Source organism: Pseudoalteromonas denitrificans DSM 6059, from assembly GCF_900112265.1.
GTDB lineage: Bacteria > Pseudomonadota > Gammaproteobacteria > Enterobacterales > Alteromonadaceae > Pseudoalteromonas > Pseudoalteromonas denitrificans.
In genome coordinates this window covers 83,963-141,633 of the sequence record NZ_FOLO01000001.1, presented here as the reverse complement: position 1 = coordinate 141,633, position 57,671 = coordinate 83,963, and the positions used below count along the sequence as shown (strand labels likewise).

The 57,671-nt window shown below is 35.4% G+C and carries 41 protein-coding genes and 2 pseudogenes (1 of these 43 cut by a window edge); 8 read left to right on the top strand and 35 right to left on the bottom strand.

Going from position 1 to position 57,671, the window contains the following annotated elements; translation table 11 throughout:
* The 4 genes from BM088_RS00555 to BM088_RS00540 all read right to left on the bottom strand — a co-directional run.
* Positions 1–838: the 5' portion of a prohibitin family protein gene (locus tag BM088_RS00555; protein ID WP_091978776.1), read on the bottom strand. 332 nt of this gene lie to the left of the window's left edge; only the first 838 of its 1,170 coding nucleotides appear in the window; its start codon is at positions 836–838; the stop codon falls past the left edge of the window.
* Entirely contained in the window at positions 828–2,486 is a 1,659-nt protein-coding gene (locus BM088_RS00550; RefSeq protein WP_091978774.1) for a cyclic peptide export ABC transporter, read from the bottom strand. Before BM088_RS00550 ends, BM088_RS00555 begins: the two co-directional genes overlap by 11 nt.
* A 324-nt stretch (positions 2,487–2,810) precedes the next feature.
* Positions 2,811–3,449 carry a YcjF family protein gene (locus tag BM088_RS00545; protein WP_091978772.1) on the bottom strand — a complete coding sequence of 213 codons (639 nt, stop codon included), beginning with the start codon at positions 3,447–3,449 and terminating at the stop codon, positions 2,811–2,813.
* A 233-nt stretch (positions 3,450–3,682) separates the two neighbouring features.
* Positions 3,683–7,702: a non-ribosomal peptide synthetase gene (locus tag BM088_RS00540; protein WP_143085019.1), complete on the bottom strand. Its 4,020-nt coding sequence runs from the start codon at positions 7,700–7,702 to the stop codon at positions 3,683–3,685.
* Between the two features lie 251 nt (positions 7,703–7,953).
* Between BM088_RS00540 and BM088_RS00535 the strand changes: the two genes are divergently transcribed.
* Positions 7,954–10,137 (top strand): serine hydrolase domain-containing protein, encoded by a 2,184-nt coding sequence (locus BM088_RS00535; protein WP_091978768.1) that lies wholly within the window; start codon positions 7,954–7,956, stop codon positions 10,135–10,137.
* 696 nt (positions 10,138–10,833) lie between these two features.
* Here the strand turns inward: BM088_RS00535 and BM088_RS00530 are convergent.
* From BM088_RS00530 to trmJ, 10 genes are all read right to left on the bottom strand, one after another.
* A complete protein-coding gene (locus BM088_RS00530; protein WP_091978766.1) occupies positions 10,834–15,873 on the bottom strand; it encodes a CHASE3 domain-containing protein in 5,040 nt (1,679 codons plus the stop codon).
* 337 nt (positions 15,874–16,210) lie between these two features.
* Positions 16,211–16,549, bottom strand: a complete 339-nt coding sequence (gene fdx, locus BM088_RS00525) for an ISC system 2Fe-2S type ferredoxin (protein WP_091978764.1) — start codon at positions 16,547–16,549, stop codon at positions 16,211–16,213.
* A 42-nt stretch (positions 16,550–16,591) separates the two neighbouring features.
* Positions 16,592–18,454: a Fe-S protein assembly chaperone HscA gene (gene hscA, locus BM088_RS00520; protein ID WP_091978762.1), complete on the bottom strand. Its 1,863-nt coding sequence runs from the start codon at positions 18,452–18,454 to the stop codon at positions 16,592–16,594.
* Positions 18,455–18,488: 34 nt separating this feature from the next.
* The gene (gene hscB, locus BM088_RS00515) at positions 18,489–19,016 is read right to left on the bottom strand and encodes a co-chaperone HscB (RefSeq protein WP_091978760.1); all 528 of its coding nucleotides are present in this window, start codon (positions 19,014–19,016) and stop codon (positions 18,489–18,491) included.
* A 171-nt stretch (positions 19,017–19,187) separates the two neighbouring features.
* Positions 19,188–19,511, bottom strand: a complete 324-nt coding sequence (gene iscA / locus BM088_RS00510; protein ID WP_091978758.1) for an iron-sulfur cluster assembly protein IscA — start codon at positions 19,509–19,511, stop codon at positions 19,188–19,190.
* 42 nt (positions 19,512–19,553) lie between these two features.
* Entirely contained in the window at positions 19,554–19,931 is a 378-nt protein-coding gene (gene iscU, locus BM088_RS00505; RefSeq protein ID WP_091978756.1) for a Fe-S cluster assembly scaffold IscU, read from the bottom strand.
* Between the two features lie 103 nt (positions 19,932–20,034).
* Positions 20,035–21,255, bottom strand: a complete 1,221-nt coding sequence (locus tag BM088_RS00500) for an IscS subfamily cysteine desulfurase (protein WP_091978754.1) — start codon at positions 21,253–21,255, stop codon at positions 20,035–20,037.
* Positions 21,256–21,277: 22 nt separating this feature from the next.
* Positions 21,278–21,766, bottom strand: a complete 489-nt coding sequence (iscR, locus tag BM088_RS00495) for a Fe-S cluster assembly transcriptional regulator IscR (RefSeq protein ID WP_091978752.1) — start codon at positions 21,764–21,766, stop codon at positions 21,278–21,280.
* Positions 21,767–21,935: 169 nt separating this feature from the next.
* Positions 21,936–22,766, bottom strand: coding sequence for a serine O-acetyltransferase (gene cysE / locus BM088_RS00490; protein ID WP_177207916.1), 831 nt, complete (start codon positions 22,764–22,766; stop codon positions 21,936–21,938).
* Positions 22,767–22,810: 44 nt separating this feature from the next.
* On the bottom strand, positions 22,811–23,563 hold the full coding sequence (gene trmJ / locus BM088_RS00485; RefSeq protein ID WP_091978748.1) for a tRNA (cytosine(32)/uridine(32)-2'-O)-methyltransferase TrmJ: 753 nt from the start codon (positions 23,561–23,563) through the stop codon (positions 22,811–22,813).
* A gap of 231 nt (positions 23,564–23,794) precedes the next feature.
* Here trmJ and suhB point away from each other — a divergent pair, with 231 nt between their 5' ends.
* Positions 23,795–24,598 (top strand): inositol-1-monophosphatase, encoded by an 804-nt coding sequence (suhB, locus tag BM088_RS00480; protein WP_091978746.1) that lies wholly within the window; start codon positions 23,795–23,797, stop codon positions 24,596–24,598.
* Between the two features lie 53 nt (positions 24,599–24,651).
* Here the strand turns inward: suhB and BM088_RS00475 are convergent, their stop codons facing one another.
* Together BM088_RS00475 and BM088_RS00470 are read right to left on the bottom strand one after the other, a co-directional pair.
* Positions 24,652–30,687 carry a tandem-95 repeat protein gene (locus BM088_RS00475; protein ID WP_091978744.1) on the bottom strand — a complete coding sequence of 2,012 codons (6,036 nt, stop codon included), beginning with the start codon at positions 30,685–30,687 and terminating at the stop codon, positions 24,652–24,654.
* Positions 30,688–30,969: 282 nt separating this feature from the next.
* Positions 30,970–31,695, bottom strand: a pseudogene (locus BM088_RS00470) (EAL domain-containing protein); the annotation flags it as partial.
* A 249-nt stretch (positions 31,696–31,944) separates the two neighbouring features.
* On the opposite strand from BM088_RS00470, the gene BM088_RS00465 reads away from it, so the two are divergent.
* On the top strand, positions 31,945–33,231 hold the full coding sequence (locus tag BM088_RS00465) for a PPC domain-containing protein (RefSeq protein WP_091978740.1): 1,287 nt from the start codon (positions 31,945–31,947) through the stop codon (positions 33,229–33,231).
* A gap of 115 nt (positions 33,232–33,346) precedes the next feature.
* On the opposite strand, the pseudogene BM088_RS00460 reads toward BM088_RS00465, so the two are convergent.
* The 6 genes and pseudogenes from BM088_RS00460 to queA all read right to left on the bottom strand — a co-directional run bounded on the left by BM088_RS00460 (position 33,347) and on the right by queA (position 40,890).
* Positions 33,347–34,868, bottom strand: a pseudogene (locus tag BM088_RS00460) (ISNCY family transposase).
* 328 nt (positions 34,869–35,196) lie between these two features.
* The gene (gene secF, locus BM088_RS00455) at positions 35,197–36,141 is read right to left on the bottom strand and encodes a protein translocase subunit SecF (RefSeq protein ID WP_091978739.1); all 945 of its coding nucleotides are present in this window, start codon (positions 36,139–36,141) and stop codon (positions 35,197–35,199) included.
* Between the two features lie 12 nt (positions 36,142–36,153).
* A complete protein-coding gene (gene secD / locus BM088_RS00450) occupies positions 36,154–38,013 on the bottom strand; it encodes a protein translocase subunit SecD (RefSeq protein ID WP_091978737.1) in 1,860 nt (619 codons plus the stop codon).
* A gap of 102 nt (positions 38,014–38,115) precedes the next feature.
* Positions 38,116–38,454, bottom strand: a complete 339-nt coding sequence (yajC, locus tag BM088_RS00445) for a preprotein translocase subunit YajC (protein ID WP_091978735.1) — start codon at positions 38,452–38,454, stop codon at positions 38,116–38,118.
* Positions 38,455–38,550: 96 nt separating this feature from the next.
* A complete protein-coding gene (gene tgt / locus BM088_RS00440; protein ID WP_091978733.1) occupies positions 38,551–39,690 on the bottom strand; it encodes a tRNA guanosine(34) transglycosylase Tgt in 1,140 nt (379 codons plus the stop codon).
* Positions 39,691–39,852: 162 nt separating this feature from the next.
* A complete protein-coding gene (queA, locus tag BM088_RS00435; RefSeq protein ID WP_091978731.1) occupies positions 39,853–40,890 on the bottom strand; it encodes a tRNA preQ1(34) S-adenosylmethionine ribosyltransferase-isomerase QueA in 1,038 nt (345 codons plus the stop codon).
* A 215-nt stretch (positions 40,891–41,105) separates the two neighbouring features.
* Between queA and BM088_RS00430 the strand changes: the two genes are divergently transcribed.
* On the top strand, positions 41,106–43,610 hold the full coding sequence (locus tag BM088_RS00430) for an EAL domain-containing protein (RefSeq protein WP_091978729.1): 2,505 nt from the start codon (positions 41,106–41,108) through the stop codon (positions 43,608–43,610).
* 105 nt (positions 43,611–43,715) lie between these two features.
* The gene (locus BM088_RS00425; protein WP_091978727.1) at positions 43,716–43,925 is read left to right on the top strand and encodes a hypothetical protein; all 210 of its coding nucleotides are present in this window, start codon (positions 43,716–43,718) and stop codon (positions 43,923–43,925) included.
* Between the two features lie 91 nt (positions 43,926–44,016).
* On the opposite strand, the gene BM088_RS00420 is transcribed toward BM088_RS00425, so the two are convergent.
* From BM088_RS00420 to BM088_RS00410, 3 genes are read right to left on the bottom strand one after another with little or no spacing between them, the layout of a single operon-like run.
* The gene (locus BM088_RS00420) at positions 44,017–44,916 is read right to left on the bottom strand and encodes a hypothetical protein (RefSeq protein ID WP_091978725.1); all 900 of its coding nucleotides are present in this window, start codon (positions 44,914–44,916) and stop codon (positions 44,017–44,019) included.
* A gap of 1 nt (position 44,917) precedes the next feature.
* Positions 44,918–45,526: a hypothetical protein gene (locus BM088_RS00415; protein WP_091978723.1), complete on the bottom strand. Its 609-nt coding sequence runs from the start codon at positions 45,524–45,526 to the stop codon at positions 44,918–44,920.
* Positions 45,526–46,068, bottom strand: coding sequence for an RNA polymerase sigma factor (locus BM088_RS00410; RefSeq protein ID WP_091978721.1), 543 nt, complete (start codon positions 46,066–46,068; stop codon positions 45,526–45,528). Before BM088_RS00410 ends, BM088_RS00415 begins: the two co-directional genes overlap by 1 nt.
* 131 nt (positions 46,069–46,199) lie before the next feature.
* Here BM088_RS00410 and BM088_RS00405 point away from each other — a divergent pair, with 131 nt between their 5' ends.
* Positions 46,200–47,072, top strand: a complete 873-nt coding sequence (locus BM088_RS00405; protein WP_091978719.1) for an HDOD domain-containing protein — start codon at positions 46,200–46,202, stop codon at positions 47,070–47,072.
* A gap of 55 nt (positions 47,073–47,127) precedes the next feature.
* On the opposite strand, the gene BM088_RS00400 is transcribed toward BM088_RS00405, so the two are convergent.
* From BM088_RS00400 to BM088_RS00390, 3 genes are read right to left on the bottom strand one after another with little or no spacing between them, the layout of a single operon-like run.
* Entirely contained in the window at positions 47,128–48,033 is a 906-nt protein-coding gene (locus BM088_RS00400; protein WP_091978717.1) for a hydrogen peroxide-inducible genes activator, read from the bottom strand.
* A gap of 12 nt (positions 48,034–48,045) precedes the next feature.
* The gene (gene ubiA / locus BM088_RS00395) at positions 48,046–48,912 is read right to left on the bottom strand and encodes a 4-hydroxybenzoate octaprenyltransferase (RefSeq protein WP_091978715.1); all 867 of its coding nucleotides are present in this window, start codon (positions 48,910–48,912) and stop codon (positions 48,046–48,048) included.
* A gap of 13 nt (positions 48,913–48,925) precedes the next feature.
* A complete protein-coding gene (locus BM088_RS00390) occupies positions 48,926–49,495 on the bottom strand; it encodes a chorismate--pyruvate lyase family protein (protein ID WP_177207902.1) in 570 nt (189 codons plus the stop codon).
* A 174-nt stretch (positions 49,496–49,669) separates the two neighbouring features.
* Here BM088_RS00390 and BM088_RS00385 point away from each other — a divergent pair, with 174 nt between their 5' ends.
* Positions 49,670–50,065 carry a flagellar basal body-associated protein FliL gene (locus BM088_RS00385; RefSeq protein ID WP_091978711.1) on the top strand — a complete coding sequence of 132 codons (396 nt, stop codon included), beginning with the start codon at positions 49,670–49,672 and terminating at the stop codon, positions 50,063–50,065.
* Positions 50,066–50,133: 68 nt separating this feature from the next.
* Here BM088_RS00385 and glpG read toward each other — a convergent pair whose 3' ends face one another.
* The 6 genes from glpG to BM088_RS00355 form a co-directional block, all read right to left on the bottom strand.
* Positions 50,134–50,946 carry a rhomboid family intramembrane serine protease GlpG gene (gene glpG, locus BM088_RS00380; protein ID WP_091978709.1) on the bottom strand — a complete coding sequence of 271 codons (813 nt, stop codon included), beginning with the start codon at positions 50,944–50,946 and terminating at the stop codon, positions 50,134–50,136.
* Positions 50,947–50,972: 26 nt separating this feature from the next.
* Positions 50,973–51,293 (bottom strand): thiosulfate sulfurtransferase GlpE, encoded by a 321-nt coding sequence (gene glpE, locus BM088_RS00375; RefSeq protein WP_091978707.1) that lies wholly within the window; start codon positions 51,291–51,293, stop codon positions 50,973–50,975.
* A gap of 100 nt (positions 51,294–51,393) precedes the next feature.
* Positions 51,394–52,419, bottom strand: coding sequence for an L-threonine 3-dehydrogenase (gene tdh / locus BM088_RS00370; RefSeq protein WP_091978705.1), 1,026 nt, complete (start codon positions 52,417–52,419; stop codon positions 51,394–51,396).
* Complete coding sequence (locus BM088_RS00365; RefSeq protein WP_091978703.1) at positions 52,419–53,618, bottom strand: glycine C-acetyltransferase; 1,200 nt, start codon at positions 53,616–53,618, stop codon at positions 52,419–52,421. Before BM088_RS00365 ends, tdh begins: the two co-directional genes overlap by 1 nt.
* 157 nt (positions 53,619–53,775) lie before the next feature.
* Positions 53,776–54,309, bottom strand: coding sequence for a D-glycero-beta-D-manno-heptose 1,7-bisphosphate 7-phosphatase (gene gmhB / locus BM088_RS00360; RefSeq protein ID WP_091978701.1), 534 nt, complete (start codon positions 54,307–54,309; stop codon positions 53,776–53,778).
* On the bottom strand, positions 54,309–55,382 hold the full coding sequence (locus tag BM088_RS00355) for a glycosyltransferase family 9 protein (protein WP_091978699.1): 1,074 nt from the start codon (positions 55,380–55,382) through the stop codon (positions 54,309–54,311). The genes gmhB and BM088_RS00355 overlap by 1 nt, the downstream gene beginning before the upstream one ends.
* Before the next feature lie 137 nt (positions 55,383–55,519).
* Here BM088_RS00355 and BM088_RS00350 point away from each other — a divergent pair, with 137 nt between their 5' ends.
* On the top strand, positions 55,520–56,242 hold the full coding sequence (locus BM088_RS00350) for a 3-deoxy-D-manno-octulosonic acid kinase (protein ID WP_091978696.1): 723 nt from the start codon (positions 55,520–55,522) through the stop codon (positions 56,240–56,242).
* 26 nt (positions 56,243–56,268) lie between these two features.
* Here BM088_RS00350 and hldE read toward each other — a convergent pair whose 3' ends face one another.
* A complete protein-coding gene (hldE, locus tag BM088_RS00345) occupies positions 56,269–57,669 on the bottom strand; it encodes a bifunctional D-glycero-beta-D-manno-heptose-7-phosphate kinase/D-glycero-beta-D-manno-heptose 1-phosphate adenylyltransferase HldE (RefSeq protein WP_245763719.1) in 1,401 nt (466 codons plus the stop codon).
* Positions 57,670–57,671: the final 2 nt, after the last annotated feature.

The window sequence follows — 57,671 nt, the reverse complement described above, 5'->3', positions numbered from 1 at the left end:
CGATCCCCCTAGCTTCTTCAAGTTTACGATCGGCTTCTTTAGTCGCTATCTCTATTCGAGTTTCATATTCATCTCTGAGATACGTTTTTTCTATTTTTCTGACGATTGCTTCATGGATCCCTTCAGGTAGCACTATCTCTCGAATCAAAAATTCTTGCAGCTCAATATAATCAGAGGATTTACAATTAACATCGACATTTTTGTTCTTATTCATACATGTTGACTGACCGGATAAACCTACATCTCCTTGGAGGGATTTTGATATTTTATTTTGCACATCTAGGCGTTGTGTTGCATACACTTCCTCAGCAGTATGTTTGGCTATTTCTATACGTGCCCGAGAGCCAATTTCAGGTAATAGCAAACGATTAACATAATCTTCACCCACATTGACATGTAAATGCGATAAGGTACTTTCCTTTACGCGATAACGGATAACTGTATTGATCCGTATCGATAACCCATTTTTCGTAGCCGCTTCAAATTCATGTTCCAACACCTTATATTGCGTGGAATAGATATATACTCTGTCCCAAGGCATGACCAGTAAAGTCCCTTCATCAAGATGAACATTCATCAAGGTACCGCCTTGAAACCTAGCCCAAATCACAGCTGAATGACCATATGGTACGGGAATAAAAATCACAGGAATTAACACTAATCCAAGTAAGATAAAACACAAAGTACTCAATAAAAGTTGCGCTTTATTTCTATGTAAAAAACGCGTTATGGCATAACGCTCAGGATAACGTCGTACCCAGTAATAAATTAAACTGATGATAAGACCCAAAATTAAAACAATTAAGGGCACAAGCCCTGGCATAAGATTAACCTGCATGAGTAATTACCTCCTTACTGATACCGTTTGAAGGTAATAACATGCCATCTACCATTTTCATATGTGTATCAGCAAGATGAAAGTATTTATCATCATGAGTAATAGCGATTATAGTTTGGCCTCGCGCTTTCAATCTGGGTAAAATTTCGGTATAAAACTTGTCTCTAAAACCAGGGTCTTGATCCGCAGCCCACTCATCAAAAATACAAATAGGCCTACTTTCTAATGCTGTAGCCAATAAAGCCAATCGCTTACGTTGTCCAGTCGAAAGCCTTGTCGTACTAAAACCTTGATTTTTAATGCTCACTTTATGCGACATTTCCAAGTAATTCAGCCAAGAATTTGCTTCTTCAAAATCAACTTCTCCCATACCATAAAAATGCTGAAACAAATGAAAGTCAGAAAAGACCGCAGAAAACAAATTACGGTAACTTTCCAGGTTATTATTATTTACTGGCCTGCGGTCAACATTAATTGTGCCGCCATCAGCAGGATATAAACCTGTTAATAATCGGATAAAACTTGTTTTTCCGCTCCCATTTCCACCAGTAATAAAAATTGTTTGCCCTTTCTTAATAGTAAAATCAATTGGACCTACAGCAAATGATTTATCACCTCCATTACCGTTGTCGGCATGGGTGAAATGCAATTTGCTTAAAGTAATTGTCGCAAAATTTTGCGGCAGTTGATCTGCCGCTTCTTCTTGGTGGCATGGAATATTAGACTTAAGCTTTTCCTCCAATTCAATCACATTACGAATAGCTGCATTTGCATTAGCAAATATCGGAATCCCACTGACAATATTTGAAATAGGACCAATTAAAAATAGCGAGGTAGTAGTCACTTTCATAACAACATCAGGATAAACAGAGGATAAAATAGGAACAAAGAAAACCATAGATCCCGTCAATACAAAAAATGTTGATTGTGACATTACAAAGTCACTTGAATAAATGCTTTGCGTTTTTATTTTAGTTTCAGCAACTTCATCTGATAGTTTAAATATTTGTTTCTCAAGATCATCGGCTCTTTTACTACTTAGCTTCACTTCTTTGAAGCCATCGAGTAAATCTGACAAACGCGTAACCAACTGGTTTTCTTTATCAAAAGATTTTTTAAGGTAGCCCCTCACTTCACGAGAGCGTAATAAATGCAAACCAGCCCCAATGGAAACAAAAAAGATTGTGAGAATAAATGCAGCCAAAGATAGCCAAGCAATATAAATCATGGTAAAGAATATCAGAACACTGGCCTGGCCAACAATCACAAATAAAGTAGATGCCTGTGACATAGTCTGTAATTCTTTGCTGATAATAGTATAGATTTCTTCTTTACCTATTTTTTCTATTGTACTGAGCTCACTTCGCCTAATATCTTCAACCAATTTTAATCGTAAATTGTTGATAGCTTGTTCAACATGGGCCGTTGCAGCAAACATGAGCTGCTTTTGTGCAACCACATAAATAGCCACTATGACTACAAAAATAGCCAGATAATATAAAGTGTCTTCTTTATCAGAGACATGTTGAGCAGAAGTATTAATAACAGCTAATACGGCGGCATTAGCTAAGCCGGAAATACAAGCAAGCGTAAAGAATTTCTTCTTATCGATTCTCAATTCCCGGTTTACAAGTTCAAAAACATTCATGTACGGGGTAACTCAATAAATAGTAGTTTAATTGTCAATGGTACGATTGTTCTGCTCTAAGTTACGGCTGCAATTTTTAGTTGATCCTATTTGGCAAATAACTAAAAAAATTAGCACCAAAACAGGACTCAGTAAAAAAGCTAAAAGAAAATATCCTATAGGCCCTATAGTGCTATTTCTCCCAGCGAAACCTGCATAAAAACATAGCGCGATATAGAAAAAAACAATTATTATCGTCATCAAAAGTTCCTGTTAATTAAATAACAATGAAAACCGGCAGAAATTAAAAGTACTACCGGTTTAAGTTAATACCTAAACAGGATATTAAGCGTCTTCAGTAGCCGCTTTTTCTTCTTCCGTTACTTCATTTTTAGCTTCTTCAACTAGTTTTTTATTCTTATTTTTATACTTTTTAATGTTTTCTTTAACGCTTTCTTTCATATCTGAGAGGTTGATATCAAGTAAGGTTCCGCCGCTTTCAAAGTGATTAATGAAAGTCGCACCTATGGCATAAGTTGCAGCAGCTGATATTAAAGGCATAGTTGCCATACCAACGACAGAGCCAAATATTGGAATCGCCTTAAGTGTTGAGCTGATCCCGCCAGTTGTTAATGTTTGAGGTATGGCACCCCCTAGTAACGCTGTTACAACCGACTTAACACGGTTTTCACTAAATGATTCACCGTAAGCTTCTGCTATTTCAGCAACCATCTTTAATTGAATAGCTGTAAGTGCAACCAAATCAATTGCTGGCACAGGGATAAGACCCGCTCCGAATGACCATTTGCTATACTTTTCAATAATTGCCTGAGGAATGGCCTTATCTATCGCAATCGGGGTTTGCGCTTCAGTTTGTGTCTCATTAACTGGTTCTGCGGTCTTTTTAGCAGCCTCTTTTTTTGTGGGTGCTTTTTTTTGTGTTTCTTTTTTTGTAGCTTCGCTATCTGTTGTTACTTTAGTCATGATCGGTTCCTTTTAATTTCATCAAAATGAGCGTAATTCCAAATTAATAAAGTTATTTCCACTAAGGGAGACATAAATCAACTTGGCCTATCATCCAAATCATATAAAGAGCGCAATTAAGTTCATCTCGAGATAACTTGGGTAATAACAATAAATTTATAAAGAACAGCGAAACTACCTGATTACAGTAAAACAGTTTGCTGACGATTTTTTATTACAGCTTTCTTATTTTTTCATGAAAGCACCTCCAAACTTGCTTCCTCTAAAAAGTCTTTTAATGTATCTCTTAAATTTTCCAATAAAATCTCGATGTTAGGTGGCTGAAAAATACTAAAATGATCACCAGGCGTTTTCAAAACTAAGATTTTTTGAGACGTTTTATTAGCAAAATCAATCATGCTTGCAGACGCTAGGTTTGCATTAGCTTCAATGCAAACCAAAGGAGAGTTGATCAATTTCAAATCTTGTTCGTGAGTATTTAAATAACGCAACATACGCTGCTGATTATTAACAGCACCCTGTGTAATTTTATCAAACTGCGCTTCACTACAACTCTCTTCCAAAATACCAATTACGCCTCGCCAATAACTGTTTTCTTTAAGGGCTGTAAGTGAGTACTGAGTCACATCTTGATTTTGACTCAAGCTGGCGTCAATCAAAACCATAGGTAATTTAATGCCTTTTGTTTCTAATCTTTTGCCAACTTCCAAAGCTAATATTCCACCAAAAGAATAGGCCATAATCAGTGCATTACTTTGTTGTTTTATGCCTTGATAATGTTCGCTAATTTGCTCGGCAGCTATATCGGCTAGCGTCTCAAGTGACAGCGCGTTTGAATCTTCAGACATAAAACCACCACATTGAAAACCATATGCATTGAGTGGTAAGTTTAACGCCATAAAAAGTTCTTTATAAATTGTTGGTGTACCGATTGCTGGTGGCAAACAATAAACGACTTGCTGTGCTTTTTTGTGCCTGATATCTAGAGGTAATAAAACATGTTGCTGATTATCGGCACTCATATCATACCGTTTCTGATTAATAAGTTTGGCCAACTTGCTTATTGTAGGGTTATTAAAAATACTCTGAATGGGTAACTCAATCGACAATTGCTTTCGCATTTCACCAAGGCATAGAATGGCTTTAATTGAATGACCTCCAAGCGCAAAAAAATCGTCATTAATGCTAATATGATCACGAAATAAAATTTTCTGCCATATTTTAAGCAATACAAATTCTGTATGATTAATCGGTTTATTCGCTGAATTATCGACTGAAGATTGGAAGCTATGCTGCCAGAATTCGGTAAGTTTTTTCTGATCTAATTTACCATTAGCTGTAATAGGAAAGCGCGATACCATGATATGTTCAGACGGTAACATATATGAAGGTAATTGATTGCTCAGCCAGTCCCTTAAAGATTCTAATGTGATTGTGTAGCTTGCTTCTGGGATTAAAAGAGCAATAATTTTGCTCAGATTATCTTTGTCTTTAAAATGTGTTACCAAAGCATCTTTAATTTGATCATGTTCAATCAAAATTCGTTGAATTGATTTTAAATCAACTCTATAACCGTCAATTTTACAACTTTGTTCCTCTCTGCCAGAAAAAACCAATAACCCCTTATGATCTCTATATGCCCTATCACCACTTTTATAAAGTTTTTTATTATCTATTTCAAAGCAAGTTACCAGTCGACCTGAATTGTTTTTTTTATCTAGATACGAGTTGATTAACTGCTCTCCACCCAGATATAAATCACCTTCAACATATGCAGGCAATAGTGCCATATCAGAACCACAGACATAATTTTGCACATTAAAAGCAGGTTCACCTATCACTTGCTGTTGCCTAATAAAGTCAGTGTCAGTCAAAAAATGTGCACTACAACCTATGGTATTTTCACTTGGACCATAATGATTATAAATATTCAACAAAGGTTGATATCGATGTAAAGCTTCAAGGTCAGCATAGTCAAGCTCTTCACCACCTAAGATCAAACTTTTCAGTTTACTATTGTTAAATAATTGCTGAGCCCCCACTGTTTTTATCAACATATGTAAGTATGAAGGTGTTATTTTTATGAAGCTAATAGGATTTTTTACTAAATAATGATTCAGCCAATTAGGATCTCTACGTTGCTGTTCATTAGCAATATGTAAAGTACCGCCCCATATTAAGCTACCAAACAGAGCTGTATAGCCAAGATCAAAGCAAAATGATGTGAGCAAAATACTGCTATCAGCGGCATCTAATGAAAACTTATCTTGACTCCACAAAATATAATTAAGCAAAGCTTTTTGTTTTACTGGTACCCCTTTAGGTTCACCAGTAGAGCCTGAGGTAAAAATAATATATGCGTCTGAGTCTATTTGAGCTTTATTAACAAAAGTGTCAGAGTTAGGCTCTTTTAAAGATTGCAATTCATTCATATCAATATAAATTGCTCTGCAACCATCATGATTAAATAACACATGATCTACGCTTGTTTTTTCACTGATATTACTTATCACTAATTTTGCTTTTGCAGCTGTTAAAATAGCCTGAGTACGTTTTATAGGATTACTTGGATCAAGGGGAATATAAGCGATGCCTAACCTTAAACAGGCAAACATGGCAATTACCATTTGTGCTGATGCATACCCTAATAGAGCAACGGGACCATCATAACCAGAGCTTACAATTGATTGCGCAAGTCTATTTGAAGCATTATCCAATTGCTCATGGGTTAAGCTAAAGTGTGTATCAACCAAGGCCTGTTGATGCTTAATCTTGTTAATATTCTTCTGATACAACTCAATCACATTATTACTATTTACTATTTTTTTAGCCCCTTGCGAATGCTGTTTTATTATGTATTGTTGTCTGTCGTTTAATAATGGAATGTTATTGACTGCACATTCAGGTTGAGTTACCAGACATTCAGCTAACTGGATAAAACTTTGTGCAATCGACTCAATATTTTCAGCTTCAACATAGTGAGCTTTATATTTAAATGCAATTTCAAGTTCATCTTTAGCAGGAAATACCGACAAATGAAAATGATAAGACGTTGGCATAAAAGCCGTCATTTGATCTGCGTATAAATCTTTAGAGAGCACTTCCCTACCCTCAGAATCTTGGTCAATGGCAGGGTAGTTTTCAAATGCAATGTAATGATCAAATAATGACTTAGAGGTAGAGCATTGCTCTTTAATATCACTAAGTCCAGTAGTGCCATGTTCTATATAACCTAAAAAATCGTCTTGAGTTTGTTTGGCTATTTGATAAAAGTTAGACGTCTGATTAAATTTAATTCGACATGGAATCGTATTTATACACAAGCCTATAAGGTTATCAAATTGACCACGCGCCATAGGTCTCGTTGACTGAACACTACCAAAAACAACATCGTTACAGTCATTAACTTTACCAAGATAAATTCCCCAAATAGCATGAATAAGCGTACTTAATGTTGCACCTGTTTTCTGACCTAAAGCTTGCATTTTTTGATAGGTTTTACCTTGAACTCGCGCAGTAACAATACTATACCCCGGTTGTTCATCTTTGTTCTGATTGACAGCTTGTTGAAAAATGGCTAAGGGTGGCGAAGTTACATCATAGAAACCTTTAAGTTGCTGATGCCAGAATCCTAAATGTAAATCTTGGCGTCGGATCCATTCAACATAGTCACTATAAGCGGGTGCAGGAGAAAGATGCGTTTGTGTATTTTTTAGATTATGTTCATAAAAAGAAAATAGCTCTTGCTGCAAAGGGGTAATACACCAACCATCAAGTACGATGTGGTGAAAGGACCATAATACCCAATGTTCTTTTGGACTTATTTTAACTAGAGTCAGACGTAACAATAATTCGTTTTCAATATCAAACCCTAAGGCACGATCTTGTTTAATATTTATATGTAATTGTTCTTGTTGTTGAATATTATTTAAAGCACTTAAATCGATATAATGGAGAGTAAAATTTCGTTTGCGTAAGACTATTTGCATAGGCTCTGCTGCTTTATCATGTTTATACACAGTTCGAAGCGCTGCATGCCTATTTATTAACTGTTGCCAGCTCAATTCAAAAGCAATTTTATTCAGTGGTCCGCTGATCCTAAAGCTTAATTGCTGGTTATAAGACTTGCCACTTTTACCTTGTTCTCGTTCAACTAAATCATGGTACAACATGCCCGTTTGTAGTGACGTTAACGGCAATATATTTTCAATATTTTTTTTATGAAGTTCAGAGCTGATTTGCTGATTTGTCACCACAATTTACTTCCATGTATTTATTATTGTTGATGAAATATAACACAGTTCATAAGCATGTCATTAAATAATTTAATATATTTTTACCTTTTTTAGGTATCTCATAAATCTTTGATTTTATACTTGAATATTGAAAAATATGGTCTACGATTAGGAAAATCAACCTTTAACATTAGATTTTAGGTACAAATATATCGCTGTTTATTTAATCTGTTTTAGCTATTTAAAAAACCGCCAATTAAGGACTAATAATGCGACAAAAAAAAAGTAAATCTATACTAAAAAAATCTATTTCTACATTAAGCTGGTTAGCTTTTTCATCCACGGTTTTTGCATCTGGACAACCTGATATTTCAGTGATCAGTCAAGTGAGCTTAGAGGTAGAACAAGATGCCTCAACCATACCTGCAGTTGCAGCTGCCGTTGTAACAAACAGCGAAATACTTTGGCAAGGTGTTGCCAACTGTGACCCACTTTTTAATACATCAGGAATGACATGTCCAACTTCAACTATGTTGGTAAATGATCAAGTTAGGATCGGCAGTGAAACCAAAACATTCACTGGTACGGTTATTTTACAAATGGTGCAAGAAGGCAAAATAAGCCTCAATGATACCTTAGAATTTTGGTTACCAGATTTTGGCGTTCCCAATGCCAACCAAGTTACCATTAAACATTTATTACAAATGACCAGTGGTATTCCTGATTACCTCGTTGCTCCCGCACTTGATGGTGTCGCTGATCGTACAGTATTAGATCAGTGGGCAATAGAACATGGGCTTACATCTGCAACTGCAAAACAATTAATAGCTCAAACCAATAACATGGACAGAACCAGTGGCATGAGTTACTCCAATAGTAATTTTGTATTATTAGGTGAAATCGCACGTAAAATATCTTGTATGGATCAACCTGAGTGCACACTGACCATTGGCGAAGTCATTACATCTCGCATCATGATGACAATGGGACTAAATGACACTATATTTCCGACAAATACAGAGTTTAATCGACCATTCGCTGATGGATATGTGACCGTTGTCGATGGCGGACCAATTACAGGCTCATCTTCTCTAACACCCAGCATTAATAATACCTATGAAACTTATTTCACTCATGTTAGCCCTGACGTGCCTAATTCTGCCGGCGCTATTATCTCAAATATACCAGATCAAATTCAATGGATCCGACAACTTGCAAGTAATAAAAATGGCCTATTAACACCTGAAATACAAGCGCAACGATTACATGATACTGTGCCAGGTTCTGTTGGTGGCTTGCCCGCTAATTATGGTTTGGCTATTTATGACTTTGAGTCTGCATTAAATGGCTCTGTTATGGTGGGGCATTCGGGTTCCATTTTTGGGTATACGAGCTCTATATTTCACAGTCCTTTACTTGATGTTTATTATGTTATTGATGTCACTCAAACTCCGGTTATAAATGATGAAAGCGCCGTAAACTACCTTTGGAATTTAGATCGACAAATCTCTTTAGCCTTTTTTGCCGATGGTACTTGTTCCGATGATGTTGATGCGAGTGGGTTACAATGTACAGGTGCAAATGTAAGAACAACATCGCTCAATATATCTATGCCAAATTTTGCAATAACACCATCAGGTAAAACAACAGGAGGATATGACTTTAATCAATGTACCACCAATGCCATGGGTGCCCAAACTTGTACCCCTGTCACTCATAATGTGCCTTCACTGGCCTCTTATGGTCATGATCTTTCAAGCATCATTTTAGATACTGTCAATTTCACCCTTGAAACTGATGCTTTATTAGAAATGCATGGGCGAGATAGTACCGCTATTCTTATTGATTCCGCCTCTACTTTATTAATTAACGGGACTATTCTAACTGAAGGTAATGGCAGCACTGCAATAAAAGGCTCCGAAGGAGACGATACAATTACGATTTCTTCAAGTGCCAAAATTAATGGGCCCATTGATTTAGCTGGTGGTAATAATACAATAATATTTGAACTAGGCGCTAAAATTACTGGAAAACTATATGCTAATAGCCAAGATACAATAACTTTATTTCATAATGAAAATGCTTTAACGATTAAAATTTTAGATACTGATGGAGATGGTAAAACTGATATGCAAGTGACTGATGCACAAGGCATCGCTACAACTTATCAAAGTTCAGGTGAAACTGAATTTAGTCAGGATGGAGTAGTGCTTATTTCAGCATCAAGTTTAATTATTCCTGCAGATGTCAATGCCGATAACATCGTAGATTTTATTGCCTATTTAGACAATGAAACCCAAATGATGGCTTTACTCACTACACATACAGCATCACCAGGCCCAACACCTGTACCAGTTATTCCCGTTAAAAAGAACGCAAGTGGTAGTTTGAATATATTTTGGTTAATCGGCTTACTATTTATCGCTAGAACAAGACGATTAATCAAATCTTGAAAACTAAACTTATTAATGGGTTTTACAAAGGATAGCTTGCTAACCGTAAGATATCCTTTTTATAAAAGTAAAATACATAAACTTATAAAAAGTAAATAATTCCGTAAAAAAGTCGTGTATCAGCTTTCAAGACAATTTATTTATACTGAAAAAGCCTATCAACATATTACCTTGAGTTAATTTCACACCGAACATCTTGATCTTCTCTGACTTAACGAAATTAATAATAAATCTCACTTGATTTAGCGTAACTTTTTAGCTTTAAGGTGAACTGGTTTTATAACTTTATATTTATACCTGAGCGACTTAAAGATACAGTTAGATTTAATAACGATTTAGGCAAGACATTGATAGCCGATAATAGTTACTCCCTTGCCAAAGTCAATAACTCAAATAAACCACTAAAAAACAAGGATTTAACCATTTTACAGAAACTTACTATCTAGGTTCCAACTTTTTAAAAAGATGCACCATTTCGCAAAGTTGCACCTTAGTATTAAGCCCCTGTGAAACGCTGGATTCTGCACCTTGAAGTAGTTTGGGTATAAGTATGACTTACCTAGACAACTGACACTCTAAATATAACTTTTGAAATACACAAAAAACCTTACAAAGGATCAAACCGAATTGAACTTACTTTATTATCATAACTCCTTAACGAATGATATCTTCAATAGGTTCAAGTCCATTATTAGCTCAGTTATGTCTATGCTCTGTTTTTTCTTCTAGTTGAAATTTTTCAAGCACTAGCTTTAATTGCGTATATGAAGTGACTAAGTCATCAACCATCTGTGAATAATTAATGCAGTTTTTTTGCTTACACGCCAACTCTAATATTTCTGCTTTATCCGCCAAATGCATTGCACTTAAATTAGCGCTAACGCCTTTTATTGTATGCGCAATAATCCCCAAGGTATCACTATCACTTTGTACTTTAAGGGATTCAATTTCATGTATTCTGTCAGGCATTTCGTTTAAGAAGCAAACAATAAGTTTATTAACTAACTTATCATTATTCATCACCCTCTTAGACATCGACGCTTTATCCCAAATGGGTTTTTCCTCAGTTACATACTTATCTTGTTCTGCTTCTTTTTTAACTTGCAGTGGTTTAATAGATAGAACATTGGAAGGCCTTTCTTTCAACCAATGAACTATTTTTTGTTGGAGCATATCAGGCTCAATTGGCTTAGTCAGATAGTCTGACATACCAACTTGAATGCATTTTTCTCGATCACCTTGCATCGCATTTGCTGTCATCGCGATAATTGGTATAGATTTATAATAAGAGCCTGCATTACCCTCCCTTATTAAGTTACTTGCTTCATAACCATCCATCTCAGGCATTTGACAATCCATTAAAATTAACGAATAAGGACTCTCTGGTAGTGATTCTTTTAACAATCGTAACGCCTCAATGCCGTTGACTGCAATATCTGCCTCAAAGCCAAATTCCTGTAATATACCTAAAGCAACTTGCTGGTTAATAATATTATCTTCCACTAATAAAAACCTGCCGCTTATTGGGCTAAGTTCGTTATTTTCATGTTTGAGAGAATTAATATAATTATGGGTTATTATAGCGCCAGCTTGTTTTAAAGTTTCCCCCCCTTCAACCACAATATTTAATGAGTCAAATATATCTGAAGTTGTTACTGGTTTAGGAAAAAAGGCACTAAAACCTAAGTCAGAAAAATACTGAGGTCCATCACTATGTGAAATTGACGTCATCATAACCATCTTCATAGAATCGAACGCCTTATTACTACGTATTTGTTCAGCTAGCTGTGCTCCGCTCATTTGTGGCATTTGCATATCTAAATATGCGACATCATACAAAGGCTCACCAGAGCTAATTTGTTGTTGGCACATATTCAACGCACTTTTAGCGCTGTCAACTTCGGTTACCTTTGCACCCCAATATTCAAGCTGACCACGTAAAACCATCCTATTGGTTGCATTATCATCAACAACTAATAAATGTAATTGGCTAATATCTACCTGAGGTATTACCAATTGAGAACGCTGGCTTTTTTTTAGTTTTACACATATTTCAAATTTGCTTCCTTGACCCTTTATACTTGTTACATTAATGTGACCATCCATTAATTCGCATAACTTCTTACTAATTGAAAGTCCTAGCCCAGTGCCACCATACTCCCGTGTGGTTGAGCTATCAGCCTGAGTAAATACCTCAAATAAGTTACCTATATATTCCTGCTCAATACCAATCCCCGTATCTTCAATATTACAAATAAATAACAAAGTATCATCGGTTGTTTTTTCGGTTTTTGCATGAATAACAACCTCACCATTTTGGGTAAATTTAATTGCGTTTCCCACTAAGTTAACTAGAATTTGTCTCAAGCGACCAGGATCTCCAATGACCATAGATTCTTCTATGTTAGTGACATCTAATACTATCTCCAGACCTTTTTCCTGCGCTTGTATTGCCATAGATTCAGAGAAATCCCCCAACATGCTGCGCAAGTTGAAGTCGAGTATTTCCAGTTCTAGCTTACCTGATTCAATTTTAGAAAAGTCGAGAATTTCATTAATAATGGTGAGTAAAGCATCAGCACTACTTTTTGCCACTTGAACTTTTTTTAACTGGTCGCTAGTAAGGTCGGTATTTTTTAATAAACCAAGCATACCCAATACTCCATTCATAGGCGTGCGTATTTCATGGCTCATAGTTGCAAGAAAGTTGGATTTATACTGACTCGTTTGCTCAAGTTTTACAGCATTTTTTTCAAGTTCACCTTGAGTGTGAAGCAGTTGTGTATTTTTTTCTTCTAGTAACTCAGCTTGCATTTGTAGGTCTTTTTTTGAACTTTTCATATCCCTACTGGATTCTTCCAATTGGCTTGTCATACTATTAAAAGAGTTTGTTAGTTCAGCAACTTGATCCTGACCATATATTTTTATTCTCGCATTGTAGTCGCCTGTAGCTACTTTCTTAGTCGCATCACTTAACTTAGTGAGAGAGCCAAGGATTGATTTTAATAAGATGAAAGCTGAAAAAAATGCAGTTATAGCAGCGCTAAGGGTACCAAAAATTGCTTGATATAAAGTATCTGATGCAGCTTGTTGAGATTCAAAAGTTCGGACTAAAATCAAGTCTTTTTCAACTTGAATAAACTGAGCAATTTCTTCACGCAAAGAATCAATAATCTTTTTACCCGTTCCATTTTCAATTAAACGTGTAACATCTTCCATTGATGCTCCTGCTTTATTTAATGTATTCCTCAACGCGATTTCGGGTTCAGCCGCCTCAAGTTTCCATTGCACTGTTTTTTGTCTTAATAAATCTATGTCACTTTGCATTTTTGAGATATCAGAACTTGCGTTAATAATATTTTTAATTTCAAAAGTATGTTGCTTAAGACTTTCTAATCCTCTTTGATAAGATTGAAGAAACTCTTCTTGCCCTGTTATCAAAAAACCTCTTTGCCCTGCTTCCATGTCAGCAATGTCTTTTGCAATAGAGACAATAAGCCGTTGAGCAGTAATATGCTTTGCTTTTAAAAAGTCTTTATTTAGCTCATTTTGTAAATACCGAATATTCTCTAGGATATTCTTACCTTTACTTTCACTGGCTATACGAACAAGATTGATATAATTTTCTTCCCCTTGATTAACCAATCTTCGAAGTTTGATTTCTGGTTCAGCAGCAACCTGACGCCAATTTTTTATTTCATCTTCAATAATTTTAAATTTTTCGATTACTTCCTTACTGTTAAAACCTTGGTTAACATTATTTTTAAGTTCAGCGATCAAGTATGATAAATTTTTATTACCTAAATAATATGGTTCCAGAAAAGCTTCTTGACCTGTGATAATAAAGCCTCTTTGTCCAGTTTCTTGATCTACTATCGCCTTACTAATTTGTAAAATAAGATTAGAAACCTGATAGTTTTTTTCATCTATGGCTTTTTTATTCATATTGTTAATCTGTAGCCTAATATCATCAAGAATATTTTTTCCTCTGCCTTTTCTTAAAACGTGTTGTATTTGATTTAATGCCGAAGATCGACTTGTAAATGCATTTTTTCGAGAATGAAGCCTAGGCTCTATAGATTGCGTAAACCATGTCGATGCGTTTAATGACAAGTTTTCTATATGCTGTTTTAGTGTAGATGAATCTTTTGCGCTAATAGAAGCCTTACTGTGAAATGAAAGTGAAATAATTTGTTTAGTTAATTTTCTTCTTTGCTTATTAAATTGTATTAGTAAACTTGGGTCTCCATTTGAGGAAAATTGTAAATAAGTTGTTTTAAGCTTATATAAGGTATTATGCATGTTTGATAAAATTAACCTTCCTGAAATATCTGTATTTTTAGTAAACATCGCATCAATAATACTTAAAGTCGTTTTTATGGAAAGAAGATACTCACTATTTAAAACACTTGACTGCATCTTCTGCAAATATTCCATTGGTGAAAGCCCTGTTTGATTTATCTCTCTTCGAGCATCAATTTCTACACTTGCAGCCAGCTTATGCCACTTTGCTGTTTCAACTTCAATTTCCTCAACCAATTGATAAACAACTTTCTCATCATAAGCGTTCGCTGCTATTTTTTTTATTAATTGCAGATTAAATTCAAAAATTTGTTTACCTTCTTCATAGGATTGTAGAAACCTATCTTCTCCAGTAATTAAATAACCTCGCTGTCCGCTCTCCCTGTCGACCATTGACTTACTGAGAATTGTTAGCAATAGCTGTGCTTTCTCATTATTAGAACGTATATACAAATCTTTGAGTATATTAAAGTTTTTACGTAACTCATCTAAAATTTTCTTTCCGATTCCTATTGACACAACCTCTGCGATATTTTCAAGTTCTGCTTCTGCTTTTTTAATATTTTTGATTGTTCTGCGCATATCTATTTCAGGAGTTGCAACTTTTGTTTCCCACTGATTAGCTAACATTTCTATTTTGTTAATTAAGTTCGTTACCTGGGACTTTTTTGGCGAGTTTAATATTAGGGATTTAAGTTCACTTATATGTGCCTGATAGTTTAATTGACCTTCTTTATATGGTGACAAAAAGTCTTCATCTCCAGTGATCAAAAAACCTCGCTCCCCAGTTTCCTGATCTACAATATCTTTAGAAATGGAAATAAGTAAGTTAGAGGCGATTTGATTTTGCGAAGTTGAAAAAATGTGATTTAGATCATCTAATTTTTTTAGAATACCATCCTGTATATTTTTCCCCGTTTTTTTCTGTAGTAAAGTCTGTAAATGATCTAAACTAATGGCATTTGAAACTACTTTTCGTCTTAGTGCCATTTCAGGCGTTGCGGCTAATTTCAACCATTGTTTCGCCTTAAGATCAATAGACTCTACTTTTTTAACCTGTGAAAAATTATCAGAAACAAGTGTTTTAGTACTATTAATTTGTGTATCCCACTGTTTTTCTGAATTAATAAATGGCTCTAAGAATTCATTTTTACCTGTGATTAAAAAACCTCTTTCGCCAGTTTCCATGTCAAGTAACAATTTTTCCAGTAAGTGACCTTTGGCTATCACCTTCTGAGTATGTGTAACCCAGTTAGAGGTCTCTATGAGTGCAGTAGTACTGTTGTAAACTACACTGGAGACGATAATCATTAAGATAACAGGTATGGCAAAACCAGATAATATCTTATAGGTTAAACTCATTTTATCGACTTGTACTATTAGCTTTTTAAAAAGACCTTTATCGCCATGGCGGTTTTCATCCAAGTTATGCATAAATCCCTTTTCCTCAAACGAAAAATTCAACTGTAGTAAGATGACTTGTAAGTATAGTTAAAAATATAAAAAACATGAGAATAAGTCATTTTAATATAAAGAAAATCTTTATAATTACAGCATAACTTAAACCGTTATGAAGGCTCCTTATCTTATAAACGGGGTGGTATAAAAATAGTTTATTGAGCGAGTTAGAACTGCGAGTAAATTATAAAAAAAGCTTAAAATAATACAGAGATACTTCTTCATTTTATAATAAAAAGCCAATAACAATGCTGTTATTGGCTTTTAAACATGTCTTCTACCGTATCATGATCTGAATCACAATACAGATCGGTTAATGATCTTCGTTGACAATATTCAAGTTATACTTTGGAATTTCAACAATTAAGTCTTCATCAGCAATTAATGCCTGACAACCTAAACGAGATTCAGGCTCTAAACCCCAAGCCTTATCTAGCATATCGTCTTCTAATTCGTCACTCTCTTCTAATGAGTCAAAACCTTCCCTGATCACTAAGTGACATGTTGTACAAGCACATGACTTTTCACACGCATGTGGAATAGATATACCATTTTGTAGCGCTACATTTAATATGGTTTCACCACTTTTAGCTTCAATTGCTGCACCTTCAGGGCATAGCTCTTCATGGGGTAAAAATACAATTTGTGGCATTTTAAATTAAACCTCGTCGATTTATATGACAATAAAACAAAACTAAACTTTGTCTACTGACTGACCTGTCAGTGCTTTTTTAATTGAAACATCCATTCTTCGAGATGCAAAATCAGAACTTGCTTTATCAAGTGCTTCAATTCCTAATTTTAGTTCATCTGGTTTTGTTGCTGTTTCGCGTAATTGAGCAAGCTTTTCAATTTCAGTTGTTAAAGCAACACTTTCGATTTCAGTTAATAAACCTTTTGATTCAGCCATAGAAGCATTAATTGCTTCTATTACTCTTAATGCTTCAACCTGTTGCTCTGTCAGCATACGTGCTTGCATATCTTCTTTCGCAAAACTCATTGAGTCCTTGAGCATTTGTGCAACTTGATCGTCAGATAAACCAAATGAAGGTTTTACTTGAATATCGGCTTGAACACCCGTTGATTTTTCCATTGCTGTAACACTTAACAGACCATCGGCATCTACTTTGAATGTCACCAAAATATGTGCAGCACCCGCCGCCATTGGAGGAATGCCTTTTAAACTAAACTTAGCTAATGCACGACAATCATCTACTAATTCTCGTTCACCTTGCAATACCAATAAAGACATGCCCGTTTGGCCATCTTTGAATGTGGTAAATTCTTGCGCTCTAGCAACTGGAATTGTGGTATTACGTGGAATTATTTTTTCGACTAGCCCACCCATAGTCTCTAAACCTAAAGACAGAGGTAAAACATCTAATAACAACATATCTGAATCAGGTTTATTACCGACTAAGATATCCGCCTGAATAGCAGCACCAATTGCAACAACTTGATCTGGGTCTATAGACGTTAGGGGCTGTTTTTCAAAAAATGCCCCTACTTGCTCACGTACACTTGGCATACGAGTAGAGCCGCCAACCATGACCACTTCAAGCACGTCTTCATTTGAAATATCAGCATCTTTTACGGCGCGACGACATGCTCTTAATGTTTTTTTAATTAATGGTGTTGCAAGTTCATTAAAAAATTCTTTCGTAACAGTAACCGTTTGAGGTAAACCATCTACTTCTAAGCCTACATTTACGGTTTTATACTGACTTAATGCTTCTTTACACGCTTTAGCCTTGCTAATAAATAGACGCAATGTTTTAGCTTCTAGATGTGTTTGATTCGTTTGTTGCTTGAAATACTCAACTAATAAAGCATCAAAATCATCACCACCAAGACTCGCATCACCACCTGTTGCTAATACTTCAAATACACCTTTAGATAAACGTAAAATTGAAATATCAAAAGTCCCTCCCCCTAAATCATATACGGCGATAATGCCTTCTTGACCTGAGTCTAAACCATAAGCAACAGCAGCAGCGGTAGGTTCATTTAATAAACGTAATACATTTAAACCAGCCAATTCAGCCGCATCTTTAGTGCCTTGGCGTTGAGCATCATCAAAATGCGCAGGAACAGTTATGACTGCACCTGTTATTTCATCGCCACCAAAAGAGTTTTCAGCGCGCAGTTTTAAGTGCTTTAAAATCTCGCTGGAAGCCTGAATTGGATTGATCAAACCCTGACAAGTTTCAATACTAAAAACACCGCCTTCATCGCTTAATTTATACGGTAATTGCTTATATTCAACTTCAATATCAGCTTTAGATTTACCTAAAAAGCGTTTAACAGAAATAAGGGTATTTTCAGCATCCAATGCTGCATTTTTAAATGCGCCTTCACCTACTTCAATGCCATCTTGAGTATAGTGTACTGCAGAAGGTAAAATAACTTGATTATTTTCATCTGCTAATGTTTTTGCTTCACCACTTTGAACGGTTGCAACAAGTGAATTTGTCGTGCCTAAATCAATACCAATTGCTAACTTATGTTGGTGAGGTGCCGCGCTTTGCCCCGGCTCAGCAATTTGCAATAATGCCATAATTATACTGCCACTTTAATGTCGTTACGTTTAATTAATCGTCAAATAAAGAGTCTTCAACTCTTTCCAATTCTTCACGTAATTTATAAATGAATTTAAGTTTACGCACCACATCTGCCGTACGATGAAGCTGTTCTATATCTGTTTGCGCTATTAGCGTTTTAAGCTGCGTATGATAATCAAGATCAATTTTTTTTATTTGTTTATCAAATGCAGATATTGCGGCGTCAGGATCATTTGCTTCTTTTATATCTTCTAGCTCTTCACGTAATTCCATTTGCTGCATTAAAAACATAGGGTCTTGTAATGTTTGTTGTTCAGCTCTAATGTCAATTCCGCGCTCAGATAACATATATTCAGCACGTTTAAGTGGGTGCTTTAAAATATGTAATGCATCATTTATTTGAGCTGACTTTTGAACTGCAAGTAATTGCTCAGCGCTGCTTTTATGGGCATATTTATCAGGATGTACTGCTTTTTGTAATTGTAAATAGGCCTGATTTAATAATTCCAAATCAATATTAAAATCAACTGGTAAAGAAAATAGCGCAAAGTACTTCATTAATAACCTACAACTTAAACCTAATAAAAACAACAAAGCCTCAATTCAAAAATGAGGCTTTTTTTACTACGTGTTTTAAATTTAAAAGCGAGATAAAACAAATAGTAACAAACTTTCACCGGCAGCTAAATATAGCGCCTTAATAACAAAAAGTACCAAACCAGCTTTTTATTAAACAGTGAAACTTTCACCACAACCACATTCGCCACTTTGATTAGGATTTATAAACTTAAAACCTTCATTGAGGCCCTCTTTTACAAAATCTAATTCAGTGCCATCTATATAAACTAAGCTTTTAGCATCAACTATGACGTTTACACCATTATGCTCAAAGGTTTCATCACCTTCAGTTAGTTCATCAACAAACTCTAAAACATAGGCGAGGCCCGAACAACCAGTCGTTTTAATGCCAACGCGTAAACCTATGCCTTTACCACGGTTATCTAAAAATGATTTAACACGTTCAGCTGCTGCGTCTGTCATTGTAATAGCCATACTTTTTGTCTCGCCTTATAACTTAATTTTAGAGCTTAAATTTTAGTGCTTGTTTTTATAATCTTCGATTGCTGCTTTAATTGCATCTTCAGCTAAAATTGAGCAGTGGATCTTTACAGGAGGTAATTCTAGCTCAGCTGTAATATCTGTATTTTTAATTTCAGCAGCTTGGTCTAAAGTTTTACCTTTAACCCATTCAGTTACGAGTGAAGATGATGCGATTGCACTACCACAACCATACGTTTTGAATTTAGCATCTTCGATAATACCTTCATCTGAAATTTTAAGTTGCAATTTCATTACATCGCCACAAGCAGGTGCGCCCACCATGCCAGTTGCTACAGTAGGATCATTTTTATCAAATGCGCCTACATTTCTTGGATTTTCAACGTGATCCAACACTTTATCACTATATGCCATGCTTAATTACCTCAATACCTTATTATCTCATTGCCGCTTTCTTCATTGCTACATTATGAAAGAGACTGCGAGCTAATTAACTCGCAAATATAACTTTATTTGTTTAGTGGGCTGCCCACTCAACTGATTCTAAGTCTATGCCATCTTTGAACATTTCCCAAAGAGGAGACATATCACGTAATTTTCCAATTGAAGAGTTTAATAATTTAACCGTGTAATCTATTTCTTCTTCAGTGGTGAAACGACCGATACTGAAACGAATTGAGCTATGCGCTAATTCATCATTACGGCCTAATGCACGCAATACATATGAAGGTTCTAAACTTGCAGATGTACATGCTGAACCAGAAGAAACTGCAATATCTTTAACAGCCATTAATAATGACTCGCCTTCAACATAGTTAAAGCTAATGTTTACTATGCCAGGTACTGATTGATCTGGTGTACCATTAAAATAAACTTCTTCAAGCTCACTTAACATGCCATCGATTAAACGTTTGCGCAGTTTAGTTATACGTGCATGATCATCTTCAAATTTTTCTTTTGCAATACGGAAAGCTTCACCCATACCTACAATTTGATGTGTTGCCAAAGTACCTGAACGCATACCACGCTCATGACCACCACCATGCATTTGTGCTTCTAGGCGAGCACGCGGTTTACGGCGTACATATAATGCACCAATACCTTTAGGTCCATAAATTTTATGGGCTGAGAATGACATAAAGTCTACTTTCAATTCTTTCAAATCAATAGTTACTTTACCTGCGCTTTGAGCGCCATCAACATGGAACATAATTTTACGTTCACGACACATTTCACCAATCGTTGCAATATCTTGAATAACACCTAACTCATTGTTTACATGCATTACACTTACAAGTACTGTATCGTCGCGCATTGCATCAGCTAACTTTTGCAAATCAAGTAAACCATTGTCTTCTACGTCCATATAGGTTACTTCAAAACCTTGACGTTCTAATTCACGACAGGTATCTAGTACCGCTTTATGCTCTGTTTTTACAGTGATGATATGCTTACCTTTACTTTTACTGTAAAAGTTTGCAGCACCTTTAATTGCTAAATTATTAGACTCAGTTGCACCTGATGTTAAAACAATTTCACGAGGATCAGCATTTATTAATGCGGCGATATCATGACGTGCTTGATCAACTGACTCTTCAGCCTGCCAACCAAAACGATGAGAGCGAGATGCCGGGTTACCAAAATTGCCATCCATAGTCAGACATTCAATCATTTTTTCTGCAACACTCGGATCTACCGGTGTAGTTGCTGCGTAATCTAAATAAATTGGTAACTTCATTTCTTTTCTGCTCCGGTCCTGCTTATAATTGATAGCTAATTTGAATATTTTCTAATTGTGCAATGGCATCTCTCAAATGAGAATCTTGACGCATTGAAACTTCTTTTACATCACCTTGGGTCACAAGTTCCGCTAAAGTGATATTATCTAAAAACTCTTTAATTCTGCTGCTTAATTCTAACCAAAGGTTATGTGTCAGACATCTAGAGCCACCTTGGCAGTCCCCTTTTCCCTGACACTTAGTGGCATCAACAGATTCATTAACAGCAATGATCACATCACCAACTGAAATATCTTTCGCTTCTTTACCTAATAAATACCCACCGCCCGGACCTCTAATAGAGCGAACTAAGCCATGTTTTCTAAGACGAGCAAAAAGTTGCTCAAGATAAGAAAGAGAGATCTCTTGACGTTCTGAAATATCAGCAAGTGATACAGGGCCAATTTGAGCATGTAATGCAACATCAAGCATTGCAGTTACTGCATATCTGCCCTTAGATGTTAATTTCATACTAGCCCCCCAGTGTTAGTGTACATTTTGAATGGCGAATTTTAATTACCTGACTAACATAGTCAAGTATTATATTGTCAAACCTGTAAATACCTGAGTAATTAAGTCGGGTATTCTTGCATTTTAAATACCTGAGTAATTTAGTCAAGTACTTCCCGATTCTAATTTACTATATTTCAGGGTCAAATTTTTGATGTGCTTGTGAACGTGCTTGCTTAGCTTTTTTCTCAGCTTGGCAAAAATCATCAACCTCTATATTTACTTTTGGCAATTGAGACTCAGATACATTTGAACCCAATAAAGTTAATGCATGGCTAAGTTCTTGCACCTTGTTATCAAGTAAGTGCATATGATCTAACATTTTTCCAATTGAATTAGCCACAGGATCTGGATTGTCTTCTGATATAGCATAAGCATCAAAACCATATTTTTTAGCAATTTCATTTCGTTTATTCGCTGTTTCTCTAGATTCAGCTTTTACTTGAGGATTAATTACACGCCCAGGTACACCAACAACAGTTGCTTTTGGTGCAATATTTTTAACAACCACAGAGTTTGAACCTATTTTTGCTCCCTTCCCAATCTCAATAGGGCCTAAAATTTGTGCTCCCGCACCCACTACCACATTATCAGCTAATGTTGGATGTCGCTTACCTGACTGCCAGCTGGTACCACCTAATGTTACACCATGATATAAAGTAACATCATTGCCAATAACTGCAGTTTCGCCAATCACAACTCCCATACCATGATCAATAAAACAGCGTTTACCGATTTCGGCTCCAGGGTGAATTTCAACCCCAGTTAACCATCGCGCAATTGTAGATAAAAAACGCGCTAAAAATAAAAAGTGCAATTTATGTAAGTAATGGGTGACTCTATGCCACCATAATGCGTGTAAACCAGGGGAGTTAAACAATATCTCTATGAAAGTGCGAGCGGCAGGATCTCTTGAAAATACACTATTGATATCTTCCTTTATTCTTTTGAACATCACCATACCCATATTCACTGGAATTCATGCTTATGAGTATGGCTGTAAATTTAATCTTTAGTATTTTTTATTGTTTTACCAATTGAAGACAAAATACCGCGTAAAATGTTCAGTTCTACTTCTTCAGGGCGTGCACGATTAAATAAACGACGTAACTTAGTCATCACTATCCCAGGATGTTGCTTAACAATAAAACCAGTTTCATTAAGTGTATCTTCTAAATGGTCATAAAATAATTCCATTTGCTTTGAACTTGGATAAATCGATTCGTCTTCACTTGAACTTTCACTAGCTTCATCACTTCTTTCCTGCTCAGCTAAAAAAGCCATACGAACTTCATAACATAAAGTTTGAACCGCCATAGCTAAATTAAGAGAGCTATATTCCGGGTTTGCAGGAATGCATACGTGGTAATTACAAAGCTGTAGTTCTTCATTTGATAAGCCACTATTTTCTCGACCAAATACTAAAGCTACTGGGCCCGACTTTGCACCTGCAATCATTTTTTCACCACACTCTCTAGGCTCAACCATAGGCCAAGATAAAGTACGAGAACGTGCGCTGGTCCCAATTACTAATGAACAGTCTGCAATAGCTTCAGCTAAAGAATCAACAACAATTGCGTTACCTAATACATCGGTTGCACCCGCAGCTAAAGCCGACGCATGACTGTCAATTTCGTTAACAGGGTCAACTAAATATAATTTAGATAACCCCATAGTTTTCATTGCTCGTGCGGCAGAGCCTACGTTTCCATTATGTGATGTATTTACTAAGACGACTCTCACTTCATTTAAAAGCATTATTTAAGTTATTCCGAACATTTCATTAAATTACGTAAATTCTAACATATAGTCTATTTCATCGTCAGCTATTAGATTTTTTGCATCTCAACTCTCTATAAAACATTGATTAATTGTTAAACAATATAATAATTCAAAAAACCCTATTTACTTTAAAATAAAAGTCGCTAAAATAGCGCGGCTAAATCACTATGTGATTAATTGTTCTTTTACATAACCAAAGGTATTCTTATGCATCCTATGTTAAACATTGCGATCCGTGCTGCGCGTAATGCAGGTAAAGTTATTGTTCGTGCTTTCGAAGAGCCAAACAAAATTGAAGTTCAACAAAAAGGTAGCAATGACCTTGTAACTAACATAGATAAAGATGCTGAAGCAGTGATCCGTGATTCTATTTTAAAATCATACCCTGATCATTGTATTGTTGGTGAAGAATTAGGAGAGCATAAAGGTTCAAATACAGATTATCAATGGATTATTGATCCAATTGATGGCACTGCCAACTTTGTAAAAGGCATCCCACACTTCGCTGTTTCTATCGCATTAAAAATTAAAGGTCGTTTAGATCAAGCTGTTATTTATGATCCAATTAGAGGTGAATTATTTACAGCTTCTCGTGGTCAAGGCGCACAGCTAAATAATAAACGCTTACGTGTATCTAAAGCAAATGAGCTAATGGGGACTATTCTAGCAACCAGTTTTCCTAATAAACATAAACATCATTTAGAAGCTTATACTAAAAGCTTCCAAGCATTATTTACTCAAACTGCTGATATGCGTAGAGCTGGCTCTACTGCACTAGATTTAGCCTATGTTGCAGCAGGGCGTGTTGATGGTTTTTATGCAATAGGTTTAAAACCTTGGGAAACGATTGCAGGCCAACTAATTGTAAAAGAAGCCGGTGGTTTATTAATGGATTTTGCCGGCGGCAATAACTTTAACGAAAGCGGTAATTTAGTTTGTGGTTTCCCTAAACTATCACAAGCCATAGTTAAAGAGCTTCGCCCTCATTTAACTGATACTTTATTACGTTAATTTAAAAACTATCAATAATAAAAAAGGAGCCTATGGCTCCTTTTTTATTTCTATTATATTTTAAAAGCTTTTCGACTTTTAATTAAAGTAATTAACATCAATAACCAAAATAAAGCACCACCACTGTCACTTTTTTCAGACTCTGGAGTAACCTCTTCTTTTTCAGAAACCGTTACTTTAACTATGCCATTAGCTTGAGCATTAAAAACATCTTTGATGCGATAACTAATTTCATCAACTCCAATAAACTCACTATTTGGAATGTAAGTCAAACTACCATCATTATTAATTGCGACATTACCATTTGACGCAGAAGCAGATACTAAGCTCAAACTATCACCATCAGGATCCGTATCATTGGATAAAACAATAATGATTACAGATTCACCTTTAAAAGTATCAGCTGCATCATCTTGAGCAATAGGTGTTTTATTAGCAGATACTGCAATGGTAACTTCCGCAAAATCTGTACCGCCTTTACCATCAGAGACAGCATAAACAACAACTTCTGTTCCAACAAAATCAATCGCTGGTTTATAATTTAATTTATTTTCAATAACTGATACATTACCCAATACTGCACTTGCAGGATTAATAATCAATAAATCATTATCTCTATCACTATCATTTAAAAGCACATCAATTGTAATTTCAGTATTAATACGCGTTTGTGCGCTATCATCTTCAGCAATAGGTTGATGATTTCCATCAAAAATGACAGCGACACCACTAGGATCAACAATAGTTCCATTTATTTTATGATCAGCATCATTAGGGCCGCCATCAGATATTTGAACTTGTACACACCAAAAACCAGAGATTAAACCTAACTGCCACGACCCTTCACCTGGAGGAGGGCAATAACCATACTCTCCTGCTGTAGAAAACACTTTATCAGTACTGGTTAATACAAAATCTTGCCAATCGCCACTTTCAACCTGTTTACGATATAAAGCATTAGCTGGTATAGGTTTTAGTTGAGGAAATACAACTTTGTAACTTTGACCATCAGGTGACAACCCCTCAACAATAAAATCATAGACCCCACCGGTATTTTGAGCGCCAATATCATCTATTGCACCATTTTCAATCAGTGCACCTGTAATTTGATTTTTGAAAGCGCGATTTCCTAAACGTAAACATCCCCCACTTTGACCTTCAATTAAAAAATTTGTTACAGAAGCGATATTAGAAGGTAGCACATTACATTCATTAATCGCATCTAAGTAATCAACAATACCATCTTGATCTCTATCCAGCTGACCTTCGACATTATCAGGTATACCATCTAAATCTGTATCCGCAGAAGTTAATGTCGCAGCAGTTTCATCTAAATGTATCGTAATTTGTTTTGTTACTATCGTTTTTTGTGAGTCAAGGTCTATAAGCTCTAAGTTAACTTGGTAATTCTGAATGTTTAACGTACTAGGATCAAAACTAAAGGTAAGTTCAGAGTCATCATTGTCAGTTAATAATAACTCGGTATTTGTCCACTTATATTGATATTTTTTATCATGATCTGGATGTTCCACTTTTGCACTAACAAGCACAGTTCCTGTTTGTTTATTAACAACTGAGCCTTGTTGAGCGTTTTGCTCAACCATGAGTCTTACTTTAGGTAAAATGGTATTTTCACTGATAGTGACAGTATGAATGTATTGCTCACTGCGATTAACACCACTTCCTAACTCAATAATAACGGTTTCATCTTCTTCAGCTAACTCATCTGTAAATACGTTAAATGCAATTTCACCATGCGTGCCAGACTCAATCACTAAAGTACCATTAGTTAAATCATGATCAACAAAAGTTTCAGCTGTACCACTCACTTTATAGGGGATAGACAAAGGATAGCGCGGCGCTAAACCATTAAGCATCAAGTCAACTTTTACAGCAAAACCTTCGACTGCTTTTTGTTCCTTAGATAAAGATATTAATGGAGCCATGTTAATTTTTTGGCTTATAACTACAGTTTGATTATTTTCATCTATTGCTTGCCAAAATACAGTACTCACACCTGGTTTAAAAAAGGTATTGTTATCGACTAAAGTAACAGGTAGCGAATTACCGTCTTTATCTACTGCTGTGGCAACACCAATATCAACCTGTGTAAACAAGCCTGAAGCATCTGCTTCAATATCATTTGGTGGAGTTATTTTTGGTAACTCACTACTAGGCACGTTAATATCAATAAGAACTAACGCAGAGTCTAACCCACCAAAACCATCAGATATTTGATACTCAACAACAGCAGAACCATTAAAACCTGCGGCAGGTGTATATGTTAAAATGCTATCAACCCAAGTAACTGAACCAGTTTTTGTATTGGCACCCACTATTTTTAAGCTATCACCATCAATATCACTATCATTATTAAGCACCATAATATTAACAGCTTGCCAGTCTATTCGACTGACTGTATCGTTTATTGCCAAAGGGGCATCATTAACAGGCTCTACTGTTACATCAATTACTACAGGTTTTGATTTTCCTGAACCATCTTGCACTTCAAAAGTAAAACTATCATTACCGTTATAATCACCATCAGGGGTATAAGCTAAATAAGGGGGTTGACCACTAACAATGCCATTAGGCGGATTTTTAATCACTTTAAAAGTTAAAACAGAGCTATCGATATCACTACCAGTTAACTTAAATGAAATAGATGTGTCTTCTTGAACATTAAGAGATTGCTTATCTCCTACAGGAATATCATTAACTGCTTTTACATCAATATGCATATTAACTATTGTTGAAGTTAATTTTCCATCATTTACTTCAAAAGAAAAACTATCTTCGCCAAAGTAATTCTCAAACGGTGTATAAGCCAAATTAGGCACATCACCCGTTAACGTGCCATTTTTAGTACTCGTCACTAATGCAAAAGTAATGTCATCTCCTTCAACATCACTGCCTGTCAAAACAATATTTGTTGTTTGATCTTCAGCAGCTAAAACTGTTTTTTCATTTCCAGCAGGAGCGTCATTCACTGAAAGTATGTTGATAGATATTGTGGCTTCAGTCGAATCTAAGGTCCCATCATTAACTTTAAAAGTAAAACTATCATTACCAAAATAATTTTCATTTGGTTGATATATGAGGTTTGGAGCTTCACCAGTTAGCACTCCCTGAGTAGGTGATGTAATTAAAGAATATACTAAATTATCTTTATCAACGTCAGTACCTGTTAATTCAAATACCAACGCATCATCTTCATTTGATTCAATCGCTTGATTTAAAGCGACTGGTGCATCATTAATATTGTTAACCTGAATTAAAACGGTTGCTGAAGCAACACCACCTTGATCATCACTTACCTGATAAACAAAAAAGTCTTCGCCAGCATAATCGACCTGCGGTGTATAAGTGATTTTTCCACTAGGGTGCACCTCTGTCGTACCAAATTTAGGCGGGGTTACAATAATAATCGACTGTGATACTAATTCACCATCAATATCTTGATCATTTTCCAATACATTAATTGAAACTGCAACTTCTTCATCTGTTTGTGCTTCATCGTTATTACTCAGAGGATTATCATTCACTGTTTCAACGGTTAATAAAACGGTGGCAGTATTTGACTTAGCATCAAGGGAATCAGCCGTTTGATAGGTAAATGTATCTGTACCAAAAAAGTTAGCATTGGGTGTATAAGTTAATAGTAAAGTGGCTTCATCGACAATGACGCTACCTTGTGTAGGAGCTTGCATAATTAAAATCGATGTTATTGCGCCATCAACATCTACATCATTACCAATAGCATTTATTGTATGCGCAACATCTTCTTTCAATACAACAATATCATTCGCTGATACTGGCGCATCATTGACGGCAGTCACGTTAATGTTAACTCGCGTGGCTAAAGATAAAGCATTTTCGTTATCTTTAACCGTGTAAGTAAAAGTGTCTAAACCAAAAAAATCTTTATTCGGTGTATAAATAACACTACCATCAAGCTGAACTTGCACATCTCCCTTTAAAGGAGTTGCAACTAAGGCAATGCTTGTTATATCTAAGGTACCATCTATATCTTGATCATTTTCAAGTACTTTTATTGTAATGACTGAATCTTCAGCTATTGTTGCAGTGTCATCTGTAGTCCTTGGAGCATCATTACTGCCAGACACATTAATACTCACAGTCGCCACATTAGAGACTGCATCAAACACATCACTTACAGTATATCCAAAAAAATCACTGCCATTATAATCAGCATTTGCTTTATAGCTAATTTGGCCATTGCTGATTGTTGCTTGCCCATGCTCAGGCTGGGTTGTTATAGCTAACGAAGAAGATTTTATTTCAGTAGCATTATCAACATCAGTATCATTAGAAAGAACAGAAATTACAACAGTATTATCTTCTGCGACACTCGTTGTATCATTAACTGCAATAGGTGCGTCATTAACACTATTGATTGTAATAGCTACAGCCGTCTCACTAGATATAGTGCCTCTTAAATTAGTTACAACATAAGTGAAAGTATCTGTACCAAAATAATTTTCATCTGGCGTATAAGTAACAATACCATTTACCGTATTGACTGAAGTCACACCATGAGTAGTAGCAGTCACAACTGTTACACTTGCAGGATTTAATTCATTACCAGCCCCCCCATCATTACTGAGTACATCAATCAAAACTTGGTTATCTTCATTTACAGATGCAACATCTGCCTGTGTTTGATTATCATCATCTAAAATGGATATCGTTTGCTGCTGTATACCGCTTTCAACCCCGCCTGTAACACTTGTCACATCAATTATGATGCTTTCATCTGCCTCTTCATCTGTATCTTGAATAGCAGTAATGGTTGCTGACCCTGTAGTCTGGCCTTGCGTGATAGTAATCGTCAAATTTGGTGTAACATAATCAATTCCACTTATTGCCGTACCTGAATATGCAAGAGAAACAACCACATCTTGAAAAGTCACTTTATTAATTGTTGCCGTTAATTGAGTAAAACCTGCAGCCTCAGCAATTGAAGCCACACTTAAACTTAAACTAACATTGGCTGTTTCATCATCTAAAATTGTAATCGTTTGTTGTTGAACTCCATTCTCACTTCCCCCTACAACACTGGCTATATCAATAATAATTGTTTTATTGCCCTCAATTAACTCATTATTGACTGTAGAAATTCCTGTTGCTGCATTTGCAGACAAAGAACCTCCACTAATCGTAATAGAATTACTAGGTGTATTATAATCTACGGCACCAGAAGCTGCCGTACCTGAAAAGGCTAAATTAACCACAACATCTTGAAAACTTTCATTGCTGAGTGTTGCTGTAATATTTGAAGTTCCACCAACCTCAGAAACTGAATTGGTTGCAACCGATAATGTTACAACAGGAGCTGATTGCGCATCAACTATCGTTACAGTTTGCTGATTTGTGGTCCCTACTGTTCCAACTGAAACAGTATTAAGCGTTATTGTCACAGATTCATCAACAGCAGCATCATATAGATTGTCAACTCTACCTGTTATGCTAGTTAATGAAGAAGTATTATTTTGTGGGATCAAAATAGAATCTGATTTGGTATAATCAACATCAACAGTAGCAGTACCAGAATAAGTCAAATTTGCAGTTATTGCTGCTGGCCACTGGTTATTTAAACTACCACTAAGTGTTGCAATAACATTTACCGAACCGCTATTTTCAACTAAAGAATTAGCTGAAACTGTTAGATTAATATCTGGTAAATTGGCATAAATAGCATCAGCAGTTTGACTAATTGGCGTTATATAATTGTTACTTTGTACATTACTAGCATCTTCTAGAATCAAATTTACCGGAATATCAGACCCAGTAGCGATATCGTTACCACCGTCAATAATAATATATGATGCGGTATAATTTCCTCCTCCAGTATCTGTAAAAGCACTTAAATTCACACCATTAACTGAACCTGAAACCAAGGTTAAGCCTGCTTGATCTGCAAATATAGAGATAGTGACATTATCTCCGACCTTATGAACTGAGTTTGAAAGTGTCACTGAGCTTATAACTGGTGCGGCATTGGCCGATTGAGAACTAACACCACAGATAAACATGGCTAATAAAATGATAAATGTCATTATTTTCATAGTTTTCACTTATAACTGAAGTAAGGTTTAACTTTGAGTGAATGTTTAAAATTAAGGTTCAAAATCTTAAAATTATAGCCAATTAAAGTATGAGGCATACGTTTAAAGTACCATCACACTTTATTGCTTTCAATCACAAAACAATAGACTTAGATTAAAGCAAAGTTAGTGCCAAATAAATTATTAGTGTAGCTATAAATAACAAGGGTAAAATGATGAATAGTATTATGCGGTTTGTTCTAATTTAAACTTTGAAATACTCGGATAATAAAGTGAATTTTTATTTGGTATTTTAACTGGTCTTTGCAATAAAAAGCCCTGCATTAAATTTATCCCTAAAGACTTAAGTAACAAAAGCTCTTCTTCACGCTCAATACCTTCAGCAATGACTTGAGTATTAGTAATTTTCGCCAACTCCAAAATCATTTTTAAAAATGCTTTTTTAACAAAACTTTGATCGCAATGATCAATAAAATACCTATCTATTTTTACAATATCAGGTTGTAATTCAGACCATTGCTTTAAACCTGAATAACCAGCCCCTAAATCGTCAATGGCAATTACAAAACCTAACTCTCTATAATGCTGAATCGTTTGTTTAAATAAATCATTATCTTCAACTTTTTCCTGCTCTGTTACTTCTATTATCACTCTATTAGCAGATAAACCATTTTGCGCTAATAAATGCAATGTTTCACCTCTAGGGTGATTAGGGTCCAATAAAACATTAGGACTGACATTCAGCAAAAGTTTGCCACTTAAATTTAAATTCGCAAAATTTATTATTGCCTTTTTTCGGCACAGTAATTCTAATTCTGATATTTTATTCAACTGACCAGCGAGTTTAAATAATACTTCAGGAGACTCTAAAGCACTTCCTTGAGGCCCTCGGCTTAACGCTTCATAACCTAATGCATTTGTTTTACTAAAATCAAAAACAGGCTGAAATAAAGTTGAGATCAACTCCTTTTCAATAATTTTAGTAAAAAGAGCATCGTTAGAAGTCATAAAAAGTACCTACTGTATTAAATTCAGTGACATTATATTAACTTTACATGACAGTTTTATGGCAACCTATTGCAACTTTATGCTATGCCTTTGTATTTTAATAAGAAAACTTAAAGATACTTATAATTTAAATGATGTGTTTCTTTATTTAAACATAATTCTTAGTATAATAGTGTGGTTTCGGGTACTTGAAACAGATAGTGCAATAGTTAGCAATAACAATTTTAAATACAAAAAAGGAATTTCTTAATGAAATATATTTTTAGACTAAGTTACATATTATTTATCAGCATAATATCATTTATAACTCATGCTGGCGAAATTACGTTAAGTAACAAAAACTACTGGGAAATAAACTTTTCAGTAAAGGCTCAAGAAAATAATTTTGACCAGGCAGTAAATCGCTTCAATTTATTAACAGCAGGAGTAGCAGGTAATACAGAAATATTATATGAAATTTATGATGGTCAAACTCTGCTATCCAGTAAAGAATACAGTGGACCGGCGTGGCACTCCCAAGATATTCCGGGCGTGACAACTAGCGGAATAAATTTCAGTCAATTTAGAAATGGAACAATCGATGGAAAAATACGCGTCTATGTTACAAATAGAGATGATCCATCAAAAGATGTTTTATTTAATGACTTCCTCTCTTATACTCTTGATATTTGTGAAGGTGAAAATTTTGAAAGCTGTCGTTATGCCGACAGCAGTTACATTGAATTTGGTGTTACGAACGTCATAAATAGAACCGTTAAAGATTCTATAAATACAACTTTACGAAATGGTAAAGTGCAATCGAACTTAAATACAGACAATACTGAAGGTAAGGTTTTTACTTTTGAAGTACCAACTGGAGCAGCTGGTATTAACTTCGCATTATCTGGAGGCTCTGGAGATGCAGACCTATTTATAACCTTTGGAAAAGATAAAAAAGAAAACGATTACGATTGTATTTCTATGGGCCCAGCTAATGAAGAAAGTTGCAAGCCAACAGAGTCAGGCGGCACTTATTACATACAAGTAAAAAAATATTCTGACTTTAAAGATGTTTCATTAACTGCAAGTTATGAGCGAATAATTCAATCAAAGTTTGTACTGAATGATACAAACTATTTAGAGGTTTTGTTTTCTATAGTTGTTCCTGATGGTAATTTTAATCAAGCAATAAACCAATTAAGCTTATATTCTCTTGATGGTTTTCGAGAAGGAGGAGCATATAGTGAAGTATTTGAAATTTATAATGGTGAAACCTTACTGTCAAAAAATAATATTGGAGAGCTGTTTGCCGATGATGTTACATATGAAGTACCTAGTTATGCGAAGACCATGAATTTTAGCAGTATCAGAAATGGCACTATAGAAGGGAAAATACGCATTTACGGCAATTACGTTAAAGATACATCAAAAGATTTTTTACATTCTGGAAACCTTAGTTTTAATCTATCAGTATGTAGCGATATGTTTAATTGTCAAAGCGCTGAAAATTATAAAGTAAAATTTACAACTTCAAAATTAGTAAAAGTGGTAAAATAATAGACCTATTCTGTACTAGTATCATTACCAAGGGAAACTGTCGGACTAATTACCGAGCGACTTTGTCGTAGTACCATATCAGGGTAGTGTTAAATCAGCAATAGAACAGTCATTGTTAGGCTATTTTTAGCAATGACTGTGAACGTTGAACCCTCAACGCACTGGTATTCATATTTTCTCTCAACCATACATACCTAACACCATTAGCACTTATCTCTGCGCCGTAATTCACTTTAAGTTGCGAAGACACTTGGACTTAGCCGAGATGCGGATTTTGTAACGAGAAGTCGATTACCAACTTTTCTAGCTCTTCATCTGTTCTGTTTTTATGTCGAAGGTCTTGAGTAACTTGGCGTTTCAGTGCTTCCTTGCCGCCCTCTTTAATTAAGCGTCTATGACGATAAATGGTGTCTCGCGATATGCCACTGATGCGTGAGGCTTCACTGACGTTACCAAGCTTGTCTGCTAGCGCTAATACGTCCATTTTCTTTTGTATTTCCAAGTCTTCCATTGAAAGTTTAGTCGGTTCAATGACTTCTGATACCGCCAAATTTCGGCCCCCAAAGTAAGCTATAAAACCATTATTACTCGTCTTTCTAATTTCTATTTTTTGCTTAGCAATAGAGTGCTTCAGTGGGGATTCTATCAGGTAGAACTTGTTGCCATAGCTGAACGTGTGATCATTTCTGATCTTTCGATACTCCTTCAATACACAGACATCATCGAGATTGAGATGGGCAGGAACCGATGTGAATTCAGAGTCAGTGTTCTTAGCATTGACTTCTATTTTCTGTTGCCAGAATTGAGGAATAAATACGTCTTGCAAATAACGATTTGCGCTTATCATATCCTTGATGTTGTTAAGTCTTAGTTCAGGTACTAGCCTGTCTTGGAAGGTATCGAATGAACGCTCGATACGACCTTTACCTTGGGCGAATTGGCGAAGATGATTTCGATTCCTAACTCATCACAAGCCCGTTGCATTTGTGAGAAGTGACAACGTTTAGGCCCTCCAAAGATGCCAGTCCTATCCACATAAAGCGCCTTAAACAAACCTTTCTTATCATGTAATCACGCATGACTTTTAAACAACCAACGGTAGTTTCTGACTTAAAGAACTCTGCATGAATTTCACTAGTGGCATCATCAATAATCGCAATCAAACATGATTTTTGATCCCCAAACCAACGATGGGGGCTGCCGTCCATTTGCAGTAGCAAGCCAGGTGATTCCATTCGTTCACGTCTTTTACGAGCTTTAGCTCGTCTGCGTTTAGCACGTTTTACATGATGAATATCATGCGCCCAAGATCTTAATGTTTCTCGCTTAACAAAAATATTCTCATTCACCTCAAGCAACTCAACTAAATGCTGTAGGTTCACATCAAAGTATTTCTCTTTGATTAATGCTTGGACTTGACGTTTGAGAGAATCAGATGTTTTATTCACAGGAGCTTTGCCAGTGTTTCGATGAACAACAAATTGAATACCGACCTTCTGATATTGCTGAAGGTAACGCTCTATGGTTCTTCTAGATTTATTGAGGAGTTTGGCCGCATTAACAATAGTAATCTTGCGCTCAGCAACTTTAGCAATAATATCAACAGTGAGTTGGGCTTTGGAGTCCATAATAATCAACCTCTGTGTTCCTCAAATATTCAAAAAAGAACAATTAAGAAACACTGATAAAATAGATCCGTCAATTTCCCTTGGTAGTTATTTGCGACAGAATCGCTTGGTAATTAAGGTACGACAAAGTCGCTTGGTGTTAACAACCTATTCTGTACTAGCTCAAATTTAACCTGACAAACACTATATTAAAATTGGTCACTGTCAGAACAAGTCTGGGCTACGTCTTTGCTCTGAACAATGCCTGATAGAAGGATTTTAAAAAGTAATATACATAAAAAAACCCCTAACGGGGTTTCTTATCTCAAAAGTAAGTTTATATATTGTTTAAAAATACTTAAGGCATTTCTTCAAATTCAGCACCCTCTTTTTCTACTTCAACAGGTATTAAATCTTCTTTACTGACTCCTAGAGCAACCGCTACTGCACTAGCAACATATACTGAGGAGTAAGTACCAACAAACACACCAAATAATAATGCAGTAGCAAAACCATGAATGATTTGACCACCCCAAATAAATAAGGCGATTAGTACTAATAAAGTTGTTATTGAAGTGACTAAAGTACGATTTAATGTTTGCGTTAATGAAATGTTAATAATTTCTAAGGTATCGTCAATTCTTACCTTACGGAAGTTTTCACGAATACGATCCGACACAACAATCGTATCATTCAATGAATAACCTATCACGGCTAAGATTGCCGCTAAAACTGTTAGGTCAAAATCAAGTCCTAACAATGCAAACAAGCCTATTGTTAAAGTAACATCATGGGCAAGTGCAGCAACTGCACCTATGGCAAATCGCCATTCAAAACGCATAGCCACATATATTAAGATACAAATAAGCGCGGTAAGCATAGCTAAACCACCTTGCTCTTTTAAATCTTCACCTACACTTGGCCCTACAAACTCAATTCGGCGCATCTGTGCTTTGTCGTCAACTAACTTCATTGCATCCATTAGCTGATTGCCAATCTCTTCGGCTTTAATATCACCACCACGAGGCGCCAAACGAATTAATACTTCAGTACTTGAACCAAATAATTGCACTGATGCATCTTTAAAGCCATTGTCGTTTAATACCGTACGTACTTTTTTAAGATCAGCAGATTGTGAAAAACCCACTTCAACCGAAGTACCGCCAGTAAAATCTAAACCAAAATTTAAACCATTAACAAATAACATTACGACAGAGGCTAAAATCAAAATCGATGAAAAAACCATAGCGATTTTTCGCTTGGCCATAAAGCCGATAGTACCTTTAACATTTAATAATTGCATAAGTATTCTCTCTTAAATCGACAGTGAATCTAGGCGTTTTCCACCCCAAACCATATTAACAACAGCACGAGTACCTACTATTGCAGTAAACATCGACGTTAAAATACCAATTGCAAGTGTCACGGCAAAACCAGCTATAGGGCCAGTACCAACTGCAAATAAAATTATAGCCGCAATCAAAGTTGTGATGTTTGCATCCATAATCGTACTAAAGGCACTATTATAACCTTCATGAATAGCCTGTTGTGGACTACGCCCTTCAGCTAGCTCTTCACGTATACGTTCAAATATAAGTACATTTGCATCAACAGCCATACCAACAGTCAGTACAATACCCGCTATACCAGGCAGTGTTAAAGCAGCTCCAGGAATAAGTGACATTACAGCAAAGATTAGAACAAGATTTACCCCTAGGGCTAAATTTGCCACCATACCAAATGCTTTATAATACATCAGCATAAATGCTAAAACGAAGGCAAAACCTAATACAACAGCTGTCATGCCTGATTCAATATTTTCTTTACCTAAGCTTGGACCAACAGTGCGTTCTTCAACAATTTGAATTGGCGCAACTAACGCACCCGCTCGTAATAATAAACTTAAATTATGCGCTTCAGCTGGATTATCAATACCCGTTATGCGGAACGAGCGACCTAAACGAGATTGAATTGTTGCGACATTGATCACTTCTTCAACTTTAATCGGAGGAAGTGCTTTACCATTTTTATCTTTTTTACCTGAAGGTTTATATTCAATAAAAACAGTCGCCATAGATTTACCTTGCGCTGTTTTTGTAAAGGCCGACATTTTAGAACCGCCTTTGCTATCTAACTGAATATTCACTTGTGGGCGTTGATATTCATCTAAACCTGATTGTGCTCCGGTAATATGCGTTCCACCTAAAATAATGCGTTTTTTCAGCAATACAGGATAACCCTGACGATGCATAATGATCTCAGAACCCGGTGGCACACGACCTGCTGCTGCATCACGAACATCTGAATTTGCATCAACTAAACGAAACTCTAATGTTGCGGTTGCACCTAAAATTTCTTTTGCACGTGCCGTATCTTGAATACCTGGTAATTGCACAATAATACGTTCAGCACCCTGACGTTGCACGTTAGGCTCAGCAACACCAATCTGATTGACACGATTACGAATAATTGTTTCATTTTGCTTGATTGCATAATCACGAATTTCTTTTACTTTTAAATCACTTAGACCTACAACAAATGCTAAATCATTGCTGCGATCATTACTGAATATATAACTGCGATATCTATCTTTTAAGAAACGTTCTGCTGTATCTTTTAGCTCAGCAGTACGCATAACAACCTGTACTTTATCTTGCCCTGCAACACGACGAATCGTTTTGTAGCGAATTTTTTCACCACGTAGATCGCTTCTAAAATCTTGAACCATAGTCTCCATAGATTTGTTTAGTGCTGTTGTCATATCCACTTCCATCGTGAAATGAACACCACCACTTAAATCTAGACCCAGCTTCATAGGTGAACCACCTAAGCTTTTAAGCCATTCAGGAGTTGCAGGGGCCATGCTGATGGCTGAGATATAACCATCACCCAAAGCATCTTTTAAAATATCTTGGGCTTTAAGCTGTGAATCAACATCTTTAAAGCGGATCAATATTTGATCTTTATCTAATTCTGAAGATTTTAACTCGATATTACTGTCAGACATTACTTTAGTTACTTTATCTAAAATAGCTAAATCTGCCGTTGCGCCTTTTGCACCTGATACCTGTATTGCCGGATCTCGACCATACAAATTAGGAGATGAGTATAATAAGCCTATTATAACTATCACCAATACCATCAAGTACTTCCACACTGGGTACTTATTCAACACCTGTTGTATCCTTCTTATTTTTAATTAATCGGCTGTCACATTTCATTGTCACAGCCATTCTCGCGTAAAAACCCGAGTTAATACTATTTATTACACAACAATTTATAAAGACTTCATAGTACCTTTAGGCAATACCGCTGAAATTGCTGATTTTTGCACTGTTACTTGCGTTTGGTCATTTAATGCAATCACAACAAAATCTTTATCATCGGCAATTTTAGAAACTTTACCCACTAAACCACCTTGAGTTAGCACTTCATCACCTTTACCTAATGAACTCATTAAAGATTTATGTTCATTGACACGTTTAGATTGAGGGCGATAAATTAGAAAATAAAATACCAAACCAAACAAGGCTAGCATAATTAACATTTCGTAACCGCCACCTGGCGCTGCCGCTGGAGCATCAGCAGCGTAAGCATTCGACATAAAAAAACTCATAAAAACCTCTTTAGTATTACTATTTTTTGAATATTGTATAGATTGGGTTTAAACCCAGAAATTACAAGATAGCGATATGCCATCTTGTTACTCTTATTAATTATTTTCTTTTAACTCTGGTACTTCTAGCCCTCGAATAGCATAAAAGTTTTCAACAAACTCAGTTAATTTACCTTCACCAATCGCATCACGTAAACCTTGCATCAGACGTTGGTAGTAACGTAAGTTATGAATTGTATTTAATCGAGAACCTAAAATTTCATTGCACTTATCTAAATGATGTAAATAAGCACGAGAATAATTTTTACAAGTATGACAGTCACACTCAGAGTCTACAGGGCCTGTATCTGTTTTGTGTACTGCATTTCGAATTTTAACAATACCATCAGTGATAAATAAAAAGCCATTTCTTGCATTTCGTGTCGGCATAACACAGTCAAACATATCGATACCGCGACGAACCGACTCAACTAAATCTTCAGGTTTGCCAACCCCCATTAAATAACGAGGTTTAGTTTCAGGCATTTTATAAGCACATTCGTCAAGAATGTTAATCATGTCTTCTTTGGGTTCACCTACTGATAAACCACCCAAAGCATAACCATCAAAGCCAATTTCTTCTAAACCTTTTTGAGATTGGGCTCTAAGCTCTGGATACATACCACCTTGAATAATGCCAAATAAAGCGGAAGGTTTTTTACCTTCTTCAACATTTATATGTTCAGCCTTAGAACGTTTAGCCCAACGCTGAGATAACATCATTGAATCTTTGGCTTCTTTCTCAGTTGCAGGGTAAGGCGTACATTCATCAAATATCATAACAATATCAGAGCCTAAATCACGCTGCACTTGCATAGATTTTTCAGGTGTCAGCATGATCTTATCACCGTTAACAGGAGAGCTAAACATCACTCCCTCTTCAGTGATTTTTCTCATTTTACCTAAACTAAAAACCTGGAAACCACCAGAGTCAGTTAAAATTGGTTTATCCCAATTCATAAAATCATGTAAATCACCGTGCTGTTTGATGATTTCAGTACCTGGGCGAAGCATTAAGTGAAAGGTATTACCAAGGCAAATATGCGCCCCAGTCTCTTTTACTTCATCTGGGGTCATACCTTTGACAGTACCATAAGTACCTACAGGCATAAAAGCTGGTGTTTCTACTACACCACGTTCAAAAATTAAGCGACCTCGACGGGCTTTACCATCTGTACAGTCTAATTCAAATTTCATTTCAACCTCGTTTGCCGGAAAAACAGTCCAACTAATATGGGATTTAATCGAGGGATTCTACATGTTTTAGGGGGTGTGCTGCAAGCTAGAAGCTACGAGTTGGAAACTTAAAAGTAGGTGAGCTTATATTCAGATATTAACTCACCTTAAATCACCTATTAATTATTGTGTTTTAGGCTCCAAAAACATGGCATCACCATATGAGAAAAAACGATATTTTTCTGCAATTGCCACCTGATATGCATGTTTAATATTGTCAAAACCCGAAAATGCACTGACTAACATAATTAAAGTTGACTCTGATAAATGAAAATTAGTGATCATGGCATCAATCACCTGAAACTCATAACCTGGATTAATGAAGATATCTGTATCACCATAAAAGCTGGTCAGCTCATTATCCGATTTTTGCGCCGCTGACTCTAGTGAACGAACCGATGTTGTGCCTACGGCAATAACACGACCCCCTCTCGCTTTAGTCGCTTTAACAGCTTCAATTACTGACTCTGGTACTTCAATATATTCAGAATGCATCACATGCTCAGCGATAGTTTCAACTTTTACGGGCTGAAAGGTACCAGCACCTACATGTAGCGTGACAAAGGCCATTTCAACACCTTTATCTTTTAATTTGGCCATAAGATCATCATCAAAATGTAAACCTGCTGTAGGCGCAGCGACCGCACCAGGTTTTTCTCCATATACTGTCTGATAACGCTTTCTATCTTTTTCAGTATCTGGACGATCAATATATGGCGGTAGTGGCATATGCCCAATTTTATTTAATATCTCTAAAACATTTTCTTCGCCACTAAATTCAAGCTCAAATAAAGATCCTTGACGCTGGATCATAATTGCTTTAACACTGCCTTCTAAAATTAATTCATTACCAGGTTTAGGTGATTTACTAGCACGAATATGCGCTAAAACACGATGCTCATCCAAAACTCGCTCAACTAAAACTTCAACCTTACCTCCAGATGCTTTTTGACCAAACATTCTCGCAGGGATCACTTTTGTATTATTAAAAACTAATAAATCATCTTCATTAACAAAATCGAGCATATCACTGAATACATGGTGTGAAATATCACCACTGTTACCATTTAATTTTAATAAACGGCTACTACTACGATTTTCTTTTGGAAATCTAGCGATCAGTTCATCAGGTAATTCAAAGCTAAAATCAGCTACACGCATTTAGTTATACATCCTATCTATTAAAATTCATTCTTTTTCATTACAAAAATAACTTCAAAATTTAGTCATTTTTTAATATATCAGACCAAAATCGCGCCAATTTTATTGATTGTCTTAAGTTAAAGCAAGCCTTGCATGTATTGCACTTTTATATTCGTTCCATTAGCATTATGCCCAGTATCTAAATAACTAAATCTAATTAGAGGTGGCCAGTTATGGCTGTTCAGCTTAAGCTTTTGATCTTAGACACAAGCTTGAAACAACGAAATGCATTAAAACGTTCATTAGCTCACCTTAATATATTTAAAATTTTAGAAGCAAAAAATAGTGAAGTTGCCTTAGACCTTTTAAAAAACCAATCTGTTGAACTTATCATTACAGGCTTAAATATAGGCCACATTGACGGCTGGCGATTTTCACGTATGGTACGTTCTGGTTTATTGAGAACGCCTAAAAATACGCCAATCGTATTAACAACCCCAAATCATTTTGAAAGAATAGCTGATACAACAGCAAGAAGTTACGGTATTGATGCAGTTATAACAGAACAGAAAATACCACAACTTCCACAAGTATTAGCGAATGTTTTATCTAGCCATTTAGAAAAAAGTAGCCGCTTAAATTTGTTATTAATTGAGCCAAGTGAAACACAAGCCAATGAAATTAAGCTGTATTTAAAAGACACTTTTATAGTTACTCATGTTACCAATAGTAAAGAAGCCATTACTTTGTTTCAGCAAGATTCTTTTGCAATTGTATTAATTAATTCAATCAGCAATTTTGCGCCTTCAACTGAAGAGTTGGTCGCTTTATTATTAAAACAAAAAGCCAGTCAGGCGATTGTAACTATTATTGATACAGATGATGCCAACGTTGCTGAACAACTTTTATTATCAGGAGTCAGCGACTTTATTCGAATACCTTACAGTCAACCACTGTTAAATAAAGTATGTGATCAAGCAGCTAGACGCGAAGATTTTATGGTGAGTTATGCTGAGTTTGCAAGCAAAGTTGAACAACTGAGTTTGAGCCAACAAAGATATAAAGATTTATTTTCAGCCCACCAAAGAATTTTACATCATTTAAATACAGTTGTGCTTGAACTCGACGCCAAAGGCACAATACGTTTTATTAATCCTGCTTGGGAAACGTTATTAGGCTTTGATTTTAAAAGCAGCTTAAGTAAAGAGTTCAGTAAATTTTGTGTTTCTGAATTTAAATTATTATTAGAAAACGCTATTTCAGCTATTTTAAATGGTCATTTTCAGCAAAGAACGCTGCAGTTACAACTTCAGCATAAACTTGGAAACCCTATCTGGGTTGAATGTCGTTTGCAGTCAATTAAAAGTGATAAAACTCATACAAGCATCACTGCCAGCATAGATAATATCCATGAAAGAAAACAAGCAGAATTTCAATTACAGCACTTAGCACTGCACGATACATTAACAGGCTTACATAACCGCCATTATTTTGATCTTTCATTAAATCAAATTTGCAAAGATACCCAAAATAACAAACATCATGCTTTACTCTATATCGATTTAGATCATTTTAAAGTGATCAATGATAGTTTGGGCCATCAACAGGGCGATAATGTTCTCAAAAAAGCAGCTAAATTATTTCAACATACTATCACCGAAGGGCAAATCTTATGTCGCATTGGAGGTGATGAATTTGCTGTTATTTTACAAGATATAGAATTATTAGAAGCCCATACTATAGCCGAAAGTTTATGCCAAACACTTGAAAAGTATCAGTTCCGTAGTGTTGAACAAATATACTCTATTAGCTGTTCTGTTGGTTTAACTATGATATCAAGTGATAATAATGATGCTAATGAATGCCTTAAACAATCAGATATAGCCCTATATGTCGCAAAAAGACGAGGTCGAAACCTAGTTCACTGCTTTAGCAATGCTGATGATGATAGTGAAAAAATGATGTCTGGTTTAGCATGGACTCGTCAAATTCGATTAGCATTACAACAAGACCAAATAGAATTGCATTTCCAACCTATTTGGGACTTTAAACTTAAAAAAGTAGCATATTTTGAAAGCTTACTTAGATTAAGAATAGATGGAGAGCTCATCTACCCGAGTCAATTTATTCCACCACTAGAGCTTATTTCTGATATGAATTTACTGGATCACTGTGTTGTAAAAACCGCAATCAAAGATGCAGCTAAACATTCAGCATTAAACAAAATAGCCATTAATTTATCTGCACATGCTTTTGCCGATGAAGGCTTATTACCTTTAATTCAAAATACACTAAAACACCATAAAGTTGATCCACAAAGAATTGTATTTGAAATTACGGAGTCAGCCAGCATAAGCAATTTAGCCGCCACAAGAACTATGATAGAACATTTAAAACAGCTAGGTTGTGGCTTTTCTATCGATGATTTTGGCACTGGCTTCAGCACTTTCAGTTATTTAAAGCAACTCCCTGCCGACCAAGTCAAAATAGATGGTTCTTTTGTAAAAGATATGCTTAATGATCCCATTGATTTAGCGTTAGTTAAAGCGATAAAAGACATTAGTCATTCTCTAAATAAGACATGTGTTGCCGAGTTTGTAGAAGACTTAGCAACGTTCAATCAATTAAAAGAAATCGGCGTAGACTACGCCCAAGGCTACTTTATTTCCAAGCCAATCAAGGCCGAAAATATTCCTGATCAACTAAAAAAAATAACGCTTTGTAAAACATCTAATTAACAATTATTCCCTTAATTTTTGATATTTTCACTTTATCAAAAATGCTCCTTGACTATAATCATTTGCAAAGGATGTAGTCTAGATTTAAAAAATGAGGAGTCAGGTATGACATTGTTTGTTGTTTTATTATTGTTAGCTAATGGGCTAATTACTTATTACTGCTATATAAATGCAAAAATGAAAGGGTATCCAATCATTACTTTTTCTGCATTAGGGTTACTTCCCTATTTTAATTTAGTTGTTTTAGTATATTTACTTTTTTTACCCAACTTAAAAAACCACTCTGAAATCGAACAAAACAGTATTATAAGCTAAAAAAAGAGCGATAATTGAAACCTTAATTATCGCTCTTTTTTTAGTATCAATCTTTATAACACATTAACAAGAACAGTTTGACTCTTTTTAATTAGAAACGATAACTAATTGCCTTAGCTAATAACTGTTCTGAATTTATATCACCAACAACACATGACTTAATATCCTTTTTACTGAAAATATAAATGATATCATTTTTATTTTCACCTGCATTTTTTAGAATGAAATTTACATTTTCACTGCTTGGTAAATTTCTAAGCCCTGCACCATAATCACATAAACTTATAGATAAAGTGTTTTTAATGCTCATTAAAGTCTGCTTTTTTTGTTTTTGATATGCTTTTTTATTGTTATTTTGCTTCTCACGAACATCTGATTTTAATTTTTTTCTTTCTTTTTTTAGCGCTACTTTTTGCTTTTCTAATTCCTTAACCTGGTTTTTCAACTCCTTTTTCCTTACTTCAAGCTCTTTTAGACTCTCTTTTTCAGCATGGCGTCGCTCAAAACTCACATCTTTTACTTCGCGTTCTTTTGAACGAATTTCATGATCTATATCCCTTTCTTGTTCAGCCAACTCTCTAATATGATCACTTGATTCCTGAATTGCTTCTAAAGCCGTATTATAAGCCTCCCTAGAGACTGAAATAGCCCGCTCTTTAATTTCTTCTATGTGTGTTTCGTCAAAATTAAAAGCAATTGGAGCTACAGCCTCAGGTGGTAGTGGTATGGATGGCAAAATATTAGACCAGCTAAAACCACGATTATTTAAAGATTTAGCCTCTAGCTTGAAAGTGATACCTTGAGAAATAAAGTATTGTGCTTCAATTCGATGTAAACCTAGTGTGTTATCTTGTGCAAATGAGGCTGTTAATATATTGCTCATAATGTTGATTTCTCTTTTAATTTTACTTAAATCAACCGACGATTCTTTGGCATTAACTGATACACTAAATACTGCAAAAGCCAAGCTAGATAAAATAAGGTTTTTCATATTATTGCTCCGGTATTATATTTTGAGCGATGGTAGTTGAGCCTTGATGTTCAACTTGCTCTGCTAAATCATTCAGTTGTAATTTAATTAAAGTTTGATCTTGAAGCCTTTGATCTTTTAAATAAGTAATCAAAGTATTAATATCTTCCCTGCGTTCAGTTCGCCCAGTATCTATTGCTTGCTGTGCCATTTTCCATGCCTGCAAACCATTTTCTTGCTGAATTTGACTTAGCATTACTTTTAAATCATCAAGTTGTTGCTCTTGTTTACTTATTTGATTAAAAGTAATTGAAAAACCTTGTTCTGATACTTCAAATTGTGTATTAGTTACAACTAAAGTGCTCAGTAATACTGACATAGCCAACATTGCACTATTTAACCAGTTCAAGTTGAATACCAAAGATTTGGTATCCGACTTTTCAAACCAGGTTCTTTCTTTATCCCATTGTGGTACTTGAGTTTGCTCATAACCTTTATCTTGAGATTGCCAATGAGTAGCATTGTTATACAACTCTCTAAAAATAGGATCAGCCAATAATAAAGATTTATTTTCTTCAGATAACTCAGCCGTATTTAGCCAAGTTTCAAATATTTTATTTAAGTCAGACATTAGCTCACCTCCAACTGTATTTTTAATTTATTTAACGCACTATATAATCGAGATTTAACCGTATTGGTAGATACATCCAACTGTTTTGCTATTTCTTCAAAGGTATAATGTTGAAAAAACTTAAGTTCAACTACATTTCTTTGCTCCCAAGGTAATAGGGACATAGCTATAATCACTTGCTCATTGCCCTTTTGGGTAAACAATGATGATTCAGGGCAATCATACACAGACCCGCTCATAGTCTCAGGTAAATCATCTAATTGCAGGCATATTTTTTGTTTTCGATAAAACTCAATACACCGAAAATGTGCAATCTTAATCGCCCATGTTTTAAAGCTGCTATCAAAACGAAAGCTATCTAAGCTTTTATATATGCTAATAAAAGCTTCTTGTAGCAAATCTACAGCATCATCAGGATTACCTAACATGCGTAAGCAATAATGATAAATTGGTTTCTCATAGTCTTTAATCAATTTTAGCCAGGCTTTTTTATTGCCCTGCTTTGCTTTATTAATAAGTTTTTTTTCTGAATGAAAAAACACGATAATCCTAATTTCTTTTTTAATTAGTCGAAGACATGATAAAAAAAGTTTGGAAAAAAACAAAAAAAATTTAGATGCACTAAACTTTTATTAAAACAATAATCATAGAAACATGTTACATAGGAGTTAGAATGCCATTAATACTCAACATGAGCAAAATAGATAACGCTTTAGAAGGGTTCACTATCCCCCCTCGCCCTGACATGTTACAGCAGGTACAAAATGAAGTAGAAAAAGCCGAGCCCGATTTAAAATCAATCTCTCAATATATAAACCAAGATATTGGTATTGCAGGGTTTACTTTAAAGGTCGTAAATTCACCACTATTTAGTTTACCTAGGAAAATATCAACTATAGAACATGCATGCATGTTTTTGGGGCTAAATAGGCTTATAAAATTAGTAAACAGCATTGTATTAAGGTTCACTTTAAGTGCTGGAAATGAAGAGATATTTACCGAAAAATTATGGAATAGCTCCATGAAAATTGGCAATGCCAGTTTAATTCTTTCGCAACACTTTGACTTAGGAAAAGACTTTTCTGACGATTGTTATACAGCAGGGCTATTTCATAATGCAGGCATGGCACTCATTTTTTCTCAAAGTTCTGAATACCCTAAGTTATTACGTCAAGCATATATAGAAAGCGCTATTATCGGTGAGTTTGAAGAAGAGAAATTTGAAACATCACATGAAGTACTGGGTTTTTTAATTGCCCAATCTTGGGGCTTAAATACTGAAATAAGTAATGTTATTGCATATCATCACAGCCCAAACATTATGCTTGCAACTGGTGAAGCATCTGAAAAACAAATGTTTGCAATTTTAAAATTAGCTGAGCATATGACAAACGCAACTGAGATTCTAACAGGCGTAAACCCAGACAATGAATGGGAAAGATTTTCCACTCAAATTCTCGATGTTTTAAACCTTGAAGATTTTAATTTATTAGACTTAGGCGAAGTTCTATTTGAGGCTGGTATCGATAACATTTACCATATGTAACTTTACGAGAGCCTGCCAATGCAGGCTTGTATAAAATCACCAATTAAAATCTAGATTAGCTACATTTATCTTTAATAAAAGGCGTTATTTTTTCACTAAATAATCTAAAGTCTCGGATCCTTCCTGTTGTTTTTCGCCATAATAAACCAATTTCTCGATAGGCATCATCTTGTGCAGGCATAAATCGCATGTCTTTGTGAGCTAAAATTCCAGCGTTAAGCGCCATTTGAGGTAAAAATGTAACACCTAGTTTATTCTCAACCATGCTCAACAATGTATGCACATTAGTTGCTTCAAATGGATTAATACATTGGCTTTGGCTTAAATGACACGCACTAAGTGCATGTTCTGTCATACAGTGCTCTCTGGCCAATAAAAAGACACTTGATTTAGGGAGAAGATTAAAATCAATGACCTCCATAGATGCATCAAAATCTTGATGCATTACTAAATTAAATTTATCCTGCGCTAAAACTTTAATATGAAATTTATTTGTATCATAAGGCAAAGCCAAAATAGTTAAATCAACCAAACCTTTTTCTAATTTATCAAGTAGGTTATCACTAGTATCTTCAATCAATACAAGCTCTAAATTAGGAAATTCGACTTGGCAAAAATGATATAAATCAGCAGCAATAAAACTCGCTATCGTCGGAATTAAACCTAAAGTTAATTTACCAGATAAAGGTGTTAAGAAGCTCTTAGTCAATTCTTTAACACTGATAGAATCATCAATAATTTTTTTAGCGCGTTCTACAACTTCTTCACCAATAGGTGTAAACATGAGACTGCGATTTTCTCGTTCAATTAACTGACATCCTAAGTTTTCTTCCAAGTTTTGAATGGCGCTGCTTAAGGTAGACTGGCCAATGAAACATGCTTGTGCAGCTCTACCAAAATGTTGCTCTTGATGAACAGCTAAAAGATACTGTAGTTGCTTAATACTTGGTAGATTGTTCAATTTTGTAATTTCCTATAACGCAATTGCAATGCCAATGAAAATGAAAAGCCCGACATTGTGATTATTCAAAAAAGCCTTAAAACATAAAGCAGGAACTCTATCTTTAATTAAATATTGTTGATAAATAAATAAACTCGCAGAACAAATTAATGAAATATAAAATAAATTTGATAATTTTTGTTCAAATGCAATAAATCCAAGTAAAACTAAAGTCGTTAACTGTAATAAACCGACAATAAACTTATCAAATTGCCCAAATAAAATGGCGGTCGACTTGATCCCTATTTTGACATCATCATCTCTATCAACCATGCCATACATAGTGTCATATGCCATAGTCCAACATAAATTCGCGATATATAAAATCCATGCCTCACTAGGAATATGTCCCAAAACAGCCATATATGCCATAGGTATCGCCCAGCTAAATGCGGCACCTAATACCACTTGAGGTAAGTGAGTATATCTTTTCATGAAAGGATAACAAAAAGCCAATACCAAGCCACCAAAAGACAAAAGCACTGTTTGCCAACTTAATAATAAAACCACTAAAAAAGCACTTACTATTAACAGAATAAATAGCTGAATTGCCTCTGCAGAAGTCACTTTACCAGAAGCTAGTGGCCGCATTTTTGTACGCTCTACATGACCATCAACTTTACGATCAGCATAGTCATTGATCACACACCCAGCGCTGCGCATGACAAATACACCAATACTAAAAACAACTAAATGCAGCCAATTAGGCATGCCCTCACTTGCCAACCATAGAGCCCAGTATGTAGGCCATAATAACAATAAAGAGCCAATAGGTTTATCAGTTCTCATTAACTGTTTGTAGTATATATAATTAGACCATTTTAAATGCCATTTCATCATGATAAATTTATTTTTAATCTAGGTTAAGCTCTGAAGCTTTGGTTTCAATAAATGAGCCTGGTAAAAAAATCTCACACACTAACAGCTTTTGCTGTGCTAAAGTCAATACACTGCGCCGTCCCCAACAATTAAGCGGTGCCAAACCAAGCATGTTCACCACATTTGCAATAGGATGAGCGCTATCAAATTTAGCTATTTCAATTGTATTTCGCTTAATAGATGGGTCTTTAAATATTTGTTCACCTAAAGGTTTTGTGCCTAATGACATTAACTCATTATTTTGCTTTTGTTGTGTTCGCAGTGGGATCCAGCTTTGAGCATAGACTTGAGGTTTTCCATCACAATATAAAACAACTTCTCGAAATAATGCAGTTTGTATATCAGTTTTTAGAATATTAGCCTGACTCATCGTTAAATCTTGTATTATTTCACTCAGAACTTTTACTTCAAAATATCGACTATTTAACTTTAACCTTGCCGTAAGAGAACTTGTTTCAAATAACCAATTAGATTCAATTTCAGTCAATTCATCAAGAACAATGTCAAACCAATTATTATCAAGTGATAGGGGATAATCGAGCACTACAAAACAACCATAAACATAAGAAATCTGATCATAAAATATTTTGATAGTTTTTGATATCAATAAAATAGGGAAAGCAATGAGATTATTTTTCAGAGTTTGTTATAATTTATTAAAATTACGATTTTGTAACAAACGATATAATAATAATTAAATTCATTTAAGAGAGTTCGCATGCGTCGTATCGCTTTATTTTTTTGTTTTATCACAGTTCAATTTACCAGTTTTACTAGCTTCGGCGCTTCAAATTTAGGTTATTTTGGCTTTGAGCCTGATATTACAACTAATTATATTGGTTCATCTAAGAAAAAATTAGGCTTTGTACGTGTTACTGTAGAATTAATGATCCTCGATATGAATAACCTAGAAGTAGTCGAACATCACGTACCATTATTAAGAGATGCCATAGTGGAGATCCTTAGTAAAGAACCTGAGGACAAAGTAAAATCTTTAGTGGGTAGAGAAGAGATCAGAAAAAAATGTGCTCAAGCAATTAAAAAGCTATTAAAAATAGAAACAGGACAAGAAATTATTCGCGATGTACTCTTTACTAAATATCTTTATAACTAAATAAAAACGCGGCCTATGCCGCATTTTTACTTTCTACTTTTTACTTTTTACTTTTTACTTTTTACTTTTTACTTTTTACTTTTTACTTTCAAAAAAGCGAAAGCCATTCCAGTTAATAAACCAAATAAATGCGCCCAGTTTGCCATACCTACAAATAATACATCAGCAAAACCTAATAACATCCAAACCAACATAAACCCGACGATTGCTTTAGTAATTACAATACCAGCATCAGGTTTTAACCAAGCATAAATCCAGCTAAAACCAAGTAACGCATAAACAACACCAGATAAGCCACCAAAGTTCGGGCCTACTAACAAATACTGAGCCCAGTTACTGACTATAGCACTGAGTAAAAATATAACTAATAAAGTGAGTTTGCCTAAACTTTTCTCTATTTGATGACCTAACTGCATCCACCACATTAAATTAAAAATAATATGAATCGCAGAAAAATGAATAATCGCAGGTGTGATCCAGCTAATAGGGTTATTAGGTTTAAACTGCAAAATACTAAATAAAGTATTAAAACCACCAAACATAAATACAATATAAATGACAATAGAAAGTAATGTTACGCCTTGATTTAACCAACTCAACTGAGAAAATCTCTGTTTTAAATTAAGAGATGAACCAGAATATAGAAAAGGTGCATTATGGGTGCCAGTGTCCCATGAAGCGGCCAAATACTTATCTTGATTAGGTTCCTTTTCAAACTCTAACCACAAAGCTTGCGCTTGAGGCTGATCAGTTTCATTAATTAAAATGGCAGCGGCTTTTTGCTCACCTTGTACTAACTTGGCATTAATATTTTGAGTTTTTAAATAATCAATAAAACCTTGAGCTGCACGAATATTGTCCAGTTGCGCTAATAAAACCATAGTATTTTACCTGAAGTAGTTAGTGACTACGAATTAACGATTTTATCTGGACACTGTAACGCCCAGTCAGTGAATCCACCAACTAAGCTATAAACGTCCTCAAAGTCTTGTGCTATTAAATAATTAGCAGCACCTTGAGAACTGATACCATGATAGCAAACAACTATAATTGGTTGCTCAAAATCACGTTCCATCATAAATTGTGCAATATTATCATTAGAAATATTGATTGAATTAGGAATATGCGCTTGATTAAAAGAATTTGCATCTCGAATATCTGCAATGACTAAATTATCTTCAGTTAAACGCTCTTTTAATTGTGAAACATTAATTGTTTTGAATGTCATTATTTGCCTTTTTTACGCGAGTTTTATCTGCAAGAAATAGCTAATTTAATAAAAAAAACGTGAATAAATTCACGCTTTTTTTATACTTTGAGTTTGAAAACTAATCCCAATTAAGTATTACTTTGCCCGACTGACCTGAGATCATTTTATCAAAACCCTCTTGGAAGTCATTGATATGATACTCATGAGTTAAGATTGGATTTAAGTCTAAGCCTGACTGAATAAGGCTGGCCATTTTGTACCAAGTCTCAAACATTTCACGACCATAAATACCTTTGATCACTAAACCTTTGAAAATCACTTGATTCCAATCTACCGCCATATCCGATGGTGGAATGCCGAGCATAGCAATCTTACCGCCATGGTTCATATTATTAAGCATAGAATTAAATGCTGAAGGTACACCTGACATTTCAAGACCAACATCAAAGCCTTCTGTCATATCAAGTTCATTCATTACATCTTCAAGCTTTTCTTTTGCAACATTTACAGCCTTGGTTGCACCCATTTTTCGGGCTAGACCTAAGCGATATTCATTAACATCCGTGATCACAACATGACGTGCACCAACGTGTTTAGCAACTGCAGCCGCCATTATACCTATCGGACCAGCTCCAGTGATCAGAACATCTTCACCTACTAAATCAAACGATAACGCGGTATGAACAGCATTACCAAAAGGGTCAAAAATCGATGCTAATTCATCTGAAATATTATGCGGAATTTTAAACGCATTAAAAGCCGGGATCACTAAGTATTCAGCAAATGCCCCTTCACGGTTTACACCAACACCAGTTGTATTACGGCATAAATGCACTCGACCAGCACGACAGTTACGACAGTGACCACACGTAATATGGCCTTCACCTGATACGCGATCTCCAATTGTAAAACCGCGAACCTCTTGCCCCATATCAACAACTTCGCCCACATATTCATGACCTACAACCATAGGCACAGGAATCGTATTTTTCGACCACTCATCCCATTTGTAAATATGAACATCGGTACCACAAATAGCAGTTTTACGGATTTTAATTAATAAATCATTATGACCAACTTCAGGCTTAGGGACATCTGTCATCCAAATGCCGGGTTCTGCCTTTAATTTAGAAAGCGCTTTCATTAAGCAATAACTCCCATTTCTTTACCGATACGAGTAAAGGCTGAAATGGCTTTATCTAATTGCTCTTTTGTATGTGCTGCTGATATTTGAGTGCGAATACGCGCTTGACCTTTTGGTACTACAGGGAATGAAAAACCTGTTACATAAATCCCCTCTGCTAATAATTTATCCGCCATGTTTGATGCTAATTTTGCATCACCCAACATAACAGGAATAATTGCATGATCTTTGCCACCACATGTAAAACCTGCCGCTTCCATTTTTTCACGAAAATAAGCAACGTTATCCCATAAAGTCGCACGAAGTTCAGCGCCGTCAGCCAACATATCAAGTACTTTAATTGAAGCATTTACAATTGAAGGAGCCAAAGAATTTGAAAATAAATAAGGACGAGAACGCTGACGTAGCCATTCTACAATTTCAGCTTTAGCTGCAGTATAACCACCAGATGCACCACCCAGTGCTTTTCCTAGAGTACCTGTAACAATATCAACACGGTCCATCACACCACAGTATTCAGCGGTGCCACAGCCATTTTCACCAACAAAGCCTACAGCATGAGAATCATCAACCATCACTAAAGCATCGTATTTATCAGCCAAATCACACACAGCAGCTAAATTACAGATCACACCATCCATTGAAAACACGCCATCAGTTGCAATTAACTTAGTTTTTACACCTGCGGCATCTGCTGCAATTAATTGCTCTTCCAGTGCAACCATATCATTATTAGCATAACGGAAACGTTTAGCTTTACATAAACGTACACCATCAATAATAGAAGCATGATTTAACGAATCAGAAATGATCGCATCATCAGGACCTAATAAAGTTTCAAATAAGCCTGCGTTTGCATCAAAACATGAAGAATATAAGATAGTATCTTCCGTTTTTAAGAAAGTACTAATTTTTGCTTCTAATTGCTTATGAATATCTTGAGTGCCACAAATGAAACGTACAGAGGCAACACCAAAGCCATGCTGATCTAAACCTTGTTGCGCTGCTTGAATTAAATCAGGATGATTTGCTAAACCTAAATAGTTATTTGCACAAAAGTTAATAACCTGTTCACCAGAATTTACAGTGATCTCTGCTTGTTGTTGAGAAGTAATAATACGCTCATTTTTATACAAACCATCAAGTTTAACTTGTTCGATTTGTTCTTTTAACTGATCATAAAATGCAGATGCTCTCATCTGTTTCTCCAAAATTTGAACGGACAACTCACTAAATTGCATTCTTTATGCAAATTAACTGTATATGATTAATAAATTTGGCCTAGTTTAAAAGTTTAGCCTCTTAAATGCACTCTCTATTGACATGAGTAAGTGCAATGTACTACATAAAAATTATTTATATTTGTTTAGATAATGTTTCCCATACTTCATCTGCGATTGATTCACCTTCATTTGTAATAGGCTTTCCTGATTTCACTAAAATTTTTGTTTTAATGTTCGCAGCTTGTGCCGCTTGAAGATCGGATACTTTATCGCCAATCATAATACTCTTTTTCACATCAATATTAAAATCACTAATTGCCTGATTGAGCATCCCAGGCATTGGCTTTCTGCAATTGCACTCTTGAAGATATTCAGGCAAAGCATTTTTAGGATGGTGCGGACAAAAATAAACACCAGAAATAAGCACCTTATGCTTAATAAATTCAGCTTTCATCCAATCAGTTAAAATCACAAAATCTTGTTCTGAATAATACCCTCGACCTATACCAGACTGATTCGTTACAATTATAATCAAATAACCTTGTGCTACAAATTTCTGACACGCTTCAAATACACCATCAATAAATTCAAAATCATCAATTTTTGAAACATAAGCATGATCATAATTAATAACACCATCTCGGTCTAAAAATACTGCTTTATTCATTATTTAGACTCCAAAATATTTTTTTCAATCACAATACGGTCAAACATATTTACAACATCATGAGTTTGAATTTGTGACATCAAATTTTTACCTTTACAACGTTTACCCCAAGGTAACTGTTGAGCTGTTTTACCAAACTGCGCTTTCAAGTTTTTATGGTACACCTCAACAGCATACTCCTGGTATAAGTAAGGACCGGTACGTTTAGGGTTTGAGTGGGCATATAAACCAATAACGGGTGTATTCATTGTGACTGCCATATGCGCAGGTCCAGTATCAGGAGCTAGCACTAAATCAGCACACTTTAATATACATAGTAATTGCTTTAAGTTAGTTTTACCCACTAGATTTAATAACTTAAAATCGCAAAAACGTTGGATATCACAAGCCAGCTCACGTTCCATATCAACCGGTCCACCTGTTAATACTACTTTAAAACCTTTTTCATGGGCATGCTTGGCCAAAGCTGCATATCGTTCTGGTAACCAGTTTCGTTCTTTTTTACTCGCTGCAGCTGAAATAACAAATACTTTTTTATCTTTAATACCAAAGCTGTCTAATTGTGTATTCGCAAATACTAAGTCATTTTCAGTATAGGGCATTTGCCAGCTAGGTTTATAGTGAGGAACCCCTATTGCCTTAGCAAATCCCTGAAACCCTTCCAATACATGAGGTTCAGACTGCGAAGAAATTCGTTTATTAGTAAAGATTGCATGACCTTCTTTACAGCGAGACCAATCAAAACCCATTTTAATTTTTGCAGGAATATATGCAGCTGCTATATTTGCTCTCAACGCCACTTGCATATGCAATAAGACGTCAAATTTTTTGCCTTTAAATTCTTCTTTAAGCTTATTATAAGCTGCTTTACCCTGCTTTTTATCAAAAATAACAAACTTAACATCCGGTAAATCAGCTAAAAGCATAGCTTCAACTTTTCCTAATACCCAAGTAATACGCGCTTTTGAATTATGTCTCTGAATTGCTTGTACTGCCGATACAGCATGACATACATCACCGATAGCAGATAACCTAAGAATGCAAATATCTTGATACTGATCACTATGAACCACAATTCACCTTTAAATAATAAATACAGCGCAAATACGAAAGCAGTGAGTTTAAATGACTTATACTAACAAACCAAGTTTCACATATAAGTAGAACAACTGTAAACTAGCTAACATCTTGTCATTTGATATCCTTTTAAATGAATACCAAAGTACAAAAAAACAAAAACCATTACTTATTAAGCTGGCAACTTAGCCCAACTCATTTATCAAGCGACTGGTTTCAAGCCCAGTACTGGAAAAATCAAAATAAAATCTATGCACAAAAAAAGGGGAGAGCCAGTGTCTGGTTTTTTGAACAAGATAATTTAAAAGCTGTTTTGCGACATTATTGGCGTGGCGGTTTAATCGGAAAACTTCTACAAGACCAATATCTATATTTAGGTTTTAAAAAAACAAGAGTGTTTCAAGAATTTGAACTATTGACTCAACTTCATCAACAAGGTTTAAATGTACCTGTACCTGTTGGAGCTTATATTCATAAAATAGGCTTAATATATCGTGGCGATATTATTACCCAAGCTATTCAAGGTGCAGCAAGTTTACTAGATATTTTGAAGCATAGAGAATTAACATCAAATGAGATAACGCAAGTTGCACTTTGCATTAGCACCTTTCATCAACAAGGTGTTTATCATGCAGATCTCAATATAAATAATATTTTATTTAATGATGAAGGTGAGGTTTTTTTAATTGACTTTGATCGAGGCGAATTACGTACACCGCAATCTAATTGGCAACAAGCTAATATTAATAGATTAGAACGTTCTTTTGAAAAAGAAAAAAAGAGAAATAAAGAATTTTATTGGCAAACAGAAAACTGGAGCTTTTTAAAAAGTGAATATAAAAAAAGCATGTTTTAAAACATGCTTTTTACGATGAATAATATTTAAAACTGCTGAATTTTTTTAATTACATTCGAAGTAGAACAACCATTTAAAAACTCAAGTACCTCTACTTTTCCACCATTAGCTAATACAAAGTCAGCCCCAGCAATTTGATCCACAGTATAGTCACCACCTTTAATTAAAATGTCAGGCTTAACCTGTTCAATTAACTTAGCCGGCGTATCATTATTTTCTAACTTCCCAAAAGGGATGACCCAGTCAACCGAAGCTAAAGCTGAGATCACCATAGCACGCTCTTCTAAAGGGTTAATTGGACGTTCAGGACCTTTTAATCGTGCAATTGATTCATCATTGTTTAAACCAACGACTAAACGATCGCCTTTTGCCTTAGCTTGCGCTAAATAGCGTACATGTCCTGCGTGTAAAATATCAAAACAACCATTTGTAAATACAATTTTTTCGCCACTTTGACGAGCAAATTCAATGTGCTGTAGAACATCTTCAAAAGGTGCTTGATAATGCTCCCCTGTTTCAACTAAATATTGGCTTAGCTTACGCCCAAGCTCTTCTGGAGAAACAGTTGCAGCACCTAACTTACCCACCACAATGCCCGCAGCTAAATTAGCTACTTCAACTGCATCTTTAGCAGGCATACCTGCAGCCAGCATAACAGATAGGGTCGCAATAACGGTATCTCCAGCACCTGTAACATCTGATACTTCAAGTACTTGAGCTGAAAAATCATGTTTTTCATCTGCGCTAATAAGTGACATTCCCTGTTCTGAGCGTGTTAATAACATAGCGCCAATTTTTGCAGATTTAATAATCTCGCGGGCAGAATCAGCGATGATTGCTTCTGAACCAACTTGGCCACCTGCAGCAGAATATTCTGTTAAGTTTGGTGTAATAAAGTCAGCTCCAGCGTATTGACTTAAATCTTTAGATTTGGGATCAACTAAAACTGTTTTACTCGCTGATTTCGAAACAGATATCATTTTTTTGATTAAACTCAAAGAGCCTTTGTTATAATCTGAAAATACAACAAAGTCGTATTCTTTAATGATCTTTTCTAATTTATCTAATAATAACTGGCTATGGTTTTGTGTGAAGTTATCTTCTAAATCAAGTCTAACAACTTGTTGATGACGACTAATAATCCGCATTTTAGCGATTGTAGGGTGATCTCTTTGCACAACTAATTGTGATTCAATTTTCTCATCAATTAATAAACTTTGTAATGTGCGACCATATTCATCATCACCAATAATACCCAGTAAGCTAACCTGACCATCTAAATGTGCAATATTTTTGGCCACATTGGCTGCACCACCAGCTTTGTCTTCAAGTTTATTAACTTTAACCACAGGTACAGGCGCTTCAGGTGATATACGTCCAGTATCTCCATGCCAATATCTATCCAGCATGACATCACCAACAACCAAAA

Coding starts and splice junctions, on each gene's coding strand:
- BM088_RS00550 (WP_091978774.1), bottom strand. CDS start 2,486: ATGAATGTTTTTGAACTTGTAAACCGGGAATTGAGAATCGATAAGAAG.
- BM088_RS00545 (WP_091978772.1), bottom strand. CDS start 3,449: ATGACTAAAGTAACAACAGATAGCGAAGCTACAAAAAAAGAAACACAA.
- BM088_RS00535 (WP_091978768.1), top strand. CDS start 7,954: ATGCGACAAAAAAAAAGTAAATCTATACTAAAAAAATCTATTTCTACA.
- BM088_RS00530 (WP_091978766.1), bottom strand. CDS start 15,873: ATGCATAACTTGGATGAAAACCGCCATGGCGATAAAGGTCTTTTTAAA.
- fdx (WP_091978764.1), bottom strand. CDS start 16,549: ATGCCACAAATTGTATTTTTACCCCATGAAGAGCTATGCCCTGAAGGT.
- hscA (WP_091978762.1), bottom strand. CDS start 18,454: ATGGCATTATTGCAAATTGCTGAGCCGGGGCAAAGCGCGGCACCTCAC.
- hscB (WP_091978760.1), bottom strand. CDS start 19,016: ATGAAGTACTTTGCGCTATTTTCTTTACCAGTTGATTTTAATATTGAT.
- iscA (WP_091978758.1), bottom strand. CDS start 19,511: ATGGCTATTACAATGACAGACGCAGCAGCTGAACGTGTTAAATCATTT.
- iscU (WP_091978756.1), bottom strand. CDS start 19,931: ATGGCATATAGTGATAAAGTGTTGGATCACGTTGAAAATCCAAGAAAT.
- BM088_RS00500 (WP_091978754.1), bottom strand. CDS start 21,255: ATGAAGTTACCAATTTATTTAGATTACGCAGCAACTACACCGGTAGAT.
- iscR (WP_091978752.1), bottom strand. CDS start 21,766: ATGAAATTAACATCTAAGGGCAGATATGCAGTAACTGCAATGCTTGAT.
- cysE (WP_177207916.1), bottom strand. CDS start 22,766: ATGGTGATGTTCAAAAGAATAAAGGAAGATATCAATAGTGTATTTTCA.
- trmJ (WP_091978748.1), bottom strand. CDS start 23,563: ATGCTTTTAAATGAAGTGAGAGTCGTCTTAGTAAATACATCACATAAT.
- suhB (WP_091978746.1), top strand. CDS start 23,795: ATGCATCCTATGTTAAACATTGCGATCCGTGCTGCGCGTAATGCAGGT.
- BM088_RS00475 (WP_091978744.1), bottom strand. CDS start 30,687: ATGAAAATAATGACATTTATCATTTTATTAGCCATGTTTATCTGTGGT.
- BM088_RS00465 (WP_091978740.1), top strand. CDS start 31,945: ATGAAATATATTTTTAGACTAAGTTACATATTATTTATCAGCATAATA.
- secF (WP_091978739.1), bottom strand. CDS start 36,141: ATGCAATTATTAAATGTTAAAGGTACTATCGGCTTTATGGCCAAGCGA.
- yajC (WP_091978735.1), bottom strand. CDS start 38,454: ATGAGTTTTTTTATGTCGAATGCTTACGCTGCTGATGCTCCAGCGGCA.
- tgt (WP_091978733.1), bottom strand. CDS start 39,690: ATGAAATTTGAATTAGACTGTACAGATGGTAAAGCCCGTCGAGGTCGC.
- queA (WP_091978731.1), bottom strand. CDS start 40,890: ATGCGTGTAGCTGATTTTAGCTTTGAATTACCTGATGAACTGATCGCT.
- BM088_RS00430 (WP_091978729.1), top strand. CDS start 41,106: ATGGCTGTTCAGCTTAAGCTTTTGATCTTAGACACAAGCTTGAAACAA.
- BM088_RS00425 (WP_091978727.1), top strand. CDS start 43,716: ATGACATTGTTTGTTGTTTTATTATTGTTAGCTAATGGGCTAATTACT.
- BM088_RS00420 (WP_091978725.1), bottom strand. CDS start 44,916: ATGAAAAACCTTATTTTATCTAGCTTGGCTTTTGCAGTATTTAGTGTA.
- BM088_RS00415 (WP_091978723.1), bottom strand. CDS start 45,526: ATGTCTGACTTAAATAAAATATTTGAAACTTGGCTAAATACGGCTGAG.
- BM088_RS00405 (WP_091978719.1), top strand. CDS start 46,200: ATGCCATTAATACTCAACATGAGCAAAATAGATAACGCTTTAGAAGGG.
- ubiA (WP_091978715.1), bottom strand. CDS start 48,912: ATGATGAAATGGCATTTAAAATGGTCTAATTATATATACTACAAACAG.
- BM088_RS00385 (WP_091978711.1), top strand. CDS start 49,670: ATGCGTCGTATCGCTTTATTTTTTTGTTTTATCACAGTTCAATTTACC.
- glpG (WP_091978709.1), bottom strand. CDS start 50,946: ATGGTTTTATTAGCGCAACTGGACAATATTCGTGCAGCTCAAGGTTTT.
- glpE (WP_091978707.1), bottom strand. CDS start 51,293: ATGACATTCAAAACAATTAATGTTTCACAATTAAAAGAGCGTTTAACT.
- tdh (WP_091978705.1), bottom strand. CDS start 52,419: ATGAAAGCGCTTTCTAAATTAAAGGCAGAACCCGGCATTTGGATGACA.
- BM088_RS00365 (WP_091978703.1), bottom strand. CDS start 53,618: ATGAGAGCATCTGCATTTTATGATCAGTTAAAAGAACAAATCGAACAA.
- gmhB (WP_091978701.1), bottom strand. CDS start 54,309: ATGAATAAAGCAGTATTTTTAGACCGAGATGGTGTTATTAATTATGAT.
- BM088_RS00350 (WP_091978696.1), top strand. CDS start 55,520: ATGAATACCAAAGTACAAAAAAACAAAAACCATTACTTATTAAGCTGG.